General features: G+C 69.7%; 37 protein-coding genes. 26 read left to right on the top strand and 11 right to left on the bottom strand.

Annotation, left to right across the window (positions count from 1 at the left end; translation table 11 throughout):
* Window positions 1–48: 48 nt before the first annotated feature.
* Window positions 49–1,449, bottom strand: a complete 1,401-nt coding sequence (locus ACWDUD_RS24600) for an ABC transporter substrate-binding protein (protein ID WP_450110985.1) — start codon at window positions 1,447–1,449, stop codon at window positions 49–51.
* Between the two features lie 407 nt (window positions 1,450–1,856).
* On the opposite strand from ACWDUD_RS24600, the gene ACWDUD_RS24605 reads away from it, so the two are divergent.
* Entirely contained in the window at window positions 1,857–2,489 is a 633-nt protein-coding gene (locus ACWDUD_RS24605) for a TetR/AcrR family transcriptional regulator (protein ID WP_450110986.1), read from the top strand.
* 56 nt (window positions 2,490–2,545) lie between these two features.
* Here ACWDUD_RS24605 and ACWDUD_RS24610 read toward each other — a convergent pair whose 3' ends face one another.
* The 6 genes from ACWDUD_RS24610 to ACWDUD_RS24635 form a co-directional block, all read right to left on the bottom strand.
* Window positions 2,546–3,841 (bottom strand): ABC transporter substrate-binding protein, encoded by a 1,296-nt coding sequence (locus tag ACWDUD_RS24610; RefSeq protein WP_450110987.1) that lies wholly within the window; start codon window positions 3,839–3,841, stop codon window positions 2,546–2,548.
* Between the two features lie 19 nt (window positions 3,842–3,860).
* Entirely contained in the window at window positions 3,861–4,565 is a 705-nt protein-coding gene (locus tag ACWDUD_RS24615; RefSeq protein WP_450111011.1) for an SDR family NAD(P)-dependent oxidoreductase, read from the bottom strand.
* Window positions 4,562–5,371: a TauD/TfdA dioxygenase family protein gene (locus tag ACWDUD_RS24620; RefSeq protein WP_450110988.1), complete on the bottom strand. Its 810-nt coding sequence runs from the start codon at window positions 5,369–5,371 to the stop codon at window positions 4,562–4,564. Before ACWDUD_RS24620 ends, ACWDUD_RS24615 begins: the two co-directional genes overlap by 4 nt.
* A 116-nt stretch (window positions 5,372–5,487) precedes the next feature.
* Complete coding sequence (locus tag ACWDUD_RS24625; protein ID WP_450110989.1) at window positions 5,488–6,027, bottom strand: hypothetical protein; 540 nt, start codon at window positions 6,025–6,027, stop codon at window positions 5,488–5,490.
* Window positions 6,028–6,085: 58 nt separating this feature from the next.
* Window positions 6,086–6,556 carry a hypothetical protein gene (locus ACWDUD_RS24630; protein ID WP_450110990.1) on the bottom strand — a complete coding sequence of 157 codons (471 nt, stop codon included), beginning with the start codon at window positions 6,554–6,556 and terminating at the stop codon, window positions 6,086–6,088.
* A gap of 31 nt (window positions 6,557–6,587) precedes the next feature.
* A complete protein-coding gene (locus tag ACWDUD_RS24635) occupies window positions 6,588–7,976 on the bottom strand; it encodes an aromatic ring-hydroxylating oxygenase subunit alpha (RefSeq protein WP_450110991.1) in 1,389 nt (462 codons plus the stop codon).
* Window positions 7,977–8,418: 442 nt separating this feature from the next.
* Between ACWDUD_RS24635 and ACWDUD_RS24640 the strand changes: the two genes are divergently transcribed.
* Window positions 8,419–9,414 carry an NADAR family protein gene (locus ACWDUD_RS24640; RefSeq protein ID WP_450110992.1) on the top strand — a complete coding sequence of 332 codons (996 nt, stop codon included), beginning with the start codon at window positions 8,419–8,421 and terminating at the stop codon, window positions 9,412–9,414.
* 136 nt (window positions 9,415–9,550) lie between these two features.
* The gene (locus tag ACWDUD_RS24645) at window positions 9,551–11,149 is read left to right on the top strand and encodes an MFS transporter (protein WP_450110993.1); all 1,599 of its coding nucleotides are present in this window, start codon (window positions 9,551–9,553) and stop codon (window positions 11,147–11,149) included.
* A 27-nt stretch (window positions 11,150–11,176) separates the two neighbouring features.
* On the opposite strand, the gene ACWDUD_RS24650 is transcribed toward ACWDUD_RS24645, so the two are convergent.
* Window positions 11,177–21,763, bottom strand: coding sequence for an SDR family NAD(P)-dependent oxidoreductase (locus ACWDUD_RS24650; protein ID WP_450110994.1), 10,587 nt, complete (start codon window positions 21,761–21,763; stop codon window positions 11,177–11,179).
* 202 nt (window positions 21,764–21,965) lie between these two features.
* Here ACWDUD_RS24650 and ACWDUD_RS24655 point away from each other — a divergent pair, with 202 nt between their 5' ends.
* From ACWDUD_RS24655 to ACWDUD_RS24665, 3 genes are all read left to right on the top strand, one after another.
* Window positions 21,966–22,475, top strand: coding sequence for an SRPBCC family protein (locus tag ACWDUD_RS24655; protein WP_450110995.1), 510 nt, complete (start codon window positions 21,966–21,968; stop codon window positions 22,473–22,475).
* A 129-nt stretch (window positions 22,476–22,604) separates the two neighbouring features.
* Entirely contained in the window at window positions 22,605–22,964 is a 360-nt protein-coding gene (locus ACWDUD_RS24660; protein ID WP_450110996.1) for a VOC family protein, read from the top strand.
* A gap of 130 nt (window positions 22,965–23,094) precedes the next feature.
* Window positions 23,095–23,340, top strand: a complete 246-nt coding sequence (locus ACWDUD_RS24665; RefSeq protein WP_450110997.1) for a hypothetical protein — start codon at window positions 23,095–23,097, stop codon at window positions 23,338–23,340.
* A gap of 11 nt (window positions 23,341–23,351) precedes the next feature.
* On the opposite strand, the gene ACWDUD_RS24670 is transcribed toward ACWDUD_RS24665, so the two are convergent.
* Together ACWDUD_RS24670 and ACWDUD_RS24675 are read right to left on the bottom strand one after the other, a co-directional pair.
* Window positions 23,352–25,085 carry an alkaline phosphatase D family protein gene (locus ACWDUD_RS24670; RefSeq protein ID WP_450110998.1) on the bottom strand — a complete coding sequence of 578 codons (1,734 nt, stop codon included), beginning with the start codon at window positions 25,083–25,085 and terminating at the stop codon, window positions 23,352–23,354.
* A gap of 146 nt (window positions 25,086–25,231) precedes the next feature.
* On the bottom strand, window positions 25,232–25,921 hold the full coding sequence (locus ACWDUD_RS24675; RefSeq protein ID WP_450110999.1) for an MBL fold metallo-hydrolase: 690 nt from the start codon (window positions 25,919–25,921) through the stop codon (window positions 25,232–25,234).
* A 178-nt stretch (window positions 25,922–26,099) separates the two neighbouring features.
* On the opposite strand from ACWDUD_RS24675, the gene uvrA reads away from it, so the two are divergent.
* Window positions 26,100–29,024 carry an excinuclease ABC subunit UvrA gene (gene uvrA / locus ACWDUD_RS24680; protein WP_197251523.1) on the top strand — a complete coding sequence of 975 codons (2,925 nt, stop codon included), beginning with the start codon at window positions 26,100–26,102 and terminating at the stop codon, window positions 29,022–29,024.
* A gap of 106 nt (window positions 29,025–29,130) precedes the next feature.
* On the opposite strand, the gene ACWDUD_RS24685 is transcribed toward uvrA, so the two are convergent.
* Window positions 29,131–29,481 carry a DUF1844 domain-containing protein gene (locus tag ACWDUD_RS24685; protein ID WP_197251524.1) on the bottom strand — a complete coding sequence of 117 codons (351 nt, stop codon included), beginning with the start codon at window positions 29,479–29,481 and terminating at the stop codon, window positions 29,131–29,133.
* Window positions 29,482–29,830: 349 nt separating this feature from the next.
* On the opposite strand from ACWDUD_RS24685, the gene infC reads away from it, so the two are divergent.
* The 19 genes from infC (at window position 29,831) to tyrS (ending at window position 50,439) form a co-directional block, all read left to right on the top strand.
* Entirely contained in the window at window positions 29,831–30,508 is a 678-nt protein-coding gene (infC, locus tag ACWDUD_RS24690) for a translation initiation factor IF-3 (protein ID WP_450111012.1), read from the top strand.
* Between the two features lie 70 nt (window positions 30,509–30,578).
* Window positions 30,579–30,773, top strand: coding sequence for a 50S ribosomal protein L35 (gene rpmI, locus ACWDUD_RS24695; RefSeq protein WP_197251525.1), 195 nt, complete (start codon window positions 30,579–30,581; stop codon window positions 30,771–30,773).
* A gap of 62 nt (window positions 30,774–30,835) precedes the next feature.
* Entirely contained in the window at window positions 30,836–31,216 is a 381-nt protein-coding gene (gene rplT, locus ACWDUD_RS24700; protein ID WP_006553977.1) for a 50S ribosomal protein L20, read from the top strand.
* 38 nt (window positions 31,217–31,254) lie between these two features.
* Window positions 31,255–32,067, top strand: coding sequence for a TrmH family RNA methyltransferase (locus tag ACWDUD_RS24705; RefSeq protein WP_450111000.1), 813 nt, complete (start codon window positions 31,255–31,257; stop codon window positions 32,065–32,067).
* 82 nt (window positions 32,068–32,149) lie between these two features.
* Window positions 32,150–33,220, top strand: a complete 1,071-nt coding sequence (gene pheS, locus ACWDUD_RS24710; RefSeq protein WP_248676410.1) for a phenylalanine--tRNA ligase subunit alpha — start codon at window positions 32,150–32,152, stop codon at window positions 33,218–33,220.
* A gap of 58 nt (window positions 33,221–33,278) precedes the next feature.
* Complete coding sequence (gene pheT / locus ACWDUD_RS24715; protein WP_450111001.1) at window positions 33,279–35,762, top strand: phenylalanine--tRNA ligase subunit beta; 2,484 nt, start codon at window positions 33,279–33,281, stop codon at window positions 35,760–35,762.
* A 138-nt stretch (window positions 35,763–35,900) separates the two neighbouring features.
* Complete coding sequence (locus ACWDUD_RS24720; protein WP_450111002.1) at window positions 35,901–36,335, top strand: PspA/IM30 family protein; 435 nt, start codon at window positions 35,901–35,903, stop codon at window positions 36,333–36,335.
* 153 nt (window positions 36,336–36,488) lie between these two features.
* A complete protein-coding gene (gene argC, locus ACWDUD_RS24725; protein ID WP_450111003.1) occupies window positions 36,489–37,562 on the top strand; it encodes an N-acetyl-gamma-glutamyl-phosphate reductase in 1,074 nt (357 codons plus the stop codon).
* A gap of 62 nt (window positions 37,563–37,624) precedes the next feature.
* Window positions 37,625–38,827 (top strand): bifunctional glutamate N-acetyltransferase/amino-acid acetyltransferase ArgJ, encoded by a 1,203-nt coding sequence (gene argJ / locus ACWDUD_RS24730; RefSeq protein ID WP_450111013.1) that lies wholly within the window; start codon window positions 37,625–37,627, stop codon window positions 38,825–38,827.
* Between the two features lie 26 nt (window positions 38,828–38,853).
* Window positions 38,854–39,783, top strand: coding sequence for an acetylglutamate kinase (gene argB / locus ACWDUD_RS24735; RefSeq protein WP_450111014.1), 930 nt, complete (start codon window positions 38,854–38,856; stop codon window positions 39,781–39,783).
* Complete coding sequence (locus ACWDUD_RS24740; RefSeq protein WP_450111004.1) at window positions 39,780–40,970, top strand: acetylornithine transaminase; 1,191 nt, start codon at window positions 39,780–39,782, stop codon at window positions 40,968–40,970. Before argB ends, ACWDUD_RS24740 begins: the two co-directional genes overlap by 4 nt.
* A 3-nt stretch (window positions 40,971–40,973) precedes the next feature.
* Window positions 40,974–41,903 (top strand): ornithine carbamoyltransferase, encoded by a 930-nt coding sequence (argF, locus tag ACWDUD_RS24745; protein ID WP_450111005.1) that lies wholly within the window; start codon window positions 40,974–40,976, stop codon window positions 41,901–41,903.
* Window positions 41,904–41,905: 2 nt separating this feature from the next.
* Window positions 41,906–42,433, top strand: coding sequence for an arginine repressor (locus ACWDUD_RS24750; RefSeq protein ID WP_450111006.1), 528 nt, complete (start codon window positions 41,906–41,908; stop codon window positions 42,431–42,433).
* Between the two features lie 47 nt (window positions 42,434–42,480).
* On the top strand, window positions 42,481–43,680 hold the full coding sequence (locus ACWDUD_RS24755) for an argininosuccinate synthase (RefSeq protein ID WP_197252500.1): 1,200 nt from the start codon (window positions 42,481–42,483) through the stop codon (window positions 43,678–43,680).
* Window positions 43,681–43,683: 3 nt separating this feature from the next.
* Window positions 43,684–45,114: an argininosuccinate lyase gene (gene argH / locus ACWDUD_RS24760; protein WP_450111007.1), complete on the top strand. Its 1,431-nt coding sequence runs from the start codon at window positions 43,684–43,686 to the stop codon at window positions 45,112–45,114.
* A gap of 141 nt (window positions 45,115–45,255) precedes the next feature.
* On the top strand, window positions 45,256–48,243 hold the full coding sequence (locus ACWDUD_RS24765; RefSeq protein WP_450111008.1) for an acyl-CoA synthetase: 2,988 nt from the start codon (window positions 45,256–45,258) through the stop codon (window positions 48,241–48,243).
* Window positions 48,244–48,283: 40 nt separating this feature from the next.
* Window positions 48,284–48,505 carry a Trm112 family protein gene (locus tag ACWDUD_RS24770; RefSeq protein ID WP_197252497.1) on the top strand — a complete coding sequence of 74 codons (222 nt, stop codon included), beginning with the start codon at window positions 48,284–48,286 and terminating at the stop codon, window positions 48,503–48,505.
* Window positions 48,450–49,154 (top strand): DNA-3-methyladenine glycosylase, encoded by a 705-nt coding sequence (locus ACWDUD_RS24775; protein WP_450111009.1) that lies wholly within the window; start codon window positions 48,450–48,452, stop codon window positions 49,152–49,154. The genes ACWDUD_RS24770 and ACWDUD_RS24775 overlap by 56 nt, the downstream gene beginning before the upstream one ends.
* Before the next feature lie 7 nt (window positions 49,155–49,161).
* Window positions 49,162–50,439, top strand: a complete 1,278-nt coding sequence (gene tyrS / locus ACWDUD_RS24780) for a tyrosine--tRNA ligase (RefSeq protein ID WP_450111010.1) — start codon at window positions 49,162–49,164, stop codon at window positions 50,437–50,439.
* Window positions 50,440–50,791: the final 352 nt, after the last annotated feature.

A 50,791-nucleotide genomic window follows, 5' to 3' on the forward strand; every position in this document is an offset into this window, starting at 1 on the left:
GGCCTCGGGGTGAATCCCCGAGGCCACACGGCGTTTCTGTGCTTCCGGCTACTGGACGTCGTCCATGGTTTTGCCGACCTCGGCGAGGGTCATCGGCGTGCCGAAGTCCGCGGTGAACTTGCGGGCGGGGATGTCGCACCGGTACAGACCGTTGTCCGGATCGAAATCGGCCGGTTTCCAGCCGTCTGCGGTGGCCTGCTCGACGTTGAAGCACGGCTGTGGCGGGATCGGGTTCTGCAGGTCGTTCGCGGCGTGCAAGCCACCGCCGGTCCACGCCGTTTCCTGGCGAGCCGTCTCGTACACGCACTTTCGGGTCAGCTCGTCACCGCACGCGGCGGCGGACTTGGCGAACAGCAACCAGGACGACCAGGCGCGCATGGCGGGGAGGGTGATCTGGGCGTCGGGCGCGTACTTCGCGTAGAGCTCCTTCAGCTGTTCGACGGCGGGTTCGTCGCTTTCGAGCGGGGCGACACCGCTGAGATCGACGATGTTGTTCTGGAAATCGGCGGAGCGACCGAGCAGGTCGAGGAACTGCTGGTTGTAGGCGTTGTTGTTCGGATCGATCCAGTCCAGCTTGTAGTCCATGTTGGTCAGGACCTCTTCGAGCTTGGCGAGCTGATCGAAGCTGCCCATGAAGATCAGGCCCTTGACGCCGTTGTTCTTGATGGCCTGGGCGTAGGGCGTCCAGTCCGACACGCCCATCGTCGGATACAACTCGTTGTAGACGACCTTCGCGCCGATCGCGTCCAGGGTCTCGAGGGTCATCTGCTGCACGGCCTTGGTGATCGCCGAGTCGCCGTTGATGAGGCCGATGGCCTGCTTCGAATCCGGATAGGCCTCGTCCACGGCCCAGGTGCGGAAACCGGCGTAGTTGTCGTAGCCGGGGACCTTGGACGGCGAGGCGCTGACCTCGAGGTCGGCGCCGGCGGCGCGTTCCTGCACCGCCTGGGCGGGGAAGCTCGGGAGCAGGCAGTTCAGGCGTTCCTTGACGCCGAGGGCGTCGAGGCCGGCGCCGCCGCCGACGAGGGCGAAGTCCTCGCGGCAGGCTTCGATCATCCGCTGGCGCGGTTCCATGAGTTTCGTGTCGCGGGTGTTGGCGACGAGGGTGCGGCCGTTGATGCCGCCGTTGTCGTTGCACCAGGACGTGAATACTTTTGCCGCGTCGACGAATTCGGAGTTCTTGGTGAATCCGATGTCGGAGAAGACGCCGACCTCGATCTGCTCGGCGGTGACGCCCTGGGCGGAGGCTGTCGAAGCGTCACCGTCCTGGCACACCTCGGTGAGGTCACCGAAGTCGGCGGAGACCGCGGACGATCCGCCCTGTCCGGACGTGGTGCTGTCGGTTTCGGTGCCGCTGCGGCCGCTACAGCCGGCCGCGAGGAGTGCGACCGCCGCGACGGCGACGACGATGCGCCGCTGCCCGGCAAGGAATGTGCGATGTCGATTCACGTGTGTCCCCTGGTCCTCTGAGCCTGCGCGACCGACGTGATCGGGCAGGGAGCCGGATGGACGAAGTGCCCCCACCCACCAGGGAAACTGTCCTCTCCGGCTTGGAGAACGAAGATATTGCTTCGTCGTCCGCCAGGGACGGTTTTGGTGGAACCCGAGCGGACATTTCGGTCGAAGGGTGCAGCGGGTCGCGCCCGGGCGATCGCGTCTGCGGGCGGCGCCCATCCCGGGCGATTGTGACGGGACCACAATCGATCTTGGTGCGCCCCGCATTCGGGGGCTGCAGCGCCCTGCACGGTGGAGTCCGTCACGATTCGGCGGTCGGCGCCGGTGTGGGACAACCGCCATCGCGGTCCAGGCGTGGGATGCTCTGCGAAACGCAACCATCGAACCGGGAGAAACAGGTCTTGACGACTCGACCACCGCTGGGCCGTCCCGTCGGGGCAAGTGGCGACGAGACCCGGCGGCGGATCCTGGCCGCGGCGATGCGGAGCGTGTCCGAGGTCGGATACGCGCGGGCGACGATTCGCGAAATCGCTCGCATGGCAGGGATCACCAGCGGAAGTCTGTACCACTACTTCCCGAACAAATCGGAGCTCGTCAAGGCGACGTTCGACGAACTCGCCGGTGTCGCGGTACCGCGGCTCGCCGAAGCGGCGAGTAGTGCCGACGGTGTCGTCGCCAAACTCATGGCCCTGTTCGACGAGGGTGGCCGGGTGACCCGCGAGTACCCGTACGCGGTCGCCTTCGACCGCGCCATCAGGGTCGAAAGCGCCGAACATCTGCATCTCCGGGAGGACGCCGACACCCTGTTCGGCACGCTCCACGACGTGGTCGTCGGCATCGTCGAACAGGCCCGCCGGGACGGTGAACTCGACCCGGACGTCGACGTGAACGGTGCGGCGAACGCGATCTTCGCGATCCTGCGGGGCATGTACGAACTGGCGGCCGCCGCGTCGGCGGAGCAGTACGACGCGACCCTCGACGCCGTGAAGCGGCTGATCCAGGGCACGCTCTTCGCCCCGGCCCCGCCGGAGTGACGCGGGTGTGCCGTGCCGGTGGGGACCGGCACGGCACAGCGCGACACGACTCGCGGCTACTGCACGTCGTCCATGGTCTTACCGACCTCGGCGAGGGTCATCGGTGTGCCGAAGTCTGCGGTGAACTTGCGGGCGGGGATGTCGCACCGGTACGGGCCGTTGTCCGGGTCGAAATCGGCGGGCTTCCATCCTTCCGACGTTGCTTGCTCGACGTTGAAGCAGGGCTGCGGCGGGATGGGGTTCTGCAGGTCGTTGGCGGCGTGCAGCCCTCCGCCGGTCCAGGCGGTTTCCTGACGAGCCGTCTCGTACACGCACTTTCGGGTCAGCTCGTCCCCGCACGCGGCGGCGGACTTGGCGAACAGCAACCACGAGGACCACGCCCGGATGGCCGGGAGGGTGATCTGCGCGTCGGGTGCGTACTTCGCGTAGAGCTCCTCGAGTTGTTCGACGGCGGGTTCGTCGCTTTCGAGTGGGGCGACGCCGCTGAGGTCGACGATGTTGTTCTGGAAATCGGCGGACCGACCCAGGAGTTCGATGAACTGGGCGTTGTAGGCGTTGTTGTTCGGATCGATCCAGTCGAGCTTGTAGTCCATGTCGGTGAGGACGGCTTCGAGCTTGGCCAGTTGTTCCCACGTCCCCATGAAGATCAGGCCCTTGACGCCCTTGTTCTTGATGGCCTGCGCGTAAGGGGTCCAGTCCGAGACTCCCATCGCCGGGTACAACTCGTTGTAGACGACCGTGGCGCCGATCGCGTCGAGCGTTTCGAAGGTCATCTGTTCGATGATCTTGGTGACCGCCGAGTCGCCGTTGATCAACCCGACCGCGGCCTTCGAGTCGGGATAGGCCTCGTTCACGGCCCAGGTGCGGAACCCGGCGTAGTTGTCGTAGCCGGGTATCTTCGCCGGCGAGGCGCTGACCTCGAGGTCGGCGCCGGCGGAGCGTTCCTGCACCGCCTGGGCGGGGAAGCTCGGGAGCAGACAGTTCAGGCGTTCCTTGACGCCGAGGGTGCGGCCGTTGATACCGCCGTTGTCGTTGCACCAGGACGTGAACACCTTTGCCGCGTCGACGAATTCGGGGTTCTTGGTGAACCCCATGTCGGTGAAGACACCCACCTCGATCTGTTCGGCGGTCACGCCCTGGGTGGTGGCGGTGGAAGCGTCGCCGCCCTGGCAGACGTCGGTGAGGTCACCGAAATCGGCGGATGTCGCCGCCGATCTACCGCTGCCGGAGGTTGCGCTGTCACCGGTTTCGGTGCCGCTGCGGCCGCCGCAACCGGCGACCAGCAGCGCGACCGCGGCGACGACGGCGGGAACGCGCCGCGGTCCGGGCCGGAAAGTCTTGGGTCGCTGCATGTTTCTCCTCCGCGGGGCTTCAGGTGTTCCGGCCGCCGTTGACGCCGAGAATCTGACCGGTGATGTAGCCGGCTTCCTCCGACACCAGGAACGAACACGCCGCGGCGATGTCCTCGGGACGGCCGGACCGCCGCACCGGGGTGCGCTGGATGTGTTCCTCGATCGTGCCGCCGAGGAGGCCCTTCCCCTCGGCTCGGCGGAGCATCGGGGTGTCGACGAAGCCCGGTGGCACCGCGTTGACGGTGATCCCGTTCGGGCCGTACTCCAGCGCCAGAGACTTCGTCAGGCCGTTCACCGCGGACTTGGCGGCGACATACGCCGACATGAACGGCTGACCCGAATGTGTGCTCGAGGAGGAGATGTTCACGATCCGGCCCCACCCGGCGTCGAGCATGTCGGGAAGGACCGCCTGGATGCAGTGGAACACGCTGGTCAGGTTGATGTCGATCGCGCGCTGCCATTCGGGGAACGTGAGGTTGGCGAATCTCCGGTACACCTCGAGGCCCGCACCGTTGACGAGAACGGTGACCGGTCCCAGTTCCTGCCGGATCTCCGCGAGCGCGGCGTCGACGCGGTCGCGGTCGGTGACGTCGACCTCGTACTCGTACTCCGCATCGTCGGGTTTCAGATCGAGCACGGCCACCCGGTGACCGTCCTTGCGCAAGCGCTCTGCGACGGCCTTGCCGATTCCCGAGCCGCCTCCCGTCACGACCGCTGTCCTCACGTCCATGCTTCGTCTCCGGCGATGGTGATGCGCCGCATGAGGCGTGCGGAGGACGGGTCGTACGGCAGGGCGCGGTGCAGCATGCCGGTGTTGTCCCACACCACCATGTCGCCGGCCTCCCAGTCGTGGGCGTAGCAGAAGCGTTCCTGGGTGGTCCACGCCTGCAGTTCGTCGAGGAGTTCCCGGCTCTCGTGCGGCTCCATGCCGACGATGTGATCGGCGGTGGCGCCGATGACGAGCGAGCGACGGCCGTCGCGTCGTTCCCACACGAGCGAGGACTCGTGCGTCGGGAGCTGACGCCAGCGGGCGACCTGTTCGTCGGTGGGGTCGGGGTAGACGGTGCGCTGGGCGGCCTCGAAGCTGTGGACGACGCGCAGGCCCTCGTAGCGCTTGCGTTCGGCTTCGGGCAGGTTCTCGTACGCGGCGTAGGTGCTGGCGAATTCGGTACCGCCCCCGACGGCGGCGACGTGCCGGCAGGTGAGCACGGTGGTCTTGGCCGGGATGTCGTTGGTGGTGTCGTCGATGTGCCAGCTGAAGGTGCCCTCGAGGTACTCGGCCGACCGGGTCACGGCCGGATCGAGCGAGACCGTCATGATCTCGTGACCGGGGATCGGCTGAGCCGGGGTGCCGAGTTTGCGGGCGAATGCGAGCTGGGCGTCGTCGTCGAGATTCGGTCCGCGGAAGAGCAGCACACCTCGCCACTTCAGAGCTTCGGTCAGGCGTGCGATCACCGCGTCGTCGTTCAGGTCGTCGACCCCGGTCACTTCGACGCCGAACGACGAAGTGAGCGCTGTGGTCTCGAGCATGAGGAGTCCTTGGGTTCCTGGGGTATCTGTGGAATCTGTTGTCGCGCAGGGGCGGAGCCGATCGGGAGGGCGGCCCGGCAGGGTTGGGGCGCCACCGGGCCGCCCGGGCCGTCGGGTCAGACGGTGACGCCGGCCTTCTCGAGGCAGCGGTGAAGCGCCTCGAGGTATGCGGTGGTGCCCTTGAAGGGGCCGCTCGCCCCGATCGCGACCTCGAGGAACGGGGTGTACTCGTCGTTGACGTGGGTCTCCCAGCGGATGATCTCGCCGTCCTCGTTGGTCTCGAGGAAGCTGTAGGAGTAGAAGCCCATCGTCCTGCCGTCGACGGTGGTGCCCTGCCAGCGGGTCTTCCAGACCACGCCGTTCTCGGCGGGCCAGTACTTGAAGCTCGTCGGCTTCCAGTCGGGGAACACGAGCGAGTACGCCTTCGCCTCCATGTATGCGGCCTTCGCGGTGTCGACCGCGGCCTCGCTCATGAGGATGACGTCCTCACCGGTGAAGTACGGGGAGGTGTAGATCGCGTCGGGAGCGAATTTCCAGGCGTCCTGGCCGTTCTCGTCGGTGTATTCCTCGCCGTCCTTGACGCCCTGGCGCAGGTACGCGTTGCGGTAGCTCTCGGCGAGACGACGGTGCTGGGCGATGCGGGCTTCGTTGGTCACATGGTTCCTTCGGTCGTGTGGGTTGGTTGCGACAGGCGTGGCGGAGTGACGCCGACGGTCACTCCGAGATGTTCACGTTCTCGTAGCTGCCGAGCATCCCGCTGTCGGGCAGCGCCATCTGCAGGTAGACGTCGATGTGCCGGATGCGGCCGGCGTCGTCGAACTCGTACACCGACACCGAGTTGACGACATTGCTGAAATCGCCGATGCGGCTGCGCTCTTCGAGCTCGAGGAACACCACACCGCCGGATTCGGTGATGCGTTTGAACGTGCACTCCCATTCGGAGGACTTCGCCCAGTTCGTCAGGAACTCGACGTAGCCGGACCAGTCCATCACCTCCTTGAAGTTCCCGACACGTTCGAACTCGTCGACCGCCACCAGTTCGGCCAGCGGCGCCCAGCTGTCGGTGGTGAATCCGGGCTGCTTCGCCTCGTCGACCAGGCGTTTGGTGACGAGGCTGTATTCGAGGACGCGGCGGGCGTGCCCGGTGTGGTCGTCGAGGATGTCCTCGACCTGCGTCACGGTCATGAGAAGTCTCTTTCGGTCGGTGATGGGGTGGTCACGAGGTCGCGGCGGCCGCGAGGTAGCGGTCGACGGCCGCGTGGAAGTGGGCGATGACGATCTCTTCCTTGACCAGCGTCATGTGGTCGAGGCCCTTGTTGCGGAGACCGCGCTGCTGGCGCGGCATCTGCTCGTAGTCCTGCTGGAGCGCCAGGAAGTACTGGAAGCTGCCCGGTTCCTCGACCTGGACCGGCTCGACCTTGAAGCTGCCCCGCATCTCCGGCGGCAGCCACATGTAGCTGCTGATGTGCCAGATGCAGCGGTTCGGGTCGCCGTCCGGATCGGGGAGCGCGAGGATGACGGTCGCTTCCCCGGCCCGGATCGTCATGAAGAAGTTCGGGAAGAGCACCCAGCCGTGGTTGTCGCTCATCTGCGCGTCGGTCAGGCCGCTGACATCCAGGCCCTGGCCGGTCAGGGTGTCGCGGGTGGCCTGCTGCAGCAGGGTGCGCACGGTGACGCCCTCCGGGAACTCCAAGGGGGCACCTTCGACGCGGTACCCGTCGACGAGTTCTTCGAATCGGGGCAGGACGGCGGTGACGGTGGGGAACGTGCCGGGAAGCTCGCGGATTCCCTGGACCTGCTCTTCGGGGCCGAACGTGTCGACACCGGCGACCTCGAACGGGGCCACCGAGACGCTGTGCACGTCCATGAAGCGGTGACGGCTCGTGCTGGGGTCGATGTTGATCACCTTCAGCAGTTCCGGGTGGATGCCGTTGATGTGATAGCCCTCGGAGAAGGCGTCGACGACGACTTTCCAGTTACAGTCCAGCTTTTCGCGGACGTCCATCACCGTGACCATCTCGTCGAGCCGGTAGGGCGCCATCATCTCGGCGACCTCGGGACCGAGGTAGTCGGCCAGCGGTTCGGCGTTCGGGTCGGGGTTGACGAAGATGAATCCGGCGAAGGTGTCGACGGAGACCGGGACGAGGGAGTTGTCGTCCTTGTCGATCGGTCCGAGCACCCGTTCGCGCAGAACGCCGCGCAGCTTGCCGTCGAGGTCGTAGGACCACAGGTGGTACCGGCACATGAACCGCTGCGTGTTGCCCTTGCCGGTGCACAGCGGGTTGCCGCGGTGCCGGCAGGCGTTGACGAAGCCGCGAATGCGGTCGTCCTTGCCGCGGACGAGGATGAACGACTGGTCGAAGATCTCGTGGACCTTCCAGTCGCCGACCTCGGGCAGTTCGTCGACCCGGCCGGCGACCTGCCACACCTTCATCCAGATCTGTTCCCGCTCGCGGTCGGCGTATTCGCGCGAGGTGTAGCGGTCGGTGTCGATGCGTAGCGAGTACTTGTCGGGGTCGATGTCGGCCAGGCCGAATCCGGTGTCGACCCACTCGCCGGGCCGTGCCGACCGTGCAGATTCCGTCAGGGGCTGGGTGGAACTCACGATCTCGCTCCTTCTCGTCGTCGACGACGGTGTCGTGAAACGGGGCTGTCGAACTGAAGATCCGAAAGTGTTCCGGCTGTTGGCCATTCGAGCTGCGGGCACGCCGGGTGACTCCGGTGTGGAGGGCTTCGCCGACGCGACGCAGGGTGATCGCGTCCGGTCGGCAGGTCGGGGTGGTGGTCTGTGGCTGTATCGGTGCCGCTCGAATCTCGACCGCGCGAGGAAGGTGCGGCTGTGCTGCCGCTTTGTTGCGCCCCCCGCGGCCGGATGCGACCGATCCGGCATAAAATCAATCACTTGATTGATTACGTATGATGCACGCCACAATCGAGGGTGTCAATGGGTGTGTGTCACATCGACAGTCGGGATCGTGGGCGAGGCTCGACGAGAACGGAACCCGTCACCGATCCTTGTATCCGACGACCACCAGCACGGAGACGCAGTGACCCGCCAGAGAACCACCGACACCCCGACGGCCCTCGACGTCATCGACCTCGGCGCGCACCCGGACTGGCCGTTGCATCTGCGCCGGCCGGTGCCGATCGACTGGGCCGGCCGGACCTGGCCGACACCGGAGCACGCCTTCGCGGCCGCGCACACCACCTCGACGATCGCGTGGGATCGCATCGCCGACCCCGCCACGAGCAGCGAAGACGCGCACCGCATCGGCACCGGCGCGGTCCGCCGCGACGACTGGCCGACCGCACGGTTCACCGTGCTCCGCGAGATCGTCGCCGCGATGACCGCCGATCTCGTCGTCCGGGCCGCGCTGTCCGCGACCGGTGATGCCCTCCTCGTCGCCGCCGGCCCGGACAAACTGTGGGGCCGGCACCGGGACCGCGGGTACAAGACGCCGATCGGCCGCAACGAACTCGGCCGCATCTGGATGCGGCAACGGGCCGTCGACCGCGGCGACGACCCGGACCGATGGATCCGGGCGGCAGTTATCGGGCATCGCGAGCACCTGATCGTCGAGCCCGACACGCGCGAGTGGGTGCAGGGGGAGCTGTCGCGCCTGGCCACGAAATTGACTGCCGAGCACGGCACCGAGATCGCGATGTCGGGGTGGGCGACCGGGGTGGGCCTGTGGTGGGCGGACGCCGCGCATCGTGCCGGGATGCCGTTGTGGGCGTACCTGCCGTATCCGGAGCAGACCGCAGGCTGGCGTCCCGAGCAGATCGCCGAGCACCAGCGGCTCCTCGCGCTGGCCTCGCGCCGGGTGACGGTCGGCGGCCGCCCCGACAAGCGGTTCGATCACGACCGCAGCGCGTTGATGCTGTCCGATGCCGACGTGGTCGTCGCCGTGCGTGATCCCCGGGTCACCATCGGCGGCACCGTCGCGGCCTTGCGTGAGCTGGCGGGTCGGCGCCGGGTGATCACCGTGGATGTGGTCGCCAGGTCGACGACGATCTCCGCGGTCGACCCGGTGTTCGCCTGAGCCGCTCTCGCGCTGTCCGGACGAGGTCTGCTCGAACCCGATGTGCGCGGACGAAGGGCGCGTACCCTCTGATTCCAGCAGTGAATGTCGCGAGTGGTGCGGAAAGTTCACGACTGCCGGAACGGTGGTATTTGCCATGACAGAAGAGTCGACTGCCCACGGTTCCGACCGGCAATCGGGCCATCCGGGGTTGCTCGCGATCCTGCTCGCGATGGCGATGTTCGTCCTGGTCGTGGACACCTCGCTCATGAACGTGTCCATCTCGGCGGTGGTACGCGATCTCGGCACGACCGTCAGCGGCGTGCAGGCCGCCATCGCGCTCGAAGCGCTCGTCTCCGCCGCGTTCATCCTGATCGGCAGCAAGGTCGGTGACCTCATCGGCCGCAAACGCGCCTACGTCATCGGTCTGCTCGGCTACGCGACCGGCGCGACCGCGATGGCGCTCGCCCAGAGCCTCACCGCGGTGATCGTGTTCTGGGCCATCATCGGTGGGATCGGCGCCTCGTTGCTGCTCCCGGCGATGCAGTCCCTCGTCCACGGCAACTTCGAAGGCGACGCCCAGAAGAAGGTCTACGCGCTCGTCGGTGCCGCCGCCGCGATCGCCGCGGCCGTCGGACCACTGCTCGGCGGCTTCATCACCACCTACCTGTCCTGGCGCCTCGCGTTCGTGCTCGAAGTGGTGATCATCGCGGCCGTGCTGTCCGGGATCGGACTCGTCCGCGACGTGCCCTACACCGGATCGCGCGGCGTCGACGGGGTCGGCGCACTCCTGTCCGTGCTCGGCATGGGCGGCATCGTGCTCGGCATCCTGGTGTGGCAGGAAGGCGGCGAAGCGGTCGCCGGGCTCCTCGTGGCCGGCGCCGCCGCCCTGGTCGGGCTCGCCTTCTGGCTGGTACGACGCAAACGCGCCGGCGCGCCGGCGCTGCTGGATCCGGATCTGTTCCGGTCCAAGATCTTCCGGCTCGGCATCACCGGCCAGATGCTCCAGCAGATCGCCCTCGGCGGCGTCATGATCGCGCTGCCGATCTACCTGCAGATGGTGCTCGAGTACAACGCCATGCAGGCGGGTCTGTCGCTCGCCCCGCTCTCGCTCAGCATGTTCGTCGTCGCGTTGCTCGCCGGGAAGAAGGCCGGCGCGCGGCGCCCGAGCACCGTCATCCGGTGGGGTTTCCTGCTCGTCACGATCGGGATCGTGGTCCTCATTCCGATCGTGCCGCGAGCGGACTTCGGGTGGGGCCTGCTGCTGCCGCTCGTGGTCGCCGGGTCGGGCCTGGGCCTGCTGGTCTCGCAACTGAACAACTACACCCTCGCGCCGATCTCGGAGGAGCGGGTCAGCGAAGCCGCCGGCACCAACTCGGCGGCCGGATCGTTCGGCCTGTCGTTCGGCCTGGCGTTCGCCGGTGCCATCCTGCTCGCGACCCTGTCGATCACGTTCACCTCGATGGCGGAGTCGAGCGACGTGCTGCCACCCGCCGACCAGCAGCACGTCGCCCAGGTGCTCGAGGAGGACGCGGAGGTCATGAGCAACACCCAGCTCGAGGAGTTGCTCGCCGGCCAGCCCCCGGCGATCCGCGACGAGATCGTCCGGATCAACACCGACGCGCGCCCGATCGCTCTGCAGGTCGCGTTGCTCGTCCCGCTCGCCGCAGCCTTGCTCGGGTTCGCGAACTCGTTCCGCATGGTCCGAGCGGACGGCCCGCCGGCCGCCGCGCCGAAGGGTGCGGCACCGTTCTGACCCGGCCGCGCGGTTTCCGAACGACAGTCACCGGTGGTCGGGACCCAGGTCGCGGTCGATCAGGTCCAGGATCTCCTCGCTGGTCGCGGCGCGAATCCGATCGACCGCGTCGGCACCGGCATCGCCGTGGGCCCGGATCTCGGCCAGCAGGGTTTCCAGGCGCTCCGCGATCGCGGACCGCGCCGGCCCGTCCTCGCCGACCTCGGCAAGGTCCAGCCGGAGCCGGTCGATGTCGGCACAGGCGACCGAGACCGGATCGGGCACGAGTTCCGCGCGCAGGAATTCGGCGACCGCCCGCGGATTCGGGTGATCGAACACCATCGTCGGCGGCAACCGGAGCCCGGTGGCGGTACCGAGTTGATTGCGGAGCGCCACCGCGGCCAGCGAGTCGAACCCGAGTTCCTTGAACGCCTGCTCCGGGTCGACCGCGTCCGGCGCGTCGTAGCCGAGGACCGCGGCCGCCGCGCCCCGGACGAGCTCGAGCATCAGATGCCGCTGCTCGGGAACCGACCGCTCGGCAAGGCGCTGAGCCCAATCCGACGACCCGGCACCCGTGGACCCGGCCGCCGCCAGGCCCGCGGCACGCGGACGGGATTCCCGGATCAGGCCGCGCAGCGGCGCAGGCACAAAAGCAGCCGCCGCGCCGGTGTGATCGAACCGCGCGGCCACCACGGTGGGTACCCCGGCCGCCAACGCGCTGTCGAACAGAGCCAGCCCGTCGTCAGCCGACAGCGGGGCCATGCCGCTACGGAGCGACCGGACGCGATCGATCGCCCCGAGACTGCCGGTCATGGCGCTCGGCGGCGCCCACATGCCCCATGCGATCGACAGTGCGGGCAGCCCGAGGGCGTGCCGGTGCTGGGCGAGGGCGTCGAGGAACGTGTTCGCCGCAGCGTAGTTCGCCTGCCCGGGGGCCCCGAGAATCCCGGCGAGGGACGAGAACAGGACGAACGCCCGCAGGTCGGAGGCCGCGGTCAGCCGGTGCAGGTTCCAGGCCGCGTCGACCTTCGGCCGCAGCACCGCGTCGAGGCGCTCGGGGGTGAGCGAGGTCAGGGTGGCGTCGTCGATCACGCCGGCCGCGTGGACGACCGCCGTCAGCGGATGCTCCGGCGGGATCCCGCTCAGCACCTCGGCGACCGCGGTCTCGTCGGCGGTGTCGCAGGTAACCGCACGCGCCTCGGCTCCCAGGTCACTCAGCTCGCGCAGCAACCGGTCGCAGCCCTCGGCGGCCGCTCCGCGGCGGCTCGTCAGCAGCAGGTGCCGTGCCCCGTGCGCGGTCACCAGGTGCCGCGCGACCAGCGACCCCACGGTGCCGGTGCCGCCGGTGATCAGCACGGTCCCGTCGGGATCGAACGGGGAGCCGGACTCGTCGACGCCGCGCAGCTGCCGCACCCGCGGCACCAGAACGGCACCGTTGCGGACCGCCGACTGCGGTTCCCCGCTCGCCAGCGCGGCCGTGACCGCGGCGTCGGGGTCCGCCGCGTCGTCGAGGTCCATCAGCACGAATCGGCCCGGGTTCTCGCTCTGCGCGGAGCCCACGAGTCCCCACACCGCCGCGGCCGCCGGATCGCTGCCCGTCGCGCCGTCCTGCTCGGCGCCGGTGACCATTGCGTTGCGGGTCACGACCACGAGCGTGCTGTCCGCCGCATCGTCGTCGTCGAGCCACTGCTGCAGCAGACGCAGCACCCGGGTGCACAGCTCGTGGGTGGCGCCGGGACCGTGCTCACCGGCCGGGCGGGCTTCGACGAGCACCGTCCACGGCCGCCGCTCGCCGTCCGCCGCAGCACCGTCGCTCGCGGTGCGCAGCGCTGCCGGATCGGAAAAGTGCGGGAAGCCCGGACCGAGATTCCCGTCGCCGAGCACGACGATCGGACCGAGGGCCGGTTCGCCCGCGATCTCGACCGGGACCCAGGACAGCCGATGCAGTCGCCGTGCCCCGCGTCCCGGGCCGGTCCCGTCGGCCTGCGGCCCCACCTGCAGGGCATCGACGGTCAGCACCGGCTCACCCGCGGCGTCGACGGCGACCACGCGATACCGTCCGTCCCCGAGGGCGTCGAACTTCACCGACAGCGCCTCGGCGCCGACGGTGTGCAACCGGATCCCCGACCAGACCAGCGGCGCGTCGTCCCATCCGAGCAGCGGGTCGAGCGCCGCCTGCAGCAGCACCGGATGGATGCCGAACCCGTCCGTGTCGACGCCCTCGTCGAGGTGCACCTCGGCGTCGGCGTCGCCCGCGAAGCGATGCGCCCCACCGGGTCCGACGACGTCGTCGATCGTCGCCGATGCATTCCGCACCCAGCTGTCCGAGCGCTCGGCCTCGTCCGGGGCGGACGAGACCGTGACGGTGCGCCGGCCGTCGCTGTCCGGCGCCGACACGAACACCCGGATCGAGGCCTGTCCGGACGACGCGAGCAGGAGCGGGTGGTGGACGGTGAGTTCGGCGATGCGGTCGAGACCGGCGTGGTGCGCCGCGTGCAGCGTGAGGTCGACCAGCACCGCGGGCAGCACCGCCCCCGCCGGTGACACGGCACCGTCCTCGGCCGGTGATGGCACGGCATCACCGTCCGCCGGCGGCGGCACGAGCCACGAATCCCGGCGCAGCGACAGCTGTCCGGTGAACATCACCGCGTCGTCGTCGAGCGGCACCGCGGCGCCGAGCAACGGATGTCCGGCCGGGCCCAGCCCCAGTTCCGCCGGATCGCCGCTCGTGCGTGTCGGTGCGGTCGGCCAGAAGGACCGCCGCTGGAACGCGTAGGTGGGCAGCTCCACCCGGCGGCGGCCGGGCAGCATCCGGTCCCAGTCGATCGTGGCGCCGTGCACGAAGGCGGCAGCGACCGCCTCGACGACCTCGTGTGCCTCGTCGCCGCGACCGGGCAACGTGGCGATCGTGGTCGGCACGACCTCGGAGGCGAGGGCGGCCAGGGTCGCACCGGGACCGACCTCGACCAGGCGGGTGACGCCGAGGTCGTCGAGTGTGCGCACGCCGTCGTGGAACCGCACCGTGCGCCGCAGGTGCCGAGCCCAGTAGTCCGGGGACACGAGTTCCTCGGCCGTGGCGACGCGTCCGGTGACGTTGGAGATCACCGGAATCTCCGGCGGCTGCGGAGTCAGCCGCGACGCCACGGCGGTGAACCCGTCGAGGACCGGTTCCATCAGCGTCGAATGGAAGGCCCGGGCCACCCGCAGGGTCGTGGTCTGCAGTCCGGCGGCGGACAAGTCGGCCGCGACGGCCCGGACGTCGCGTTCGCCGCCCGAGAGGACGACCGCGTCGGCGCCGTTGACGGCGGCGAGATCGACGCGGCCGTCGATCCGCGCCCGGATGTCGTCCTCACCCGCCCGCACGGCGATCATCAGGCCCGGTTCGGTCGACTGCATCAACCGGCCGCGGACACCCACCAGGGCCGCGGCATCGGGCAGGCTGAACACCCCCGCGACGTGGGCGGCGGCGATCTCGCCGATCGAATGGCCGATCAGATAGTCGGGGGCGATGCCCCACTCCCGCAGCAACCGGTACAGCGCGACCTCGACGGCGAACAGCGCCGGCTGGGTGTATTCGGTGCGGTCGAGTGCACCGCCGGTGTCGTCCCAGAGCACCTGCCGCACCGGGGTTTCCACATGTTCGTCGAGCGCGGAGCAGACCTCGTCCAGGGCACGGGCGAACACCGGGTAGGTCTCGTAGAGGCCGCGGCCCATCCCGATGCGCTGCGCGCCCTGACCGGTGAACATGAACGCCGTCCGGCCGCGGCTGCTCGTCCCGGTGACGACGTTGCCGCCGGGTCGTCCGGCCGCGAGGCGGGTCAGGCCGTCGAGCAGATCGGCCGCCGTGTCTCCGATCACCGCGGCGCGGTGGAGGAAACCGGACCGGGTGGTGGCCAGCGAGTACGCGAGGTCGGCCGGATCCGGCAGATCCGCACTGCGGTCGCAGAACGCCGCCAGTCGAGCGGCCTGCGCGCGCAGCGCATGCTCGGTCTTACCCGAGACCACCCAGGCCAGCGGGGCTGCCGGCGGCGGTGACACCTCCGGCAGCGCGCGTACGGCCGGCTGTTCCAGGATCACGTGCGCGTTCGTGCCGCTGATCCCGAACGACGACACCCCGGCGCGACGGGGCCGTCCGGTGGCCGGCCACGGCACCGGCTCGGCGAGCAACGAGACCTCGCCCGCGGTCCAATCGACGTGCCGGGTCGGCGTGTCACCGTGCAGGCTCGGCGGCAGCACCCCGTGCCGCATCGCCAGCACCATCTTGATCACGCCGGCCACCCCGGCCGCCGCCTGGGCATGGCCGATGTTCGACTTGATCGACCCGAGCCACAGCGGCCGGCCGTCCCGCTGCTGCCCGTAGGTGGCCAGCAGCGCCTGCGCCTCGATCGGATCCCCGAGCCGCGTGCCGGTGCCGTGCGCCTCCACGGCGTCGATGTCGGCGGGGCCGAGCCCGGCGGACGCCAGCGCCTGCCGGATCACCCGTTCCTGAGACGGGCCGTTCGGGGCGGTCAATCCGTTGGAGGCCCCGTCCTGGTTGACCGCCGATCCGCGGACGAGCGCGAGCACCCGATGGCCGTTGCGTTCGGCGTCGCCGAGCCGCTCGAGCACCACCATTCCCGCGCCCTCGCTGAGCCCGGTGCCGTCCGCCCGATCCGAGAACGGCTTGCAGCGGCCGTCCGGAGCGAGACCGCGCTGACGGCTGAACTCGACCAGCACACCGGGGGTCGCCATCACCGTCGCGCCACCGGCCAGCGCCAGCGCGCATTCCCCGTCGCGCAGCGCGCGGGCCGCGAGATGCACGGCGACCAGCGACGACGAGCAGGCGGTGTCCACGGTGACGGCCGGACCGGTGAAACCGAAGGCGTAGGAGATCCGGCCCGACGCCACGCTGTTGCTCGTCCCGGTCATCAGATAGCCCTCGGCGTCGACGTCGCGCCGCGTCATCAGGTGGAAGCCGTAGTCGCCGCCCATCAACCCGATGTACACACCGGTGTCGGACAGATCGGGGGCGTCCGGCCGGATTCCCGCGTGTTCCAGCGCCTCCCAGGCGCTTTCGAGGAGCAGCCGGTGCTGCGGATCCATCGCGATCGCCTCGCGCGGGCTGATACCGAAGAATGCGGCGTCGAATTCGTCTGCGTCATAGAGGAATCCGCCCTCCTTCATGTACGTGGTGCCGATCCGCTCCGGATCCGGGTCGTACACCTCGTCGAGATTCCAGCCCCGGTTGTGCGGGTACGCGCCCACCGCGCACCGGCCGTCGCGGACGAGTCGCCACAGGTCGTCGGGGCAGTGCACCTCACCCGGATATCGGCAGGCCATCCCGACGATGGCGATCGGATCGTCGTCCCGGCGGGTGCGGGTCGGGGCGATCGTCGGCTGCGGAGCGGTCTCGCTGCCGAGCAGTCGGGTGAGCAGCTCCCGCGCGAGCGCGTCCGCCGTGGGGTAGTCGAACACCACGGTCGCGGCCAGCTTGACGCCGGTCGCGGTCGCCAGCTGATTGCGCAATTCCACCGCGGTCAGCGAATCGAAACCCAGTTGCTTGAAGGCGCGCTCCGGGTCGATCGCATCGCTGCCCTCGTAGCCGAGGGCCGCGGCCACGTGGGTGGTGACGATGTCCAGCACCCGGCTGTACCGGTCGCCGGGCTCCAACGCACGCAACTCCTCGGCGAGCCCGGTCGGTGACACGCCGGCCGCGACCCGGCGGCGACGAGATCCGAGGACCCGGCGCAGGATCGGCGGCAGCGCGGCGCTCTCGGTGCGCGCGGCGCGCGTCGCGAGCCGCAGCGGCACGATCAGGGGACGGTTCACGGCGAGCCCGACGTCGAACAGGGCCAGCCCCGAGTCCACGTCGATGGTGTCGATGCCGTTGCGCTGCAACCGGTCCAGGTCGGCGGCATCGAGATGGGACGTCATGCCGCTCGGGCGATCCCACAACCCCCAGGCCAGGGAGATCGCCGGGAGCCCGCGGGCGCGGCGGTGCTGGGCGAGGGCGTCGAGGAAGACATTGGCCGCCGCATAGTTCGACTGCCCGGCGCCGCCGAGGACGCCCGCCGCGGAGGAGAACAGCACGAACGCGGTCAGGTCCCGGTCGCGGGTGAGGTCGTGCAGGTGCCAGGCACCGTCGAGTTTGGGCCGCAGCACCGCGTGCAGCTGGTCCGTGTTCAGGGTGGCGGCGGTGGCATCGTCGAGTACCCCGGCGGCGTGGATCACACCGGTGAGGTCGGGAATGCCGTCGAGCAGCGCGGCCACCGCGGCGCGGTCGGTCACGTCGCACGCGGCGATCTCGACGTCGGTTCCGGAGGCGGCGAACTCGGTGCGCAGCGCGGCCGCGCTCTCGGCGTCGAGCCCGTGCCGACCGGTGAGCACCAGCCTGCGCACCCCGTACCGGGCGGCGAGATGGCGGGCGATCAGCCGGCCGATGGTCCCGGTGCCACCGCTGATCAGAACCGTGCTGTCCGGGCCGAAGGGCGGCGCGTCGGAGTCGGGCGTCGCTGCGGCCGGTGCCACCGCAGCGAGCATCGGTGTCAGCAGCACACCGTCGCGGACAGCCAGCTGGGATTCGGTGCAGGACAAGGTCGTCGACAGTACTGCGGGATCGGGGAGTTCGCCGGCCGGTCCGTCCAGGTCCACCAGGGTGATGCGATCGGGATGCTCGTTCTGCACAGCGCCGATCAGGCCCCAGACGGGCGCGGCGGCCACGTCGTCGACCGGTTCGTCGTCCCGGAGGGCGACCGCGTGCGCGGTCGTGACCAGCAGGCGGGTCTCGGCCAGGCGCTCGTCCCGGAGCCAGGACTGCACCGCGTGCAGCGTCGCCTCCGCGGCGGCGTGCGCCCGGGCCGGCGTATCCGGCTCCTCGCCCGGTCCGGCGGGCAGCCACAGGACACGACCGGCGGGATCGTCCCCGGCGAGCGCCTCCGGCAGCGGCAGCAGGTCCACCGGCATCGGGTCCGCCGGCGCCGCGACCGGCACCCACTCGACGCGGTAGAGGCCGGCGCCGGCCCCCGGGACCGGCACACCCGCCTCCCCGAGGGGACGCAACGTCAGCGAGTCCGCGGTCACCACCGGCCGGCCGGTCGCGTCGTAGGCCGAGACCCGGTAGCGCTCGGCTCCGGTCGCGGTGACGTGCACCCGCAGGGCGGTGGCGCCCACGGCGTGTACCTGCACGTCGCGCCAGGCGAACGGCAACCGGACACCGGTCTCGGTGCTTCCGAGCGCGATCAGGTGCAGCGCGGCGTCGAGCACCGCCGGATGGATCCCGTAGCCCGCGACCGCCGCTTCCGGGTCCTCGCCGCCCAGTCGCACCTCGCCGTAGAGGTCGTCGCCGCGGCGCCACGCCGCGCGCAGGCCCCGGAAGACCGGACCGTACCCGTAGCCGGCGTCGTCGAGCAGGTCGTAGAGACCGCGGACGTCGACCGGGGTGGCATCGGCGGGCGGCCACTGCGGTTCCGGGAAATCGGCGGCATCCGCGGCCGCCGTCGTGAGCGTGCCGGTGGCGTGCCGGGTCCACGGGGTGTCCGGCGCGGTGTCCGCGGGCCGGGAGTGCACCGACACCGCGCAGCGGCCGGTGTCGCCGTCGGCGAGCACACTCACCTGCACCGCGACCCCACCGTCGGCGGGGATCACCAGCGGCGCCTCGAGCGTGAGCTCGTCGAGCCGGCCGCAGCCGACGCGGTTCCCCGCGTGCAGCGCGAGTTCCACGAAAGCCGTGCCGGGCAGCACGACGGAGTCGCCGACCATGTGGTCGTGCAGCCACGGAAGACGTTGAGCGGAAAGCACACTCATGGACACCGTGCCGCGGCCGTCACCGAGTTCGACCGACGCGGCGAGCATCGGATGCCCGCCCGTGTCCATGCCCGCCGAGACGACATCACCCTCCGGTGCGGGGCCGTCCAGCCAGTAACGGCGGTGCTGAAAGGCATAGGTGGGCAGGTCCACCCACGGCTGATGTTCGGGACGTCGCGCCCACCGCACCCGGTCCCAGTCGACCTGCACGCCGTGCACGCGCGCGTCCGCGAGGGCGGCGGTGAACTGACGCAGGTCCGCCCGGTCGCGCCGGAGAGTGCCGACGACATGTCCGGCGACGCCCTCCGCGTCGAGCGTTTCCTGCATCGGCACGGTCAGGACGGGATGGCTGCACGACTCGACGAACAAGCGATACCCGTCCGCCGCCAGCGATTTCGTCGCGTGCTCGAAGCGGACCGGGTGGCGCAGATTGCGATACCAGTAGTCGGCGTCGAGCGTGGCACCGTCCAGCTCACCGCCGGTCACCGCCGAGTAGAACGGGATCCTCGACCGGCGGGGCCGGATCGGGGCCAATACGTCGAGGATCGGTTCGCGCAGAACCGAAATGTCGGCGCAGTGCGACGCGTATTCCACCGCGATCCGGCGGGCCTGGACGCCGTCGTCCCGCCACCGCGCGACCAGGTCGTCGAGCGCCTCGACCGGACCGGACACCACCGTCGCGGTCGGCCCGTTGACCGCTGCCACCTCGACGGCGCCGGCCCAGGGGGCGATCGCGTCCCGCACCGCGTCCGCGGGCAGCGCCACCGACGCCATCCCGCCGCCGCGCCGCGCCGACGCCGCGATCACCCTGCTGCGCGCGGCGACGACCAGCGCTGCGTCGGACAGGCTCAGCGCGCCGGCGACGTAGGCGGCGGCGATCTCACCCTGCGAATGCCCGATCACCGACACGGGTTCGACGCCGTGGGAGCGCCACAACTCGGCGAGCCCGACCATCATCGCGAACAGCGCCGGTTGCACCACGTCGACGCGGTCCAGCGACGCCGGATCTCGGTCGCGCAGCACGTCGAGCAGCGCAAACGTCGTGTGTGGCGCCAGCGCCTCGGCGCATGCGCGCACGGTCTCGGCGAACACCGGCGAGGTGTCCAGCAGGTCTGCGGCCATGCCGACCCACTGCGAACCCTGGCCGGGAAAGACGAACACCGGCCGGTCACCGGCCTCCGCTGCCACGCCGGTGACGACGTCGGCGCTCGGGGCGCCGCGGGCGAGCGCGTCGAGGCCGCCGAGCAGGGTCTCGGACCGTGCGCCGATCACGGCGGCGCGGTGGTCGAAGGTGGCACGCGAGTTCAGCAGCGCCCCGGCCACCGCGGCAGGAGGCAGGTCGGGGTGGGCAGCCAGATACTCGCGTAACCGCCCGGCCTGCGCCCGCAGCGCGGATTCGGTGTGGCCCGACACGCACCAGGCCACGACCTCACCCGCGGGAATGCTCGTGACGGGGGCCTCGGCCGGTGGGGACTGCTCCAGGACGACGTGCGCGTTGGTGCCGCTGATCCCGAACGAGGACACCGCCGCCCGGCGAGGCCGGTCGAGGTCGGGCCACTCCCGGTTCTCGGTCAGCAGGGACACGGATCCGGCGGACCAGTCGACGTGCGGGGTGGGCCGGTCGACGTGCAGGGTCTTCGGCAGGACGCCGTGTCGCATCGCCAGGATCATCTTCATCACCCCGGCCACCCCGGCAGCGGCCTGGGTGTGCCCGAGATTCGATTTCACCGAGCCGAGCCACAGCGGCCGGCCGGTGGAACGGTCGCGGCCGTACGTCGCCAGCAGGGCGGACGCCTCGATCGGATCGCCCAGGGTGGTGCCGGTGCCGTGCGCCTCGACCACGTCGACGTCGCCCGGACCGAGCCCGGCATCGGTCAGCGCCTGCCGGATCACGCGCTCCTGGGCCTGCCGGTTCGGTGCGGTCAGGCCGTTGCTGGCACCGTCCTGGTTGATCGCGCTGCCCCGGACCACGGCGAGGATCCGCCGGCCGTGGCGCTGTGCGTCGGACAGCCGTTCCAACGCGATCATCGCTGCGCCCTCGCCCCACGCGGTGCCGTCGGCGGCGGCCGAGAACGCCTTGCACCGACCGTCGGGGGCCAGACCACGCTGGCGACTGAACTCCACGAACACCCCCGGCGTCGCCATCACGGTCGCCCCACCCGCCAGGGCCAGCTCGCACTCACCGCCCCGCAGCGCCTGCATGGCGAGGTGGATGGACACCAGCGACGACGAGCATGCGGTGTCGACGGTGATCGCCGGTCCGGACAGGCCGAAGCTGTACGAGACCCGGCCGGAGGCGACGCTCATGGCGTTGCCGGTGATGAAGTAACCCTCGAGGTCCGCGGGCGGCCGGCCCCCGGCCCGCGCCGCGTAGTCGATACCGGACAAACCGGTGAACACCCCGACCCGGGAGCCGTGCACCGAGCGCGGATCCAGGCCGGCATGTTCGAAGGTCTCCCAGCTGGTTTCGAGCAGGAGCCGCTGCTGCGGGTCCATGGCCAGCGCCTCGCGCGGCGAGATGCCGAAGATCTCGGGATCGAACCCCGCCGGGTCGTCGAGGAAGCTGCCCTGCAGCGTGTAGGTCTTGCCGGCTTGCTCGGCCTTCGGATCGTAGAGTTCGGCCGAATTCCAGCCGCGGTCCTCGGGGAAGCCGGTGACGGTCTCCGAGCCGGATTCCACCAGCTGCCACAGGTCCTCGGGCGAGCGCACCCCACCGGGGAAGCGGCAACCCATCCCGATGACGGCGATCGGTTCGTGGCGCACGGCCTCGGACTCGCGAAGCTTCTCTTTCACCTGGTAGAGCTCGGCGGTCACCCTCTTCAGGTAGTCGAGGAGTTTCGCTTGATCGGTCATCCGAGCAGCTCCTAACCGAGAGCCCCCCATGCCGTCGCGGATTCTCGATTCTATCCGCGGCGCCTGTCCCGGAAGTCGAGTTCGCTGCATCGCAGGTGCAGATTCCTCCCCTCCGAGCGATGATTTCCGCCGCGCCCCACGGTCTGCATGAAGAACCATCGCGTTCCGCGCAGGCGGGGGCACCAAACGACGAGACACTGCCATGCACACCGCACACCGAGAGAACGTGACTGCCACCCTGATCGTCGCCGCGCCGGCCGCGCGGGTGTTCGCGGTGCTTGCCGACCCGACCACCCATTCGGCGATCGACGGCACCGGCTGGGTGCAGGACGCCGCCGACCGGGCGCCGTTGACCGAGGTGGGGCAGGTCTTCCGGATGGACATGTACCACCCCCGCCAGGTGAACGGTTACTACAAGGTGGCCAATCAGGTGCACGTGCTCGATCCGCCGCGCGCCATCGGCTGGCGGACGGGGGAGGAGAAGGACGACGGGCACCTGGAGTTCGGCGGCTGGAGTTGGAGTTACGAGCTGGTGCCGCTCGGTCCGTCGGAGACCGAGGTGACGCTCGTCTACGACTGGTCGGCGGTGCCGCAGCACATCCGGGACCACATCGGGTTCCCGCCGTTCGGTCCGGACCATCTCACCAATTCGCTGCAGCATCTGGCCGAGCTTGCCGAAGCCGCGGCCGACGATCCGACGGCAGGGGGCTAGGCATTGCGCATCGCTGTGACCTGTGGACAAATGGTCGAACGGCGCGGGTGACCGCCGGCTTCGGAGGTACCGTCACGGCCCTCGTCGGTCGAGGAGCGTTCACGCCGAATCTGCCCCGGAGGCGAACAAATGAACCTTCAGAAGATCTACACCGCCTTGCTGACGGAAGACCTTGCCACCGCCGAAGACTGGTACACGAAGCTGCTGGGCCGCGGACCGGACCACCGGCCGATGGACACGCTGCTGCACTGGGAACTCTTCGACCACGGCGGACTGGCGATTTCGACCGACGAGGAGATCGCCGGCAGGGGCGTGATGTTCCTCTACGTCGACGATGTCGCGGCCGAACGTAGCAGGCTGCAAAGCCTCGGGATCGTGCTCGGGGACGACATCGAGGGCGACTATTCGACGCTTGCCCAGGTCCGTGATCCCGACGGCAATTTGCTCACCCTTGCGACGCCGCCGTCGCGGCCGTTTCCTCCTGCATGACTGTGTCGGAACGACCACGCCGCCGTCGCGGCATCGGTTGGGCCGAAACGGCGTCCCGGTACCGCCGGGAGAGGATTCTGGACCGGAGACACTGCTCCGCGGGAAAGCAGTGACGATTGGAGCGAGTGCTGTGGACGAAGATCGGAAACCCGACGAATACGACGACCTCGACGACGAAACGAAACGACGTGCGCAGGAACGGGCACACGAGATTCAGCAGATGTACGAGCCCGGTGCCAGACCTACGGTAACGGTGCCGGGAACCCACGGAATGGTCTCGGGCACCGCGTTTGCCCATCTCGTCGAGACGGAGGACGGCCCGACGACGGGCGAAGGGCAGTCGCAGGACGACACCGCGGGAGAGGAGCATCGATAAGCCCCGACCAGTCAGGTTTCCCCGACTGTCCTCGCTGCACGCCACCGCGTCGCCGGGTTTCGTCGTCGGCGGGGCGCGGCGAAGGGTTGTTCCCCGGCGTGGGGTCCGTCGGAAGACAAGCCGAGCTCGGCGACCGTCTCGAAACGGTGTGCGCCGCGATCTGTCACCGTCCGCTCGATGGTCAGATGCGCAGCGCGACCTTCGACTCGGAGCGTGGCGACCTGGTTTCCGAATGTCGGACCGGCTGTCTTGCTCCAGATGATGGAGGTGGTCGGTACGGGCGTCACCAGCCCGAGAACCGCGCGTACGCAGCGTTCTGCTGTGCGGCTCCAGGCGACCCGGAACGCCACTCGAACCGCCGCCGGAACATGGTTGTGCAGCGGCGAGCACGTCAACTGGTAGATCGCCGCGCTCACGGGGACGCGGAAGTGGGCACGAGCAGCGTATGCGTGGTGCACGTCGCCCGACAGCACGCACACCGTCGCCGGGGTGACATCGGACGGTCCCGAGCGGCGTCCACTGCCGACGTCCGCCAGCAGCCGGGCGACACGGTCGAACGAGTCGCGGAATGCCGACCAATGCTCGAGATCCGCACCGCGGCGGAGCTTTTCGGCCCACCGCCCGAGCCGTTCGCCGTGCGCGCCGGATGCGAGCAACTCGTCCCACGCCTCGACGTCGTGCATGGCACGCGGAAGCAACCAGGGCAACGACGTCCCGATGAGCAGGTGATCGTAGTCGCCCTCGGTCTGGCTTTCGATCCAGTCGAACTCCGGATCCGACACCATCTCCCGGCGGTCGGCTGTGAGGACCCGGCCACACCGCGAATCGATCATCAGCACCCGCACCGAACCGAAATCCCGCCGGTAGGACCACCGCGCGCCGGAAGCGCCGTCCGCTTCCTCGTCCGCATCGGACGCGAAGGCGCGGAGAATCGGTTCGGCATCACCCCCGCAGTTGCGGACACGGTCGTAGAGCGCGTCTTCGGACAGTTCCTTCGGTGAAAGATTCCCGAGGTGCTGATAGATCCAGTACGACATGAGGGCGCCGACGATCCGTTCCTCCCACCACGACGAGGCCTCCACTTCGGCCCGCCACAGGTGCGAGGTGTTCCAGTCGTCATGCACGTCGTGGTCGTCGAAGATCATCGAGGTCGGCACGGTCGACAACAGCCAACGGACGTCGGGTTCGGACCACGATTGGGAATACAGCCAGGTGTATTCCTCGAAGTTCCGCACCTGCGCGCCCGGTGGTTCCGACAGATCGTGCCGCTCGCCGACACGCCGCCGCATTTCCGGCGACAGTTCGTCGGCATACACCTGGTCGCCGAGCAACAACAGGGCGTCGGGCCACTCTTCGGGGGAGCGGGCGCGCATACGCTGCGCGTAGGCCACGAGAGCATCGGTCCCCAGTGCGGACGAATCCTCGTCGTCCGGGGCCGTCGCCACGCGACACGAGCCGAACGCCAGGACGAACCGGTCGCCGGCACCGAGGGTCCGAATCAGGGACGGGTCGTCGCCGGCATGTGGCCACACCTCGCGCCCGTCCAGACGCACCACGTAGGGCGTGGTGGATCCCGGCTCCAAGCCTTCGACCGAGACGAGGGCGTAGTGGTGGCCTGCCACCGTCCACGTCTTCTCCGAGTTGCCGAGGACCTGCACGATGCACGGGGCAGACGTCTCCACCCACACCGTGGCGTCCGTAGCCCCGACGTGCCGAAGTAACGGGCCGAGAACGAGATCCACCACGGCGTCACCGGGCCCGTGCCGGACGGAGCGACCGCCTCATGCGGTCCGAGGGTACTCGCTACGAGCGACCCCCAGCCGATTCCGGCGATTTCCGCACCGATCTCGGACCGTCTGCGGGTCGCGCCGGAACGGATGTCGGGCCGCAGTTACCAGCCGCGTTCCCGCCACTCGCCGAGATGCGGACGCTCGGCGCCGAGCGTGGAGTCCTTGCCGTGCCCGGGGTAGATGACGGTGTCGTCGCCGAAGCGGCCGAACAGCTTCGTCTCGACGTCGTCGAGCAGCGAGGTGAACTTCTCGTGGTCCGCGGTCTTGCCGATACCGCCGGGGAACAGGCAGTCGCCGGTGAACACGTGGTGGCGGCCGGTGCCCTGCTCCTCGAGGACCAGCGCGATCGAGCCCGGGGTGTGCCCGGACAGGTGCAGCACCTCGAACGACAGTTCGCCGATCTCGACGGTGTCGCCTTCCATGAGCAGGCGGGCGGGCGTGACGGGCAGGGGTTCGGCGTCGAGCGGATGCGCGGCGGTCGGCACACCGGTGGCGTCGGCGACCTTCTCGAGCCCCTGCCAGTGATCCCAGTGCTGGTGCGTGGTGACGATCAGCTCGAGTTTCGGGGCGTTCTCGGCGAGGTAACTCACCAGCAGATCCGGCTCGTTCGCGGCGTCGATGAACAGCGACTTGCCGGTGGAGGAATCGGTGATGAGGTAGGTGTTGTTGTCCATCTGGCCGACGGAGAGCTTGACGATGGTCGCGCCGGGGATCGTGCGGCGCTGCGCGGGGCCGCCGGGGGAGACCTCCCCGGTGTAGTGGTCGTCGATGGTCACGGGCTGCTTCGTCATGTGGCAGAGATTACCGCCGGGGAACATCTGCCGAGGTGAGGAGGCTGCGAACGCGAACGTGTCGGTGGGCGCGCCTACCATGGCACAGTCCGGTGTCGCGTGATTCGGCGCCGGCTCCTCGAAATGCAACCGGACGGTGCGCGCCCACCAGGCGCGGGGTCCGAAGGAAGGACGTGGCGTGGCGGATCGCCTGATCGTGCGAGGTGCACGGGAGCACAACCTGCGCGGAATCAACGTGGACCTCCCCCGGGACAGCCTCATCGTGTTCACCGGGCTGTCCGGCTCCGGCAAGTCGAGCCTCGCGTTCGACACGATCTTCGCCGAGGGGCAGCGGCGGTACGTCGAATCGCTGTCCGCGTACGCACGCCAGTTCCTCGGCCAGATGGACAAGCCCGACGTCGACTTCATCGAAGGCCTGTCCCCGGCGGTGTCCATCGACCAGAAGTCCACCAACCGCAACCCGCGGTCGACGGTCGGCACCATCACCGAGGTCTACGACTATCTGCGTCTGCTATACGCCCGCGCCGGTACCCCGCACTGCCCGGTCTGCGGTGAGCAGATCGCGCGGCAGACGCCGCAGCAGATCGTCGACCAGGTGCTCGACATGGAACCGGGACTGAAGTTTCAGGTCCTCGCGCCGGTCGTGCGCACCCGCAAGGGCGAGTTCGTCGACCTGTTCGAGCAGCTCACCATCCAGGGCTTCGCCCGCGTGCGCGTCGACGGCGTCGTGTATCCGCTGACCGACCCGCCGAAGCTGAAGAAGCAGGAGAAGCACGACATCGAGGTCGTCGTCGACCGCCTCGCCGTCAAGCCCACCGCCAAGCAGCGGCTCACCGACTCGATCGAGACGGCGCTGCGCCTGGCCGAGGGCATCGTCGTGCTCGACTTCGTCGACCGTGACGAGAACGCCCCGGATCGGGAGCGACGCTTCTCCGAGAAGCTTGCCTGCCCCAATGCGCATCCGCTGTCCATCGACGATCTCGAGCCCCGCTCGTTCTCGTTCAACTCGCCGTACGGAGCCTGCCCCGAGTGCACGGGTCTCGGTGTCCGCAAGGAGGTCGACCCGGATCTCGTGGTGCCCGACCCGGAGTGCACCCTCGAAGACGGCGCGATCGCCCCGTGGTCGGTGGGGCAGAGTTCCGAGTACTTCAACCGGTTGCTGTCCGGTCTCGGCGACATCATGGGCTTCGACCTGTCGACCCCGTGGAACAAGCTGCCGGCCAAGGCCCGTAAGGCGATCCTCGAGGGCAGCACCGAGCAGGTGCACGTCCGCTACAAGAACCGCTACGGCCGGGTTCGCTCGTACTACGCCGAGTTCGAGGGCGTCATGCCGTTCCTGCATCGACGACTCGAGCAGACCGAGTCCGAGCAGATGAAGGAACGCTACGACGGCTACATGCGGGACATCCCGTGCCCCGCGTGCGACGGCGCGCGGCTGCGGCCGGAGATCCTGTCGGTGACGATCGCCGCCGACGGCGGGCACAAGTCCATCGCCGAGGTGTGCGACCTGTCGATCGGTGAGTGCTCGGCGTTCCTGAACAGCCTGACCCTCGGCCCCCGCGAGGAGGCCATCGCCGGGTCGGTGCTCAAGGAGGTGCAGGCCCGTCTCGGGTTCCTGCTCGACGTCGGTCTCGAATACCTCACCCTCTCGCGCGCGGCCGCGACCCTCTCCGGCGGTGAGGCGCAGCGCATCCGGCTCGCCACGCAGATCGGTTCCGGCCTGGTCGGTGTGCTGTACGTGCTGGACGAACCGTCCATCGGCCTGCACCAGCGCGACAACCGTCGCCTCATCGAAACCCTCACGCGGCTGCGGGATCTCGGCAACACCCTGATCGTCGTCGAGCACGACGAGGACACCATCCGCGCCTCCGACTGGGTCGTCGACATCGGGCCGTTCGCCGGTGAGCACGGCGGTCGGGTCGTGCACACCGGAACGTACAAGCAGCTGCTGGACAACACCGAGTCGCTGACCGGCGCGTACCTGTCCGGACGCAAGAGCATCGAGGTGCCGCCGCTGCGCCGGCCGATCGACCGCAAGCGTCAGGTCACGGTCGTCGGGGCCCGGGAGAACAATCTGCGCGGCATCGACGTGTCGTTCCCGCTCGGCGTGCTCACCAGCGTCACCGGGGTGTCCGGCTCCGGCAAGTCCACGCTGGTCAACGACATTCTCGCGACGGTGATGGCGAACAAGCTCAACGGCGCCCGCCAGGTGCCGGGCCGGCACACCCGCGTCAACGGGCTCGACCAGCTCGACAAGCTCGTCCAGGTCGACCAGTCACCGATCGGCCGCACCCCGCGGTCGAACCCGGCGACCTACACCGGTGTGTTCGACAAGATCCGCACCCTGTTCTCGCAGACCACCGAGGCGAAGGTGCGCGGGTACCAGCAGGGGCGGTTCTCGTTCAACGTCAAGGGCGGCCGGTGCGAGGCGTGTTCCGGCGACGGCACCCTCAAGATCGAGATGAACTTCCTGCCGGACGTGTACGTGCCGTGCGAGGTGTGCCACGGCGCCCGCTACAACCGCGAAACCCTCGAGGTGCACTACAAGGGCAAGAACATCGCCGAGGTGCTCGACATGCCGATCGAGGAGGCCGCCGAGTTCTTCCAGCCGGTCACCTCCATCCACCGCTACCTCAAGACGCTCGTGGACGTCGGGCTCGGCTACGTGCGGCTCGGGCAGCCGGCGCCCACCCTCTCCGGTGGTGAGGCGCAGCGCGTCAAGCTCGCTGCCGAACTGCAGAAGCGGTCGAGCGGACGCACCGTCTACGTGCTCGACGAGCCGACCACGGGCCTGCACTTCGAGGACATCCGCAAACTCCTCGGCGTCATCAACGGGCTCGTCGACAAGGGCAACACGGTCATCGTCATCGAGCACAACCTCGACGTCATCAAGACCGCGGACTGGGTCATCGACATGGGACCGGAGGGCGGATCGGGCGGCGGCACCGTCGTCGCGCAGGGCACCCCCGAGGAGATCGCGGCGACCGAGGGCAGCTACACCGGCCGGTTCCTCGCCGAAGCGCTCGGCGCCGCACCGGCGTCGGAACCGGTCCGCAAGCCCGCCCGCAAGCGCGCCCCGAGGAAGGCCGCCGCGGTCGGATAGCCGACAGGCGCCGACGCGGCGCGGCTCGACTCACCGGGAGGGCGCGCCGACCTGCACACGAGCAGGTCGGCGCGCTCTCGTGCAACCGGCGTCGGGATCCTCGAGGTCAGTAGACGGGGCCGGTGTACTTCTCGCCGGGGCCCTTGCCGGGCTCGTCGGGATGCGCCGACGCCTCCCGGAACGCCTTCTGCAGCGCCTGCAGGCCTTCCCGCATCGGGCCGGCGTGCGGGCCGAGGTACTCGACGGACGCGGTGACCAGGCCGGCGAGCGCGGTGATGACCCGCCGCGCCTCGTCGAGGTCCAGGTGGGCGCTGTCGTCGGGGTTCTCGTCACCGAGGCCCAGTTTCTCGGCGGCGGAGCTCATCAGCATCACGGCGGCGCGGCTGATCACCTCGACGGCGGGAATCTCGGCGAGGTGGCGAACGTCGTCGGCGGGCGACTCGGGGGTGTCGGTCATACCGTCGAGGATTCCATCCCGGTCCCTCCGGATCGCTCGCGGGTCGGGTGGGGAAGCGCCCGATTCGATCCTCACGTGCAGATTTGCTACTGTGGATCCCACGACCGCCCACGTGGAACACGCGTGGGCAGCAAAGTGGAGTCCGACTCCCACCTCTGGCGGCACATCGTTGCAGCTCAGTGGTCCGGTCCGCCCCGCACCTCGGTGCCGTGGGTGACTCGCCTTCCCAGGTGAGCGACGACGGTGCAGCCCCGGCTGCCGGTTCGTCGGGCCGGTCGGTAATCGGACCCCGTGTGGAGCTTCGGCGCCGCAGCGGGGTCTTTTCGTCGAGGAATGTCGGGCCCACGTGCTGCGGCGCGGTCAACAGACCGCACCGCTCTACCTAGGAGGCCCCATCAGCGCTGAGACCCGCATCAACGAACGCATCCGAGTTCCCGAGGTCCGACTCGTCGGACCGGGTGGTGAACAGGTCGGAATCGTGCGTGTTGAAGATGCACTCCGCCTGGCATACGAAGCCGACCTCGATCTGGTCGAGGTGGCCCCCGACGCCCGCCCGCCCGTGTGCAAGATCATGGACTACGGCAAGTTCAAGTACGAGGCCGCGCAGAAGGCGCGCGAATCGCGCAAGAACCAGCAGCTGACCGTGATCAAGGAGCAGAAGCTCCGGCCGAAGATCGACGACCACGACTACGAGACCAAGAAGCGCAACGTCGTTCGCTTCCTCGAGGCCGGGTCGAAGGTCAAGGTCACCATCATGTTCCGTGGCCGCGAGCAGTCGCGTCCGGAACTCGGATTCCGGTTGCTGCAGCGTCTGGGTGCCGACGTGGCCGATCTCGGCTTCATCGAGACCGCTCCGAAGCAGGACGGCCGCAACATGACCATGGTGCTGGCCCCGCACAAGGGCGCGAAGACCCGCGTGAAGGCCCAGGAAGCAGCCCAGGCCAACACCGCCAAGTCCGCTCCGGCCGCTCCCGCGCCTGCCGCCGAGCAGCCGAAGACCGAGCAGGGCGACACGCAGACCAGCTGACCGCTCGGGCAGCACAGCCGGTGCTGCGTGAGTTAGACGTACCCGAACAACCGGAAGAACTGAGGACTCCATGCCCAAGTCGAAGACCCACAGCGGCACCGCGAAGCGATTCAAGGTGTCCGGCAGCGGGAAGATCCTGCGCCAGAAGGCCGGCCGCCGCCACCTGCTCGAGCACAAGTCCTCGCGGGTCACCCGTCGCCTCGACGGCAAGGCCGTCGTCGCCGACGTCGACGCGCCGCGCATCAAGCGCCTGCTCGACATCTGAGCTTTCCCGACCGACCATCCCGGGGGCGAGAATCTGCCCCCCGAAACTGACAGGACATATCAGTGGCACGCGTGAAGAGGGCAGTCAACGCCCAGAAGAAGCGCCGTTCGATTCTCGAGGCTTCCAAGGGCTACCGCGGGCAGCGCTCGCGGCTGTACCGCAAGGCCAAGGAGCAGCAGCTTCACTCGCTGACCTACGCCTACCGCGACCGTCGTGCGCGCAAGGGTGACTTCCGCAAGCTGTGGATCAGCCGCATCAACGCCGCTGCCCGCGCCAACGACATCACCTACAACCGGTTCATCCAGGGCCTCAAGGCCGCCGGTGTCGAGGTCGACCGCAAGATCCTCGCCGAGCTCGCCGTCTCCGACGCCGAGGCGTTCGCGGGCCTGGTCGCCGTCGCCAAGGCCGCCCTGCCGGCCGACGTGAACGCTCCGGCCGCCTGAGCGCAGCGCTGAACGACACGACAGCACAGAAGCGACCCGTGGATCCGCTCACCGAGCGCACTCCACGGGTCGTTTCTGCTGTGAAACTGCTGCGTACCGCCGAACGCCGCAAGGCCGGCCGCTTCCTCGCCGAGGGGGAGAACTCGGTCGCCGAGGCGCTCGAAACCGCGACCGTGCACGAGGTGTTCGTCACCGCCGCCGCGGCCGACCGCTATCCGGGTCTGATCGACACCGCGCACCGTCGCCGCGTCCGTGTCTCGCTCGTCACCGACCGTGCCGCCGAGCGACTGTCGGACACCGTCACCCCGCCCGGCGTCGTCGCCGTGTGCGACCTGCTCGACGTGCCCCTCGACCGGGCGCTGTCCGCGCAGGCCCGGCTCCTCGCGGTGCCGGTCGCGGTGGGGGAGCCCGGCAACGCGGGCACCGTCATCCGGGTCGCCGACGCCGTCGGCGCCGACGGCGTGATCCTCGCCGGCGACAGCGTCGACCCGCACAACGGCAAGTGTGTGCGTTCCTCCGCGGGCAGCGTGTTCCACCTGCCGGTCGCCCGGGAGCGCGACACCGACCGCGTGCTCGGTGCGCTCGCCGACGCCGGTCTGCAGGTGCTCGCCACCGCCGCGGACGGCGAAGTGAATCTCGACGACGCCGACGAGCTGCTCGCCGCGCCCACCGCCTGGCTGTTCGGCAACGAGGCCCACGGACTGGACCCGCAGATCGCCGCCCGCGCCGATCACCGGGTGCGGATCCCCATCCGGGGCCGCGCCGAATCGCTGAACCTGGCGACCGCCGCCGCAATCTGCCTGTATGCCAGCGCACGGGTGCAGCATCGCGTGCACGGACCCATCGCCTAGGATTTGTGTGTTGTGCTGCCGGGATCCGGTTCCGGCGGCACCCGACAGAAAACGTTCGCCGGAAGAAGGAGTTGCACCGGTCGTGGCCAAGAATGAGGGCGGCACGCCGCCGGCAGTGGACCCCAGCGCGCTGGCCGAGGAAGCGCTCGCCGCCGCCGAGAAGGCCGCGCAGGAAGCGTTCGCCGCCGCCACCGACCTCGACGCGCTCGCCCAGGCGAAGATCGAGCACCTCGGCGACAAGGCGCCCATCTCGCTCGCGAAGCGGGCGCTCGGATCGCTGCCCGGCAACGAACGCGCCGACGCGGGCAAGCGGGTCAACGCGCACCGCACCGCCGTGCAGGCCGCGTTCGACGAGCGCAAGGCGCAGCTGCAGGCGGAACGTGACGCCGCGGTCCTCGTCGCCGAGGCGATCGACGTGACCCTGCCGGCGAATCGCCGCGCCGTCGGCGCCCGCCACCCGATCACGATCATCTCCGAGCAGGTCTCCGACGTGTTCGTCGCGATGGGCTGGGAGGTGGCCGAGGGCCCGGAGGTCGAGACCGAGCACTTCAACTTCGACGCCCTGAACTTCCTGCCGGACCACCCGGCGCGGACCATGCAGGACACCTTCCACATCGCCCCCGAGGATTCGCGGCAGGTGCTGCGCACCCACACCTCGCCGGTGCAGGTGCGGACCATGCTGTCCCGCGAGATCCCCATCTACGTGGTGTGCCCGGGGCGCACCTTCCGCACCGACGAGCTCGACGCCACCCACACCCCGGTGTTCTCGCAGATCGAAGGCCTCGCGGTCGACAAGGGCCTGACGATGGCGCACCTGCGCGGCACCCTCGACGCATTCGCCCGCGCGCTGTTCGGTCCCGACACCCGCACCCGCATGCGGCCGAACTACTTCCCGTTCACCGAGCCGTCGGCCGAGGTCGACGTGTGGTTCCCGAACAAGAAGGGCGGCGCCGGCTGGGTCGAGTGGGGCGGCTGCGGCATGGTCAACCCCAACGTGCTGCGCGCCTGCGGCATCGACCCCGACGTCTACAGCGGATTCGCGTTCGGCATGGGACTCGAGCGCACCCTGCAGTTCCGCAACGGCATCTCCGACATGCGCGACATCGTCGAAGGCGACGTGCGGTTCACGCTGCCGTTCGGCGTGCAGGGCTGACGCCCGCCCCAAACCCGACCACCCCCGAGAATCGAACGAACGAGAAAGCTGAACTCACGTGCGAGTAGCGCAGTCCTGGCTGACCGAGATCCTGCAGCGTTCCACCCCGGAATGGAACGTCACCGCCGAGGAGCTCGACGCGGGATTCGTCCGGGTCGGTCTCGAGGTCGAGGAGGTCGACACCCTCGACCGCATCGACAACCTCGTCGTCGGCCGGGTCGTCGAGATCACGGAGCTCACCGAATTCAAGAAGCCCATCCGGTTCTGCCGGGTCGACGTCGGTGAAGCCGAGCCGCGCGGCATCGTGTGCGGCGCCCGCAACTTCACCGAGGGCGACCTCGTCGTGGTCGCGCTGCCCGGCGCGGTCCTGCCCGGCGACTTCGTCATCGCGACCCGCAAGACCTACGGGCAGGTGTCCGACGGCATGATCTGCTCGATCGCCGAACTCGGGATCGGCAAGGACCACTCCGGCATCCTCGTGCTCGAGGAGGGCAGCGCGGAGCCCGGCACAGACGCCAACGACCTGCTCGGCCTCGGCGACACGGTCATCGAACTGAACATCACCCCGGACCGCGGCTACTGCTTCTCGGTGCGCGGCCTGACCCGCGAACTCGCGTGCGGGTTCGACCTCGAGTTCTCCGACCCGGCGCAGGTCACCCCGAACCCGGCCGACGGCGAGGCCTACCCGATCCGGCTCGAACCCGAGTCCGGCGCCACCCGGTTCGCGGCACGGAAGGTCACCGGCATCGATCCCGACGCGGTGTCGCCGTGGTGGCTGCAGCGTCGTCTGCTCACCGCCGGGGTGCGCCCGATCAGCCCCGCGGTCGACGTCACCAACTACGTGATGCTCGAGCTCGGTCAGCCGCTGCACGCGTTCGACGCGGCGACCCTGCAGGGTGAGCTCGTCATCCGCCGGGCCCGCGCGGGCGAGAAGCTCACCACCCTCGACGGTGTCGAGCGCGTCCTCGATCCCGAGGACGTCGTCATCACCGACGACTCCGGTGTCATCTCGCTGGCGGGCATCATGGGCGGCGCCACCACCGAGGTCGGCGACACCACCACCGACGTGCTGCTCGAGGCGGCCACCTGGGATCCGCTGGCGGTGTTCCGCGGCAATCGTCGGCACAAGCTGTCCAGCGAGGCCGGTAAGCGCTTCGAACGCAACGTCGACCCCGAGGTGGCACTGCCCGCCCTGGACCGGGCGGCGTCGCTGCTGGTGGAGATCGCCGGTGGCCGGGTCGAACCGCTCCTGACCGACGTGTCGGTCCCGGTCGAGCCGGTCACGATCCGCATGGACATCGACCTTCCGGACCGGGTCGCCGGGGTCACCTACCCGAACGGCACCGCCGCGCGGCGACTCACCCAGATCGGTTGCGCCGTCGAGGTCGGTGTCGGGGTGGACGGGCACGGCCAGCTCGTCGTGACCCCGCCGTCGTGGCGCCCGGACCTGCGTCAGCCCGCCGACCTGGTCGAGGAGGTGCTGCGCCTCGAGGGTCTCGAGCAGATCCCGTCGGTGCTGCCCGCCGCCCCCGCCGGCCGCGGTCTCACCCCGTCACAGAAGCGCCGCCGCGCCGTGGGCCGGGCCCTGGCCTCCGACGGGTACGTCGAGGTCCTGGCGCCGGTGTTCCTGCCCGCGCACGTGTTCGACACCTGGGGTCTGGACGCCGACGACCCGCGCCGCCACACCACCAAGGTGCTCAACCCGCTCGAATCGGATCGCCCCGAGCTCGCGACGACGCTGCTGCCGGGTCTGCTCGAGGTGCTTTCGCGCAACGTCGCCCGCGGCCAGCGGGACCTGTCGCTGTTCTCGATCGCGCAGGTCGTGCTGCCCGGCGCCGAGACCGGCCCGGTCCCGGTCCTGCCGGTGGATCGTCGGCCCACCGACGAGGAGATCGCCATGCTGGAGCGGTCGCTGCCGAAGCAGCCGGTGCACATCGGCGGTGTGCTGTGCGGGCTGCGTGAACCCGCCGGTCCGTGGGGTTCCGGTCGCGCCGCCGACGCCGTGGATGCCTTCGCGGCGGCCGAGACGGTCGCGGCGGCGGCCGGGGTGCGGATCGAGCGTCGTGTCGCCCGCCACCTGCCGTGGCATCCGGGCCGCTGCGCCGAACTGGTCGTCGACGGTGAGGTCGTCGGACATGCCGGTGAGCTGCACCCCGCGGTGATCGAGCGTGCCGGTCTGCCGGCCCGCACCTGCGCGTTCGAGCTGAATCTCGATGCCCTGCCGATCGTCGAGTCGCTGCCGGCGCCCGTCGTGTCGCCGTTCCCGCCGGTGTTGCAGGATGTCGCGGTCGTCGTCGACAAGGCCGTGCCCGCGGCGTCGGTCGAGGCGGCGCTGCGCGCCGGGGGCGGCGATCTGCTCGAGGACGTGCGCCTGTTCGACGTGTTCGAAGGCGCCCAGGTCGGGGAGGACCGCAAGTCGCTGGCGTTCGCGTTGCGGTTCCGCGCCCCGGACCGCACCCTCACCGAGGACGAGGCGAGCGCGGCCCGCGACGCCGCGGTGGCTTCCGCGTCGGCTGCGGTCGGAGCGCAACTGCGCGGATGATGATCGGGTGGGCACGTATGTAGCCGTCGGGGGTGTGCGTGCCCACCTCGATCCCGGGAATCGACAGGGATTCCGGCGCGGCCGCAGCGTCGGCGGCGATGGGGGACAGCGCCCCGACCGGCGACGTAGCCTGGAACCATGACCACGGACCCGCGCGACCCCGACCGTGCTCCCGAACCCGAGCGGCCCGACCACCCGGTTCCGGATGTCACTCCGGCCGAACCGAATTCGCCGACCGTGCCCGACGTGCCGCCGGGCCCGGACATCCCGGACGTGACACCCGCCGACCCCGAACCGGAGGTCGAACCGTCCCCGTCGGTGCCCGACGTGACACCCGCCGAAGGTGTGGTGCGCGCACCGTCGATCGAGGAGGTCACCGGCTACACCGAGGCGGGGGTGCCCACCTTCGAGGCGGTCCGCGACAAGATCGAGAAGCGTCTCGGCACCGCGATGGGTGCGGAGGAACTGGCCCGGGAGACCGAACCCGCGCGCACGCTCGAGGAGGAGTTCGAGGACAGGAAGAAGGCGGCCGCCGACAAGCTCGCCGAGATCCGGCGTTCGATGAGTTCCTGATCCACCGCCGGCTGCCCGCCGCCCATCCCGTTTCCGAGCGAATGTACCGTTCATTCGGTTGAAGGAGACGAGCGATACATTCGCTCGGGTGGGGGTGGGCGTTCCGGCGACCCGTGAGTGAATAAATTTGCATCGCCGTGCATAATGAATCGTATGGGTAACTCACCGGCATTCACGGCGACGCCGCAGTCGCCGATTCGGGTCGCGGTGGCGGGCGCCAGCGGCTACGCGGGCGGCGAAGTCCTCCGCCTGCTCCTCGGGCACCCCGCCTACCAGGACGGCTCCCTCGTCATCGGCGCACTGACCGCCGGCGGCAACGCCGGCGCGACCCTCCGCGAGTTCCACCCGCACCTGCTGCCCCTCGCCGACCGCGTCCTCGGCGCCACCGACCTCGACACCCTCACCGGTCACGACGTCGTCTTCCTCGGCCTGCCCCACGGGCACTCGGCGGTCATCGCCGAACAACTCCCGGACACCACCGTCGTCATCGACTGCGGCGCCGACTTCCGGCTCGAATCCAGCGACGACTGGGAACGCTGGTACGGCGGCGAGCACGCCGGCACCTGGCCCTACGGCATGCCCGAACTCCCCGGCAAACGCGAGCAGCTCGTCGGCGCCACCCGCATCGCGGTGCCCGGCTGCTACCCGACGTCCGCCTCGCTCGCGCTGGCCCCGGCGGTCGCCGCCGGCATCGTCGAACCGAAGGTGCAGATCGTCGCGGTCTCCGGCACCTCCGGCGCCGGCAAGTCCCCCAAGGTCGACCTGCTCGGCTCCGAGGTGATGGGCTCGGTCCGCGCCTACGGCATCGGCGGCGTCCACCGGCACACCCCGGAGATCAAGCAGAACCTCTCCGCCCTCGCCGGCACCGAGGTCTCCGTCTCCTTCACCCCCGTCCTCGCACCCATGCCGCGCGGCATCCTCGCCACCTGCACCGCACCGACCACCGCGACCGCCGCCGAGGCCCGTGCCGTGTACGAGAAGGCCTACGGCGACGAGCCGTTCGTGCAGCTGCTCCCCGAGGGCGTCCTGCCGGCCACCGGCTCGGTGGTCGGGTCCAACGCCGTGCAGCTCGCCGTCACCGTCGACGCCGACGCCGGCCTGCTGATCGTCGTCGCCGCGCTCGACAACCTGACCAAGGGCACCGCCGGCGCCGCGGTGCAGTCCATGAACCTGGCGCTCGGCCTGCCCGAGACCGCCGGCCTGTCCACCGTAGGAGTGGCCCCGTGACCGACCGGACCCCGCCCGCCGGCGACACGCACGCGGAGCACGTCTACGCCGACGCCGTCGACATCGCCGGGGGGCGGCTCATCCGCACCCAGGGCGTGACCAGCCCCGCCGGTTTCCGGGCCGCCGGGATCCGCGCCGGCATCAAGGCCAGCGGCAACCCCGACCTCGCGCTCGTCTTCAACGAAGGACCCGATCTCGCCGCCGCCGGTGTCTTCACCACCAACAAGGTCAAGGCCGCCCCCGTGCTGTGGTCCAAGCAGGTCCTCACCTCCGGTGCGCTGCGCGCGGTCGTCCTCAACTCCGGCGGCGCCAACGCCTGCACCGGTCCCGGCGGCTTCCAGGACACCCACGCCACCGCCGAGGCCCTCGCCGACGCGCTGAGCAACTGGGGCACCGAAACCGGTGCCGGCGAGATCGCGGTGTGCTCCACCGGCCTGATCGGCGACCGGCTGCCCATGGACAAGGTCCTCGCCGGCGTGCAGGAGATCGTCCACGAACTCGCCGGCGGCATCTCCGGCGGCACCGACGCCGCCTACGCGATCATGACCACCGACACCGTCCCCAAACAGGCCGCGCTGCACCACGCCGACAAGTGGAACGTCGGCGGCATGGGCAAGGGCGCCGGCATGCTCGCCCCCGCGCTCGCCACCATGCTGGTCGTGCTCACCACCGACGCGGTCGCCACCTCCGCCCAGCTCGACGAGGCACTGCGCAACGCCACCCGGCAGACCTTCGACCGGCTCGACATCGACGGCGCCACCTCCACCAACGACACCGTGCTGCTGCTCGCGTCCGGTGCCAGCGGCATCGCCCCCGCCCAGGAGGACCTCAACGCCGCGGTCCTCGCCGTGTGCGACAGCCTCGCCGACCAGATGATGGCCGACGCCGAGGGCGTCACCAAGCGGGTCACCGTCACCGTCCGCGGCGCCGCCAGCGAATCCGACGCCCTCATCGGCGCCCGCACCGTCGCCCGCGACAGCCTGGTCAAGACCGCCCTGTTCGGCTCCGACCCCAACTGGGGCCGCGTCCTCGCCGCCATCGGCATCGCCCCCATCGAACTCGACCCGGACAAGATCTCGGTGACCTTCAACGGCAGCCCCGTGTGCATCGACGGCGTCGGGGCACCCGGCGCCCGCGAGGTCGACCTGTCCGGCATCGACATCGCCCTCGACATCGACCTCGGCATCGGCGACGCCGAAGTGTCCATCCGCACCACCGACCTCTCGCACGCGTACGTCGAAGAGAACTCGGCGTACTCGTCGTGACGGCACAGAATGTGACGGGAGACGACATGCTCGACGACCTCATCGCGAGCCTCACCTCGCACCAGAAGGCATTCGTGCTCGCCGAGGCACTGCCCTGGCTGCAGAAGTTCCGCGACAAGATCGTCGTCGTCAAGTACGGCGGCAACGCCATGATCGACGACGACCTCAAGTCGGCGTTCGCCGCCGACATGGCGTTCCTGCGCACCGTCGGCATCCACCCCGTGGTCGTGCACGGCGGCGGCCCCCAGATCAACGCCATGCTGAAGCGCCTCGGCATGGAAGGGGAGTTCCGCGGCGGCTTCCGGGTCACCACACCCGAAGTCATGGACGTCGTACGGATGGTGCTCTTCGGCCAGGTCGGCCGCGAACTGGTCGGGCTGATCAACAGCCACGGCCCGTACGCCGTCGGCATCTCCGGTGAGGACGCCCGGCTGTTCACCGCCACCCGACGCACCGTCGTCGTCGACGGCGAAGACACCGACATCGGGCTCGTCGGAGACGTCACCACCGTCGACCCGGCCGCCGTCCTCGACCTCATCGCCGCCGGCCGCATCCCCGTCGTCTCCACGATCGCGCCGGACGCCGACGGGGTCGTGCACAACATCAACGCCGACACCGCCGCGGCCGCGCTCGCCGAAGCGCTCGGCGCCGAGAAACTCGTCGTCCTCACCGACGTCGAAGGGCTCTACACGAACTGGCCCGACCGCAGCTCGCTGGCGTCGCAGATCGACGCCGCCGCGCTCACCGAACTGCTGCCGTCCCTCGACGCGGGCATGGTCCCCAAGATGGAAGCCTGCCTGCGCGCCGTGCAGGGCGGCGTCCCCACCGCACACGTCATCGACGGCCGCCAGCCGCACTCCGTTCTGCTCGAACTGTTCACCGAAGAGGGCATCGGCACGATGGTGACGCCCACCCACCCCCCGACGGTCACCCCCACCCAGGAAGGCACAGCATGACCGGCACGTCCGATCTGCAGGAACGCTGGGCGCATTCGCTCATGCACAACTACGGCGTGCCGAAGGTCGCGCTCGTCGCCGGCGACGGCGCGATCGTCACCGACGCCGACGGCAAGCAGTACCTCGACCTGCTCGGCGGCATCGCCGTCAACAGCCTCGGCCACCGCCACCCGGCGATCATCGAGGCCGTCACCGCACAGCTGAACCAGCTCGGGCACGTGTCGAACCTGTACGCCTCGCCGCCCGTGCTCGAGCTCGCCGAACGACTGCTCGCGCACTTCGGGCACGAGGGCCGGGTGTTCTTCTGCAACTCCGGCACCGAAGCCAACGAGGCAGCCTTCAAGATCGCCCGGCTCACCGGCCGCCCCAAGATCATCGCCGCGGAGAAGGCGTTCCACGGCCGCACCATGGGCGCGCTCGCCCTCACCGGCCAGCCCGACAAGCGCGCACCCTTCGAACCCATGCCCGCCGGCGTCGAATTCGTCCCCTACGGCGACATCGCCGCCCTCGAAGCCGCCGTCGACGAGAACACCGCCGCCGTGTTCCTCGAACCGATCATGGGCGAGTCCGGTGTCGTGGTCCCGCCCGAGGGCTACCTCGCCGCGGCCCGGCGCATCACCACCGAGAAGGGCGCGCTGCTCGTCCTCGACGAGGTGCAGACCGGCATCGCCCGCACCGGCACGTTCTTCGCGCACCAGGCAGCCGGGGTCGTCCCGGACGTGATGACCCTCGCCAAGGGACTCGGCGGCGGCCTGCCCATCGGCGCCGTCGTCGCGACCGGCCCGGCCGCCGAGCTGTTCCAGCCCGGCAAGCACGGCACCACCTTCGGCGGCAACCCGGTGTGCGCGGCCGCCGCGCTCGCCGTGCTGCGCACCATCGACGAGCAGAACCTGCTCGACCACGTCAACTCCGTCGGCAAGCACCTCGCCACCGGCATCGAGGAACTCGGACACCCGCTCGTCGACCACGTCCGCGGCTCCGGTCTGCTGCTCGGCGTCGTCCTCACCGACCCGAAGTCGGCCGCGGTCGAGGCGGCCGCGCGCGACGCCGGCTACCTCGTCAACGCCGCGGCGCCCGACGTCATCCGGCTCGCCCCGCCGCTGATCCTCACCGAGGACCAGGCCGACGGGTTCGTCGCCGCACTGCCCGCGATCCTCGACACGGCCCAGCAGGAAGGGGCGAGCTAACCCATGGTCAGGCACTTCCTGCGCGACGACGACGTCACCCCCGCCGAACAGGCGCAGATCCTCGACCTCGCCGCCGAACTCAAGAAGGCGCCCCTGTCGCGCCGGCCCCTCGAGGGGCCGTACAGCGTCGCGGTGCTGTTCGACAAGACGTCCACCCGCACCCGTTTCTCGTTCGACGCCGGCATCGCCCAGCTCGGCGGTCACGCGATCGTCGTCGACGCCGGCACCACCCAGCTGGGCAAGGGCGAAACCCTCGAGGACACCGCGCGCGTCTTCTCCCGGTACACCGAGGCCGTCGTGTGGCGCACCTACGGGCAGGACCGCATCGAGGCCCTCGCGGCGCACTCCACCGTCCCGGTCGTCAACGCGCTCACCGACACCTTCCACCCGTGCCAGGTGCTCGCCGACCTGCAGACCATCCGCGAACACAAGGGCAGCACCGCGGGCCTGTCCCTGGCCTACTTCGGCGACGGCGCCAACAACATGGCGCACTCGCTGATGCTCGGTGGCGTCACCGCCGGCCTGCACGTCACGATCGCGTCCCCGGCCGGGTTCGTCCCCGACCCGGACGTCGTGGCCGCCAGCCGTGCCCGCGCCGAGGAGACCGGCGGCAGCGTCACCCTCACCGACGACCCGCAGGCCGCCGCAACCGACGCCGACGTGCTCGTCACCGACACGTGGGTGTCGATGGGACAGGAGGACGACGGCCTCGACCGCGACTCGGTGTTCCGGCCGTTCCAGGTGAACGCCGAACTGGTGGCCCTGTCGAAGCCCGAGTCCATCGTGCTGCACTGCCTGCCCGCCTACCGCGGGCGCGAGATCACCGCCGACGTCCTCGACGGACCCCGCGCGGTCGTGTGGGACGAAGCCGAGAACCGGCTGCACGCCCAGAAGGCGCTGCTCGTGTGGTTGCTCGAGCAGCGGGAGAACTGACCGTGAGCACCGCCGCGAGCCGACCCGAGGGAACGACGGAGCGCCCCGCCGCATCCTCGGCCCCGACGCGCGCGGCGCGGCAGGCGCGGATCACCGCGCTCGTCTCGACCCGCGAGGTGCGCAGCCACACCGAACTGGCCGCGCTGCTCGCCGCCGAAGGCATCGAGGTGTCCACCGCGACCCTGTCGCGCGACCTCGAGGAACTCGGCGCGGTCAAGCTCCGCGCCGCCGACGGGGGAGCCGGGGTGTACGTCGTGCCCGAGGACGGCAGCCCGGTCCGCGGGGTGTCCGGAGGCACCGACCGATTGTCCCGTCTCCTGGGGGAATTGCTCGTCTCCACCGACCACAGCGGCAACATCGCGGTGCTGCGCACACCGCCCGGGGCAGCGCACTATCTGGCCAGTGCACTCGATCGGGCATCATTACCTGAGGTCGTCGGCACGATCGCCGGGGACGACACCATCGCGGTGATCGCCCGGGAGCCGACGACGGGGGCCGAACTGGCCGCCAAAATCGAATCACTCGCATGAACTACCACCCATAGACGTCAGTCGAATCAAGAAGGAGCGCAAGAACAATGGCCGATCGCGTCGTACTCGCCTACTCGGGCGGGCTGGACACCTCCGTTGCCATCAGCTGGATCGGCAAGGAGACCGGCAAGGAGGTCGTCGCCGTCGCCATCGATCTCGGCCAGGGCGGCGAGGACATGGAGGTCGTGCGTCAGCGCGCCCTCGACTGCGGTGCCGTCGAATCCATCGTCGTCGACGCCAAGGACGAATTCGCCAACGAGTACTGCCTGCCCACCATCCAGGCCAACGCGCTCTACATGGACCGCTACCCGCTGGTGTCCGCGATCAGCCGTCCGCTGATCGTCAAGCACATCGTGCAGGCCGCCCGCGAGCACGGCGGCACCATCGTCTCGCACGGCTGCACCGGCAAGGGCAACGACCAGGTGCGCTTCGAGGTCGGCTTCGGCGCCCTCGCTCCCGACCTGCAGGTCATCGCCCCGGTGCGCGACTACGCGTGGACCCGCGAGAAGGCCATCGCGTTCGCCGGCGAGCACAACCTGCCGATCAACGTGACCAAGAAGTCGCCGTTCTCCATCGACCAGAACGTGTGGGGCCGCGCCGTCGAGACCGGCTTCCTCGAGGACCTGTGGAACGCCCCCACCAAGGATGTCTACGACTACACCGAGGACCCCACCCTCAACTGGCAGGCCCCCGACGAGCTGATCGTCACCTTCGAGGCCGGCCGTCCCGTCGCGATCGACGGCAAGCACGTCACCGTCCTCGAGGCCATCCAGCAGCTCAACAAGCGCGCCGGTGCCCAGGGCGTGGGCCGCCTCGACATGGTCGAGGACCGCCTCGTCGGCATCAAGAGCCGCGAGATCTACGAGGCGCCCGGCGCCATCGCCCTGATCACCGCGCACCAGGAACTCGAGCACGTCACCCTCGAGCGTGAACTCGGCCGCTACAAGCGGCGGGTCGAGGAGCGCTGGAGCGAGCTGGTGTACGACGGCCTGTGGTACTCGCCGCTCAAGACCGCTCTCGACGCCTTCATCAAGCACACGCAGGAACGCGTCACCGGCGACATCCGCATGGTGATGCACGGCGGACACATCACCGTCAACGGCCGCCGCAGCCCCGAGTCGCTGTACGACTTCAACCTCGCCACCTACGACGAGGGCGACAGCTTCGACCAGTCCAACGCCAAGGGCTTCGTGCAGATCCACGGCCTGTCGTCGAAGGTCGCCGCGAAGCGCGATCTGGGCCTGTAGATCATGACCAGCCAGGACTCTCATGGCACCAACGAAGGCGCCCTGTGGGGCGGCCGGTTCGCATCCGGACCGGCCGCCGCCATGGCGGCACTGAGCAAGTCCACGCACTTCGACTGGGCGCTCGCCCCGTACGACGTGCGCGCCTCCCAGGCGCACGCGAAGGTCCTGCACCGGGCCGGGCTGCTCAGCGACGACGACCTCGCCACCATGCTCGACGGCCTCGACCGGCTCGCCGCCGACGTCGCGTCCGGGGCGTTCGTTCCCGCCGAGTCCGACGAGGACGTCCACGGCGCCCTCGAACGCGGCCTCATCGACCGGGTCGGACCGGAGGTCGGCGGACGCCTGCGCGCGGGCCGGTCCCGCAACGACCAGGTGGCCACGCTGTTCCGGATGTGGCTGCGCGACGCCGCGCGGCGCATCTCCGACGGAGTGCTGAACGTCGTCGAGGCCATCGCGACACAGGCTGCCGCGCACCCGCAGGCGGTCATGCCGGGCAAGACGCACCTGCAGGCCGCGCAACCGGTCCTGCTCGCGCACCACCTGCTCGCGCACGCGCACCCGCTGCTGCGCGATGTGCAGCGGCTGCGTGACTTCGACAAGCGTGCCGCCGTGTCCCCGTACGGATCCGGTGCGCTGGCCGGGTCCTCGCTCGGGCTCGACCCCGATGCGATCGCCGCCGAGCTGAACTTCGACTCGGCCGCGGACAACTCGATCGACGCGACCAGCTCGCGCGACTTCGCAGCCGAGGCCGCGTTCGTGTTCGCGATGATCGCCGTCGACCTGTCGCGCATGGCGGAGGAGGTGATCCTGTGGAGCACTCCCGAGTTCGGGTACATCACCCTCGCCGACGAGTGGTCCACCGGATCGTCGATCATGCCGCAGAAGAAGAACCCGGACGTGTCCGAGCTCACCCGCGGCAAGGCGGGTCGTCTCATCGGCAACCTCACCGGCCTGCTCGCGACCCTCAAGGCGCAGCCGCTCGCGTACAACCGCGACCTGCAAGAGGACAAGGAACCGGTGTTCGATTCGGTGGCGCAGCTCGAGCTGTTGCTCCCGGCGATCACCGGCCTGGTCGAAACGCTGACGTTCCACACGGACCGGATGGCCGAGCTCGCGCCCGCCGGGTTCACCCTCGCGACGGACATCGCCGAGTGGATGGTGCGTCAGGGCGTGCCGTTCCGGGTCGCGCACGAAGCGGCCGGCGCGTGCGTCAAGGTCGCCGAAGGCCGGGGCGTGGGACTCGAGGACCTCGCCGACGAGGAACTCGCCGCGGTCGATCCCGCCCTCACCCCGCAGGTGCGCGAGGTGCTCACCGTGGAAGGGTCCATCGCGTCCCGCAACGCGCGTGGTGGCACGGCCGGAGAGCGCGTCGCCGAGCAGCTCGCGGGGGTCCGCGCGACCGCGCGTGAGCTGCGGGAGCAGGTCCGCGCCTGACCGATCCGAACAGGCCGGTTCGACCGACGCCGGGTGTGACCCACACGGCGTTTCGAACCGGCCTGTGGCATACCCGGCGTGTGGCAGGCTGGGGTTCTGACATGTCGGATTGCGGTACACGCGGCGGATGGGGTGCGGTTCGTGGGACTGGGGAGTGAATCGGTGATGGGGCCGTTGCGTCGCGTCGTGGCGACGGCGCAGAACGGCCTCGAGGTGATTCGGTTCGGGGGGCTCGAGACCGGGGCGGCGCCGTCGCCGTACCAGGTCGTCGCCCGGACTCCGATGTACCGTCTGCGCCGCTACTTTCCCGAGACCGATACCGCCTCGACGGGGATCCCGGTCGTCCTCGTTCCGCCGATGATGATGTCGGCCGATGTGTACGACGTGACCCGCGAGAAGGGCGCGGTCGGAATGCTGCACGCCGTCGGTCTCGATCCGTGGGTCGTCGACTTCGGGTCCCCGGACCAGGAGGAGGGCGGTTGGAGCCGCACCCTCACCGACCACATCGTCGCCCTCGACGAGATCGTCGACCGGGTTCACGACTACACGGGCCGCGACATCCATCTCGGCGGATACTCGCAGGGCGGCATGTTCTGCTATCAGGCCGCGGCATACCGGCGCAGTCGCAACATCGCCAGCCTGATCACGTTCGGCAGTCCCGTCGACACGCTGGCGGCGTTGCCGTTCGGTATCCCGGACGCCATCGCGGTCCGCAGCGCGGATTTCCTCGCCGACCACGTCTTCAACCGGATGGCGATCACCGGGTGGATGGCCCGCACCGGCTTCCAGTTCCTCGACCCGATCAAGACGGTGCGGGCGCGGCTCGAGTTCGTCATGCAGTTGCACGACCGGGAGGCGTTGCTGCCGCGGGAACCGCAGCGCCGATTCCTCGACACCGAGGGCTGGGTCGCGTGGTCGGGTCCCGCGGTCGCGGATCTGCTGCGTCAGTTCATCGCGCACAATCGGATGGTCAGCGGCGGATTCGTCATCAACGACCGGGCGGTGACCCTCGCGGACATCACGTGCCCGATCCTCGCGTTCGTCGGTGAGGTCGACGATATCGGGCAGCCCCTCGCCGTGCGCGGCATCCGCAAAGCGGCCCCTCGTGCGCAGGTGTTCGAATACTGTTTGCGCGCAGGTCATTTCGGACTCGTCGTCGGTACCTCCGCGGCGCAGCACACGTGGCCTACTGTCGGGGAATGGGTGCTGTGGCGCGAGCAGCAGGGGGACCGGCCCGTCGGCATCGTCCCGATGGCCGTGCCCGAACCGCACGCCGAGGGCGAGACCGGCGTGTCCGTCACCAGCCGGCTGACCCACACCGCCGCCACCATCGCCGAGGTCGGTGTGGAAGTGGGCAAGGGTCTCGCCGAGATCGCCGCCGGCACCGTCCGCGGCGCCCGCGAACTGTCCGGTGAGGCCGCGCGGGCGCTGCCGCGGCTCGCGCGGCTCGGGCAGATCCAGCCGCACACGCGGATCTCCGTCGGCAGCCTGCTCGCCGAGCAGGGCCGCAAGGCCGCCGACCGTGAATGCTTCATCTTCGAGGATCGCGTCTACACCTTCGCCGCGGTCAACCGCCGCATAGACAACGTCGTGCGGGGACTCATCCACGGCGGCGTGCGCCCCGGGATGCGTGTCGGTGTCCTCATGGACACGCGCCCGAGCGCCATGGCCGCGGTCACGGCGGTCTCCCGTATCGGTGGGGTGTCGGTGCTGCTGCCACCCGGCTCCGACCTCGACGAGACCCTCCGGCTGGGCGCCGTCGAGAAGATCGTCACGGACCCGGAGCACCTCGGGACCGCCGTCGCGACCGGTCTGCCCGTTCTCGTGCTCGGCGGCGGCGACGTGCGCGACCTCGACGTCGAACCCGGCTCGGACGTCATCGATCTCGAACGCCTCGACACCTCCACGATGGAGCTGCCGGGGTGGTACGTGCCGGACCCCGGCATGGCCCGCGAACTCGCCTTCATCCTGTTCACAGGCCACGGCGATTCGCTCGAGATGAAGCTGGTCACCAACCACCGGTGGGCACTGTCGGCGTTCGGTACCGCGACCGCCGCGGCCCTCGGCCGCGGCGACACTGTGTACTGCCTCGCGCCGCTGCACCATTCGTCGGGACTGCTCGTCAGTTTCGGAGGTGCACTCGCCGGTGGATGCCGCATCGCGCTGTCCCGGGGACTGGATCCGGCGCGGTTCAGCGACGAGGTGCACCGCTACGGCGTCACCGTCATCACCTACACGTGGGCGATGCTGCGGGAGATCCTCGACAGCCCGTCGCTGCACATCGACGACATCCACCCGGTGCGCCTGTTCATCGGTTCCGGCATGACCCCCGGCCTGTGGCGGCGCACCATGGAGCGGTTCGCCCCCGCGCAGGTGCTCGAGTTCTACGCCTCCACCGAAGGCGCGATCGTGCTGGCCAACGTGTCCGGCGCGAAAGTCGGGTCGAAGGGCCGGCCGCTGCCCGGCAGCGCCGAGGTCCGGCTGGCCGCCTACGACCCGGTCGGCCGGCGATTCGTCGAAGACGAACGAGGTTTCGTCCGGGAGAGCGTGCCCGGCGAAGTCGGACTGCTGCTCGGCCGCTACAGCTCGACCACGGACATCTCCGCAAGCGTGATGCGCGGTGTGTTCGAGACGGGCGATGCGTGGGTCCCCACCGAGAACCTGTTCCGGCGCGACGCGGACGGCGACTTCTGGCTGCTCGACAACAAGCGCACCGTCATCGTCACCCCGCGCGGCCCGGTCTATGCGCAACCCGTCGTCGACGCGCTCGGCGCGCTCCCTCGGGTCGATCTCGTCGTCGCCTACGGGGTGCGCGCCGGCGATACCGACCTCGCCGTGGCCGCGTGCACGCTGCGCGAGAACAAGGCGCCGAGCTCCGTGGAGATCACCGCGGCGCTCGATGCACTGCCGGCCGCCGAACGCCCCGACATCGTGCACGTGGTGCCGCGCATCCCGCTCGGGCCGTCCTTCAGGCCCATCGCGGACGATCTGCGGGCACAGGGTGTGCCGAGGCCGACGGTGCGTTCCTGGTACGCCGACCCCGAGACCGGAACGTACAAGCGGCTCACCAAGACGGTGGCAGCGCGGCTGGCGACGGGCGTCGTCGATTCGGGTTCCGCTGCGCGGTAGCCTTGGTCCCGTTCGCATATCGCACTTCGAGAGGACAACGGTGGCTGTCGACCCCACGCTGTTGAGCATCCTGGCCTGCCCGCAGGACAAGGGGCCGTTGCTCCTCGTGGACGACGTCGTCCTCTACAACCCACGGTTGCGGCGCGCCTACCCCATCGAGAACGGCATTCCCGTCCTTCTCGTCGACGAGGCGCGCGAGGTGACCGATGCCGAACACGACGACTACGTCGCGCGCGGGGTCGCGGGCTGGACGCAGGACTGATCGGCTGACCGGCGACGGCACGTACAGCAGGGCGCAGCTGACCGCGGCGGACCCCGTCGCGGGCGCACGCCTGCTGCTCGGCGCGATCCTCCGGGTCGGCGACGTCGCACTGCGCATCACCGAGGTCGAGGCGTACGGAGGGCCCGAGGACGGTCCCTGGCCGGACCCGGCCGCGCACTCGTACCGCGGCCGCACCGCCCGCAACGCGGTCATGTTCGGACCGGCGGGTCATCTGTACGTGTACCGCAGCTACGGCATCCATCACTGCGCGAACATCTCGATCGGACCCGACGGGGTCGCGGCCGCGGCGCTGCTGCGCGGTGCGCACGTCGTGTCGGGAGAGGAGACCGTCCGCGCTCGCCGCACCCCGGGTACCGCGGAGTCGAACCTCGCGAGGGGACCGGGCAACCTCGCCGAAGCACTCGGTCTGACACTCGCCGACAACGGCCTCGACGTGTTCGATGCGCCGTCGCGGGTGCGTCTCGACCTCGCCCCCGGCACCGTCCCGGACCCCGTGGAGACCGGTCCCCGGGTCGGCATCACGCAGGCCGCCGATCGGCCGTGGCGGCTGTGGATTCCCGGCGCGATCGGTGTCTCGGCGTACCGGCGTAGCCCACGGGCGCCGGCCGCGAATCCGCGGATGGGATGATCGAGCGGTGACTGAGCACATTCTCGACGAACTCACCTGGCGCGGGCTCATCGCCCAATCGACCGACATCGACGCACTGCGACGGGACCTCGACGCAGGTCCGCTCACGTTGTATGCCGGTTTCGATCCGACCGGGCCGAGTCTGCACGCCGGTCACCTCGTGCCTCTCCTCGCTCTCAAGCGTTTCCAGCGCGCCGGCCACCGGCCGATCGTTCTCGCAGGTGGGGCCACCGGCATGATCGGCGATCCCCGCGAGGTGGGGGAGCGGACGATGAACTCCGTCGACACGGTCGCCGAATGGGCCGAACGCATTCGCGGTCAGCTCGAGCGGTTCGTGGACTTCGACGATTCCCCGACCGGCGCGATCGTCGCCAACAACATGGACTGGACCGGGCAACTCAGCGCGATCGAGTTCCTGCGCGGAATCGGCAAGCACTTCTCCGTCAACGTGATGCTGGCCCGCGACACCGTCAAGCGCCGTCTCGAAGGCGACGGCATCTCGTACACCGAGTTCAGCTACATGCTTCTGCAGGCCAACGACTTCGTCGAGCTGCGCCGCAAGTACGGCTGCACGCTGCAGGTCGGCGGCTCCGACCAGTGGGGCAACATCATCGCCGGCGTCGAACTCAACCGCCGCGTCGACAGTGAGTCCGTGCACGCACTCACCGTTCCACTAGTGACCTCCGCGGACGGCAAGAAGTTCGGCAAGTCCACCGGCGGCGGCAGCCTGTGGCTCGACCCGGAGATGACCACGCCGTACGCCTGGTACCAGTACTTCGTGAACGCCGGTGACGCCGACGTGATCAAGTACCTGCGCTGGTTCACGTTCCTCGACCAGGAAGAACTCGCCGAGCTCGAGGTCGCCACCGCGGAACGCCCGCAGGCCCGTGAGGCACAGCGTCGGCTCGCAGCGGAAATGACCACGCTGGTCCACGGAGAGGCGAACACCCGCGCGGTGGAGCTCGCGAGCCGCGCACTGTTCGGTCGCGGAGAGCTTGCCGATCTCGACGAGGGCACGCTCGCGGCGGCGCTGGCCGAGGCATCGATCGCCGAAGTCCACAAGGGCGAGCCGTCCACGATCGTCGACCTGCTCGTCGCGAGCGGACTGTGCGAGAGCAGGGGCGCGGCGCGGCGCACGGTGAAGGAAGGCGGCGCCTCCGTCAACAACGTGCGTATCGCTTCGGAGGAGTGGACGCCCGGTGAATCGGACGTTCTGCACGGGCAGTGGCTCGTCATCCGGCGCGGGAAGCGGAACTTTGCCGGCGTGCGCCTCGTCCGGGGCTGACAGCGCTCTCATGTTACGGGCTGACGGGCCGTTGACCTGCGGATTTGACGGCCCGTTAGCGGAGGCGTAACTTAGTCGTCGTTCGAGCGAGAGGGACACAGACCCGGACCGGAAGGTACGGGCACCTTTAGTGCCCCGAGATGATCGGACAGCCAAGCAGAAGATCGTACCGGTTCGAAGCGATTTTGACTCGGTAAGATGGACCTGCTAGGTTAGAACAGTTGCCCCGGAGCGGGTCGGACGCTAGTCCGGAACGCGATGGTGTGTGCGTGTTCTTTGAGAACTCAACAGTGTGCCGATGAATGTCAGTGCCAAATTTTTTTGGTGCGACCACTTCACAATTATGTGGGTG

Source organism: Rhodococcus sp. NPDC003382, from assembly GCF_053589135.1.

What these genes read in the sequence shown, in the direction of transcription:
- ACWDUD_RS24610 (WP_450110987.1), bottom strand. Translation starts at nt 3,841, where the DNA reads ATGCAGCGACCCAAGACTTTCCGGCCCGGACCGCGGCGCGTTCCCGCC.
- ACWDUD_RS24620 (WP_450110988.1), bottom strand. Translation starts at nt 5,371, where the DNA reads ATGCTCGAGACCACAGCGCTCACTTCGTCGTTCGGCGTCGAAGTGACC.
- ACWDUD_RS24630 (WP_450110990.1), bottom strand. Translation starts at nt 6,556, where the DNA reads ATGACCGTGACGCAGGTCGAGGACATCCTCGACGACCACACCGGGCAC.
- ACWDUD_RS24645 (WP_450110993.1), top strand. Translation starts at nt 9,551, where the DNA reads ATGACAGAAGAGTCGACTGCCCACGGTTCCGACCGGCAATCGGGCCAT.
- ACWDUD_RS24650 (WP_450110994.1), bottom strand. Translation starts at nt 21,763, where the DNA reads ATGACCGATCAAGCGAAACTCCTCGACTACCTGAAGAGGGTGACCGCC.
- ACWDUD_RS24655 (WP_450110995.1), top strand. Translation starts at nt 21,966, where the DNA reads ATGCACACCGCACACCGAGAGAACGTGACTGCCACCCTGATCGTCGCC.
- ACWDUD_RS24660 (WP_450110996.1), top strand. Translation starts at nt 22,605, where the DNA reads ATGAACCTTCAGAAGATCTACACCGCCTTGCTGACGGAAGACCTTGCC.
- ACWDUD_RS24675 (WP_450110999.1), bottom strand. Translation starts at nt 25,921, where the DNA reads ATGACGAAGCAGCCCGTGACCATCGACGACCACTACACCGGGGAGGTC.
- ACWDUD_RS24685 (WP_197251524.1), bottom strand. Translation starts at nt 29,481, where the DNA reads ATGACCGACACCCCCGAGTCGCCCGCCGACGACGTTCGCCACCTCGCC.
- rpmI (WP_197251525.1), top strand. Translation starts at nt 30,579, where the DNA reads ATGCCCAAGTCGAAGACCCACAGCGGCACCGCGAAGCGATTCAAGGTG.
- ACWDUD_RS24720 (WP_450111002.1), top strand. Translation starts at nt 35,901, where the DNA reads ATGACCACGGACCCGCGCGACCCCGACCGTGCTCCCGAACCCGAGCGG.
- argC (WP_450111003.1), top strand. Translation starts at nt 36,489, where the DNA reads ATGGGTAACTCACCGGCATTCACGGCGACGCCGCAGTCGCCGATTCGG.
- argB (WP_450111014.1), top strand. Translation starts at nt 38,854, where the DNA reads ATGCTCGACGACCTCATCGCGAGCCTCACCTCGCACCAGAAGGCATTC.
- ACWDUD_RS24740 (WP_450111004.1), top strand. Translation starts at nt 39,780, where the DNA reads ATGACCGGCACGTCCGATCTGCAGGAACGCTGGGCGCATTCGCTCATG.
- argF (WP_450111005.1), top strand. Translation starts at nt 40,974, where the DNA reads ATGGTCAGGCACTTCCTGCGCGACGACGACGTCACCCCCGCCGAACAG.
- ACWDUD_RS24755 (WP_197252500.1), top strand. Translation starts at nt 42,481, where the DNA reads ATGGCCGATCGCGTCGTACTCGCCTACTCGGGCGGGCTGGACACCTCC.
- argH (WP_450111007.1), top strand. Translation starts at nt 43,684, where the DNA reads ATGACCAGCCAGGACTCTCATGGCACCAACGAAGGCGCCCTGTGGGGC.
- ACWDUD_RS24775 (WP_450111009.1), top strand. Translation starts at nt 48,450, where the DNA reads ATGCCGAACACGACGACTACGTCGCGCGCGGGGTCGCGGGCTGGACGC.